The sequence below is a fragment of the Blastomonas sp. genome (assembly GCF_046294995.1).
Classification (GTDB): Bacteria; Pseudomonadota; Alphaproteobacteria; order Sphingomonadales; family Sphingomonadaceae; genus Blastomonas.
In genome coordinates, this window is record NZ_JBKBOG010000012.1 from 1 (window position 1) to 57,412 (window position 57,412).

The 57,412-nt window shown below is 65.3% G+C and carries 50 protein-coding genes and 1 tRNA gene (1 of these 51 cut by a window edge); 35 read left to right on the forward strand and 16 right to left on the reverse strand.

Features of this window, described 5'->3' with window-relative positions; all coding sequences use genetic code 11:
- From ACK4R0_RS12645 to ACK4R0_RS12660, 4 genes are all read left to right on the forward strand, one after another.
- Positions 1 to 313, forward strand: a 313-nt coding sequence (locus ACK4R0_RS12645) for a hypothetical protein (RefSeq protein ID WP_409674412.1), incomplete at its 5' end; no start/stop codon positions are given.
- Positions 306 to 728 (forward strand): DUF4326 domain-containing protein, encoded by a 423-nt coding sequence (locus tag ACK4R0_RS12650; protein WP_409674414.1) that lies wholly within the window; start codon positions 306 to 308, stop codon positions 726 to 728. The genes ACK4R0_RS12645 and ACK4R0_RS12650, both read left to right, overlap by 8 nt.
- A complete protein-coding gene (locus ACK4R0_RS12655; protein ID WP_409674416.1) occupies positions 725 to 970 on the forward strand; it encodes a hypothetical protein in 246 nt (81 codons plus the stop codon). The genes ACK4R0_RS12650 and ACK4R0_RS12655 overlap by 4 nt, the downstream gene beginning before the upstream one ends.
- A gap of 4 nt (positions 971 to 974) precedes the next feature.
- Complete coding sequence (locus ACK4R0_RS12660) at positions 975 to 1,184, forward strand: helix-turn-helix transcriptional regulator (RefSeq protein ID WP_409674418.1); 210 nt, start codon at positions 975 to 977, stop codon at positions 1,182 to 1,184.
- A gap of 125 nt (positions 1,185 to 1,309) precedes the next feature.
- On the opposite strand, the gene ACK4R0_RS12665 is transcribed toward ACK4R0_RS12660, so the two are convergent.
- The 9 genes from ACK4R0_RS12665 to radA form a co-directional block, all read right to left on the reverse strand.
- Positions 1,310 to 1,693, reverse strand: coding sequence for a type II toxin-antitoxin system VapC family toxin (locus ACK4R0_RS12665; RefSeq protein WP_409674420.1), 384 nt, complete (start codon positions 1,691 to 1,693; stop codon positions 1,310 to 1,312).
- The gene (locus ACK4R0_RS12670; RefSeq protein WP_409674422.1) at positions 1,690 to 1,947 is read right to left on the reverse strand and encodes a type II toxin-antitoxin system Phd/YefM family antitoxin; all 258 of its coding nucleotides are present in this window, start codon (positions 1,945 to 1,947) and stop codon (positions 1,690 to 1,692) included. Before ACK4R0_RS12670 ends, ACK4R0_RS12665 begins: the two co-directional genes overlap by 4 nt.
- Before the next feature lie 59 nt (positions 1,948 to 2,006).
- On the reverse strand, positions 2,007 to 2,762 hold the full coding sequence (locus ACK4R0_RS12675; RefSeq protein WP_409674424.1) for a sulfite exporter TauE/SafE family protein: 756 nt from the start codon (positions 2,760 to 2,762) through the stop codon (positions 2,007 to 2,009).
- 6 nt (positions 2,763 to 2,768) lie between these two features.
- The gene (gene secA / locus ACK4R0_RS12680; protein ID WP_409674426.1) at positions 2,769 to 5,492 is read right to left on the reverse strand and encodes a preprotein translocase subunit SecA; all 2,724 of its coding nucleotides are present in this window, start codon (positions 5,490 to 5,492) and stop codon (positions 2,769 to 2,771) included.
- A gap of 157 nt (positions 5,493 to 5,649) precedes the next feature.
- Entirely contained in the window at positions 5,650 to 5,928 is a 279-nt protein-coding gene (locus tag ACK4R0_RS12685; RefSeq protein ID WP_409674428.1) for a hypothetical protein, read from the reverse strand.
- A gap of 90 nt (positions 5,929 to 6,018) precedes the next feature.
- Entirely contained in the window at positions 6,019 to 7,788 is a 1,770-nt protein-coding gene (locus ACK4R0_RS12690; protein WP_409674430.1) for a monovalent cation:proton antiporter-2 (CPA2) family protein, read from the reverse strand.
- 14 nt (positions 7,789 to 7,802) lie between these two features.
- Complete coding sequence (locus tag ACK4R0_RS12695) at positions 7,803 to 8,231, reverse strand: iron-sulfur cluster assembly scaffold protein (RefSeq protein WP_409674432.1); 429 nt, start codon at positions 8,229 to 8,231, stop codon at positions 7,803 to 7,805.
- Between the two features lie 30 nt (positions 8,232 to 8,261).
- A complete protein-coding gene (locus tag ACK4R0_RS12700) occupies positions 8,262 to 8,765 on the reverse strand; it encodes a CvpA family protein (protein ID WP_409674434.1) in 504 nt (167 codons plus the stop codon).
- A gap of 10 nt (positions 8,766 to 8,775) precedes the next feature.
- Positions 8,776 to 10,161: a DNA repair protein RadA gene (radA, locus tag ACK4R0_RS12705; RefSeq protein ID WP_409674436.1), complete on the reverse strand. Its 1,386-nt coding sequence runs from the start codon at positions 10,159 to 10,161 to the stop codon at positions 8,776 to 8,778.
- Positions 10,162 to 10,292: 131 nt separating this feature from the next.
- On the opposite strand from radA, the gene ACK4R0_RS12710 reads away from it, so the two are divergent.
- The 9 genes from ACK4R0_RS12710 to ACK4R0_RS12750 all read left to right on the forward strand — a co-directional run bounded on the left by ACK4R0_RS12710 (position 10,293) and on the right by ACK4R0_RS12750 (position 20,444).
- Positions 10,293 to 12,629 (forward strand): patatin-like protein, encoded by a 2,337-nt coding sequence (locus ACK4R0_RS12710; RefSeq protein ID WP_409674438.1) that lies wholly within the window; start codon positions 10,293 to 10,295, stop codon positions 12,627 to 12,629.
- A 50-nt stretch (positions 12,630 to 12,679) separates the two neighbouring features.
- Positions 12,680 to 13,585, forward strand: coding sequence for a TraB/GumN family protein (locus tag ACK4R0_RS12715; RefSeq protein WP_409674440.1), 906 nt, complete (start codon positions 12,680 to 12,682; stop codon positions 13,583 to 13,585).
- Positions 13,586 to 13,725: 140 nt separating this feature from the next.
- Positions 13,726 to 14,343: a 50S ribosomal protein L25/general stress protein Ctc gene (locus ACK4R0_RS12720; protein WP_409674442.1), complete on the forward strand. Its 618-nt coding sequence runs from the start codon at positions 13,726 to 13,728 to the stop codon at positions 14,341 to 14,343.
- 122 nt (positions 14,344 to 14,465) lie between these two features.
- The gene (gene pth, locus ACK4R0_RS12725) at positions 14,466 to 15,035 is read left to right on the forward strand and encodes an aminoacyl-tRNA hydrolase (RefSeq protein ID WP_409674444.1); all 570 of its coding nucleotides are present in this window, start codon (positions 14,466 to 14,468) and stop codon (positions 15,033 to 15,035) included.
- A 5-nt stretch (positions 15,036 to 15,040) separates the two neighbouring features.
- Complete coding sequence (locus ACK4R0_RS12730) at positions 15,041 to 15,889, forward strand: hypothetical protein (RefSeq protein WP_409674446.1); 849 nt, start codon at positions 15,041 to 15,043, stop codon at positions 15,887 to 15,889.
- 54 nt (positions 15,890 to 15,943) lie between these two features.
- Positions 15,944 to 17,044, forward strand: coding sequence for a redox-regulated ATPase YchF (ychF, locus tag ACK4R0_RS12735; RefSeq protein WP_409674448.1), 1,101 nt, complete (start codon positions 15,944 to 15,946; stop codon positions 17,042 to 17,044).
- A gap of 99 nt (positions 17,045 to 17,143) precedes the next feature.
- On the forward strand, positions 17,144 to 18,700 hold the full coding sequence (locus tag ACK4R0_RS12740) for an alkaline phosphatase D family protein (RefSeq protein WP_409674450.1): 1,557 nt from the start codon (positions 17,144 to 17,146) through the stop codon (positions 18,698 to 18,700).
- Complete coding sequence (locus ACK4R0_RS12745; RefSeq protein ID WP_409674452.1) at positions 18,697 to 19,938, forward strand: ectonucleotide pyrophosphatase/phosphodiesterase; 1,242 nt, start codon at positions 18,697 to 18,699, stop codon at positions 19,936 to 19,938. The genes ACK4R0_RS12740 and ACK4R0_RS12745 overlap by 4 nt, the downstream gene beginning before the upstream one ends.
- Positions 19,939 to 19,979: 41 nt before the next feature.
- Positions 19,980 to 20,444: a MaoC family dehydratase gene (locus ACK4R0_RS12750; protein WP_409674454.1), complete on the forward strand. Its 465-nt coding sequence runs from the start codon at positions 19,980 to 19,982 to the stop codon at positions 20,442 to 20,444.
- Positions 20,445 to 20,456: 12 nt separating this feature from the next.
- Here ACK4R0_RS12750 and ACK4R0_RS12755 read toward each other — a convergent pair whose 3' ends face one another.
- Complete coding sequence (locus tag ACK4R0_RS12755; RefSeq protein WP_409674456.1) at positions 20,457 to 20,969, reverse strand: hypothetical protein; 513 nt, start codon at positions 20,967 to 20,969, stop codon at positions 20,457 to 20,459.
- Positions 20,970 to 21,256: 287 nt separating this feature from the next.
- Positions 21,257 to 23,053: a DNA mismatch repair endonuclease MutL gene (mutL, locus tag ACK4R0_RS12760; RefSeq protein WP_409674458.1), complete on the reverse strand. Its 1,797-nt coding sequence runs from the start codon at positions 23,051 to 23,053 to the stop codon at positions 21,257 to 21,259.
- A 178-nt stretch (positions 23,054 to 23,231) separates the two neighbouring features.
- On the opposite strand from mutL, the gene ACK4R0_RS12765 reads away from it, so the two are divergent.
- The 10 genes from ACK4R0_RS12765 (at position 23,232) to ACK4R0_RS12810 (ending at position 36,240) form a co-directional block, all read left to right on the forward strand.
- Positions 23,232 to 24,275, forward strand: a complete 1,044-nt coding sequence (locus tag ACK4R0_RS12765; protein WP_017670842.1) for a rod shape-determining protein — start codon at positions 23,232 to 23,234, stop codon at positions 24,273 to 24,275.
- Positions 24,276 to 24,288: 13 nt separating this feature from the next.
- Positions 24,289 to 25,203, forward strand: coding sequence for a rod shape-determining protein MreC (gene mreC, locus ACK4R0_RS12770; RefSeq protein ID WP_409674460.1), 915 nt, complete (start codon positions 24,289 to 24,291; stop codon positions 25,201 to 25,203).
- On the forward strand, positions 25,200 to 25,715 hold the full coding sequence (gene mreD / locus ACK4R0_RS12775; protein ID WP_409674462.1) for a rod shape-determining protein MreD: 516 nt from the start codon (positions 25,200 to 25,202) through the stop codon (positions 25,713 to 25,715). The genes mreC and mreD overlap by 4 nt, the downstream gene beginning before the upstream one ends.
- Before the next feature lie 13 nt (positions 25,716 to 25,728).
- Entirely contained in the window at positions 25,729 to 27,648 is a 1,920-nt protein-coding gene (gene mrdA / locus ACK4R0_RS12780) for a penicillin-binding protein 2 (RefSeq protein WP_409674464.1), read from the forward strand.
- Positions 27,648 to 28,772: a rod shape-determining protein RodA gene (gene rodA / locus ACK4R0_RS12785; protein ID WP_409674466.1), complete on the forward strand. Its 1,125-nt coding sequence runs from the start codon at positions 27,648 to 27,650 to the stop codon at positions 28,770 to 28,772. Before mrdA ends, rodA begins: the two co-directional genes overlap by 1 nt.
- Before the next feature lie 157 nt (positions 28,773 to 28,929).
- Positions 28,930 to 29,005: transfer RNA gene (locus tag ACK4R0_RS12790), tRNA-Lys, on the forward strand.
- 699 nt (positions 29,006 to 29,704) lie between these two features.
- Positions 29,705 to 30,184 carry a hypothetical protein gene (locus tag ACK4R0_RS12795; RefSeq protein WP_409674468.1) on the forward strand — a complete coding sequence of 160 codons (480 nt, stop codon included), beginning with the start codon at positions 29,705 to 29,707 and terminating at the stop codon, positions 30,182 to 30,184.
- Entirely contained in the window at positions 30,171 to 31,649 is a 1,479-nt protein-coding gene (locus ACK4R0_RS12800; protein WP_409674470.1) for an efflux transporter outer membrane subunit, read from the forward strand. Before ACK4R0_RS12795 ends, ACK4R0_RS12800 begins: the two co-directional genes overlap by 14 nt.
- A 38-nt stretch (positions 31,650 to 31,687) precedes the next feature.
- Entirely contained in the window at positions 31,688 to 32,980 is a 1,293-nt protein-coding gene (locus tag ACK4R0_RS12805; protein WP_409674472.1) for an efflux RND transporter periplasmic adaptor subunit, read from the forward strand.
- Between the two features lie 107 nt (positions 32,981 to 33,087).
- On the forward strand, positions 33,088 to 36,240 hold the full coding sequence (locus ACK4R0_RS12810) for an efflux RND transporter permease subunit (protein ID WP_409674474.1): 3,153 nt from the start codon (positions 33,088 to 33,090) through the stop codon (positions 36,238 to 36,240).
- Positions 36,241 to 36,452: 212 nt separating this feature from the next.
- On the opposite strand, the gene ACK4R0_RS12815 is transcribed toward ACK4R0_RS12810, so the two are convergent.
- Positions 36,453 to 37,511, reverse strand: a complete 1,059-nt coding sequence (locus ACK4R0_RS12815) for an ArsO family NAD(P)H-dependent flavin-containing monooxygenase (RefSeq protein ID WP_409674476.1) — start codon at positions 37,509 to 37,511, stop codon at positions 36,453 to 36,455.
- Positions 37,512 to 37,966: 455 nt separating this feature from the next.
- On the opposite strand from ACK4R0_RS12815, the gene ACK4R0_RS12820 reads away from it, so the two are divergent.
- The 5 genes from ACK4R0_RS12820 to ACK4R0_RS12840 all read left to right on the forward strand — a co-directional run bounded on the left by ACK4R0_RS12820 (position 37,967) and on the right by ACK4R0_RS12840 (position 41,438).
- Positions 37,967 to 38,329 (forward strand): ArsR/SmtB family transcription factor, encoded by a 363-nt coding sequence (locus ACK4R0_RS12820; protein ID WP_409674478.1) that lies wholly within the window; start codon positions 37,967 to 37,969, stop codon positions 38,327 to 38,329.
- An 8-nt stretch (positions 38,330 to 38,337) separates the two neighbouring features.
- Positions 38,338 to 38,853, forward strand: a complete 516-nt coding sequence (locus ACK4R0_RS12825) for an arsenate reductase ArsC (RefSeq protein ID WP_409674480.1) — start codon at positions 38,338 to 38,340, stop codon at positions 38,851 to 38,853.
- The gene (arsB, locus tag ACK4R0_RS12830; RefSeq protein WP_409674482.1) at positions 38,850 to 39,935 is read left to right on the forward strand and encodes an ACR3 family arsenite efflux transporter; all 1,086 of its coding nucleotides are present in this window, start codon (positions 38,850 to 38,852) and stop codon (positions 39,933 to 39,935) included. The genes ACK4R0_RS12825 and arsB overlap by 4 nt, the downstream gene beginning before the upstream one ends.
- On the forward strand, positions 39,932 to 40,690 hold the full coding sequence (arsH, locus tag ACK4R0_RS12835; RefSeq protein ID WP_409674484.1) for an arsenical resistance protein ArsH: 759 nt from the start codon (positions 39,932 to 39,934) through the stop codon (positions 40,688 to 40,690). The genes arsB and arsH overlap by 4 nt, the downstream gene beginning before the upstream one ends.
- 67 nt (positions 40,691 to 40,757) lie before the next feature.
- Positions 40,758 to 41,438, forward strand: a complete 681-nt coding sequence (locus tag ACK4R0_RS12840; RefSeq protein WP_409674486.1) for a DUF2490 domain-containing protein — start codon at positions 40,758 to 40,760, stop codon at positions 41,436 to 41,438.
- Between the two features lie 41 nt (positions 41,439 to 41,479).
- On the opposite strand, the gene ACK4R0_RS12845 is transcribed toward ACK4R0_RS12840, so the two are convergent.
- From ACK4R0_RS12845 to ACK4R0_RS12855, 3 genes are read right to left on the reverse strand one after another with little or no spacing between them, the layout of a single operon-like run.
- Complete coding sequence (locus ACK4R0_RS12845; protein ID WP_409674488.1) at positions 41,480 to 43,387, reverse strand: sialate O-acetylesterase; 1,908 nt, start codon at positions 43,385 to 43,387, stop codon at positions 41,480 to 41,482.
- Between the two features lie 47 nt (positions 43,388 to 43,434).
- Complete coding sequence (locus tag ACK4R0_RS12850; RefSeq protein ID WP_409674490.1) at positions 43,435 to 45,090, reverse strand: glycoside hydrolase family 43 protein; 1,656 nt, start codon at positions 45,088 to 45,090, stop codon at positions 43,435 to 43,437.
- Positions 45,087 to 47,675 carry a glycosyl hydrolase 115 family protein gene (locus ACK4R0_RS12855; RefSeq protein WP_409674492.1) on the reverse strand — a complete coding sequence of 863 codons (2,589 nt, stop codon included), beginning with the start codon at positions 47,673 to 47,675 and terminating at the stop codon, positions 45,087 to 45,089. Before ACK4R0_RS12855 ends, ACK4R0_RS12850 begins: the two co-directional genes overlap by 4 nt.
- A 325-nt stretch (positions 47,676 to 48,000) precedes the next feature.
- Here ACK4R0_RS12855 and ACK4R0_RS12860 point away from each other — a divergent pair, with 325 nt between their 5' ends.
- From ACK4R0_RS12860 to ACK4R0_RS12890, 7 genes are all read left to right on the forward strand, one after another.
- Positions 48,001 to 49,116, forward strand: coding sequence for a glycoside hydrolase family 43 protein (locus ACK4R0_RS12860; protein ID WP_409674494.1), 1,116 nt, complete (start codon positions 48,001 to 48,003; stop codon positions 49,114 to 49,116).
- A 5-nt stretch (positions 49,117 to 49,121) separates the two neighbouring features.
- Positions 49,122 to 50,570 carry a xylulokinase gene (xylB, locus tag ACK4R0_RS12865; protein ID WP_409674496.1) on the forward strand — a complete coding sequence of 483 codons (1,449 nt, stop codon included), beginning with the start codon at positions 49,122 to 49,124 and terminating at the stop codon, positions 50,568 to 50,570.
- A 41-nt stretch (positions 50,571 to 50,611) separates the two neighbouring features.
- Positions 50,612 to 51,919 carry a xylose isomerase gene (gene xylA / locus ACK4R0_RS12870; RefSeq protein ID WP_409674498.1) on the forward strand — a complete coding sequence of 436 codons (1,308 nt, stop codon included), beginning with the start codon at positions 50,612 to 50,614 and terminating at the stop codon, positions 51,917 to 51,919.
- A 98-nt stretch (positions 51,920 to 52,017) separates the two neighbouring features.
- On the forward strand, positions 52,018 to 53,598 hold the full coding sequence (locus tag ACK4R0_RS12875) for an aldehyde dehydrogenase (NADP(+)) (protein ID WP_409674500.1): 1,581 nt from the start codon (positions 52,018 to 52,020) through the stop codon (positions 53,596 to 53,598).
- Positions 53,595 to 54,566, forward strand: a complete 972-nt coding sequence (gene araD1 / locus ACK4R0_RS12880; protein ID WP_409674502.1) for an AraD1 family protein — start codon at positions 53,595 to 53,597, stop codon at positions 54,564 to 54,566. The genes ACK4R0_RS12875 and araD1 overlap by 4 nt, the downstream gene beginning before the upstream one ends.
- Positions 54,563 to 55,483, forward strand: coding sequence for a Gfo/Idh/MocA family protein (locus tag ACK4R0_RS12885; RefSeq protein ID WP_409674504.1), 921 nt, complete (start codon positions 54,563 to 54,565; stop codon positions 55,481 to 55,483). The genes araD1 and ACK4R0_RS12885 overlap by 4 nt, the downstream gene beginning before the upstream one ends.
- Positions 55,484 to 55,501: 18 nt before the next feature.
- Positions 55,502 to 56,212, forward strand: a complete 711-nt coding sequence (locus tag ACK4R0_RS12890; protein WP_409674506.1) for a FadR/GntR family transcriptional regulator — start codon at positions 55,502 to 55,504, stop codon at positions 56,210 to 56,212.
- A gap of 46 nt (positions 56,213 to 56,258) precedes the next feature.
- Here the strand turns inward: ACK4R0_RS12890 and ACK4R0_RS12895 are convergent, their stop codons facing one another.
- Positions 56,259 to 57,412, reverse strand: the 3' portion of a protein-coding gene (locus ACK4R0_RS12895) for an IlvD/Edd family dehydratase (RefSeq protein WP_409674508.1). 637 nt of this gene lie beyond the right edge of the window; 1,154 of the gene's 1,791 nt are visible here — the last part of the coding sequence; the start codon falls outside the window, past its right edge; it ends in the stop codon at positions 56,259 to 56,261.

Genomic DNA, 57,412 nt, shown 5'->3' on the forward strand with positions numbered 1-57,412 from the left:
CGAGCGCGATTACGCGCTCGCCGCTGCGGGGCAGACAATGGATGGCTCTGGCTCTGGCGATGGCTATGGCGATGGCGATGGCTCTGGCTCTGGCTCTGGCGATGGCTATGGCGATGGCTATGGCTATGGCTCTGGCGATGGCGATGGCTATGGCGATGGCTATGGCTATGGCGATGGCGATGGCTATGGCTATGGCGATGGCTCTGGCTCTGGCTCTGGCTCTGGCTATGGCTCTGGCGATGGCTATGGCGATGGCTATGGCTCTGGCTATGGCTATGGCTCTGGCTATGGCGATGGCTATGGCTATGTTTGACCTCGTGCCGTCGCCATTTTTGGATAACGGGGGCTGCGCCCCCGTTATCAAAGCTGGCGTACCACGCCGCTCGCATCGAAAACGAGGCAAGGGCACCATCACCCCTCCGGGCGTGATCTATGTTGGTCGTCCTACCGTTTATTCCAACCCGTTCGACTCCAGACGCTTTGGCCATGCGCGTAGTGTTGCACTCTATAGGTGCTGGACAGACAACCGGCTTGGTGCCCTCGCTCTTGGCAGGTTGGGTTTTTGCCCAGTGGAGATCGAAGCGCTAGGCCGCCTGCGCCAGCGTCTCCACTCCGCTTTGCCACGCCTGATTGGCATGGACCTGCAGTGCTGGTGCCCCCTTACCAGTCGCTGGTGTCATGCAGACGTGCTGCTCGAATTGGCGAACCGAGAGTCGTTCACAGCATGAACCAGCTCGCCCAGCAGATCCGCGAAGAGGCGCGCATGCGCGAGCAGCGCCGCGCCTGGGCGCGCTACACCGGCCACAACCACCCGCTCGATCTCGATGTCGGAGGCGCGCTCATCACGCCCGATCGTGGCCCGGCTGACATGCGCCCCCATGCCACCAGCGCCGATCCCTGCCCGCGATGCGCCACGCGCGGCTCGCTGGGATGCGCCCACCAGAAGCCTTTCCAGAACGGGAGCAGCTGAAGCCATGCAACCCCAGCCAGGCCAGTGCGGCCGATTATTGTCGCTCAAAGACGTCGTCCGGGAAACGTCGCTTCACCGCGCCACGATTTACCGCAAGGTCGCCAGCGGCACCTTCCCCTCGCCACGCCCGCTGGGCGGCCGTCGAGTCGCCTGGCGAGAGGCCGATGTGGAGAGCTGGAAAGCCGATCCGGTCGGCTGGTGCGGCGACGGCTGATACCCCGTCACCGACCAGACCAAGGGGCATACACCGGGGTATCCGGCAAAATTCTACCGAAAAAATCGATAAAATACGGAGGTTTAGCGATGCATCACCTTTTCTACTCGGGGAGCCAGCCCTTTTCAAAGTGCGCTGACGATGTCAGTTTTAGCGAAATCATTGCCGATATACAAAAGCGGGCAGCGTCGGTCCTTTGCGACCTGATACGCGAAGCAATCGCCGAAATTGAGCGCTGCCGGGTGGATACCCTTGCCCCAGAGGGCGTAGCTGTCTGCGACGCGGCGTGCAAAATCCTCAGTGACCGCCACCGTCTCGAAACCCAAGCCTGCGATCAGTTGCATCATCTCTGGCTGGATGTGCCTTCCGGCAGCCACGATCAATGATTCCGTCAACGTCGCTGCAGATATCAGCAGAGGCTGGTCCGTCGCCAATATCGCTGCGCAAGATGCGGCCTGTGCTTCATCCAGCACGATTGCCATCAACGCGGACGTATCGACCGCAATCACAGCGGCAGCCCATCCTCACCATACAGATAATCTTGGCTACGCGCCGCAGAGGGGCCTGGCGCAGCATTGGCCGCGCCCATTTTTCGAACAGTATCCAGAATCGCTTTGCGCGCTTGCGCATTCTTTACCGGCCCGACCGGGACGATCCGAACGATCGCATGGCCATGCCGGGTTAGAACGACCTCCTCGCCAGCCTCAGCCCGTCTGACAAGGTCCGTCAATTGCGCTTTCGCGTCGGTTACCGAAACATCCATGCCAACCTCCGGATAAAGCCGTTGCGAAATTTAGACTATGAGATGGTCCAAATCAAGGCTCACCCACCAAAACGCTGCCACAGCAATTGCGCCGCGACATACAGGATGAGAGCCGCGGTGCCGATGCGGATGACTTTTTGCGGGAGCAGGCGCACGCCGATGTGGCTACCGATCTGCCCGCCGACCAGCACGCCCAGGAACAGCGGCCAATAGGCCGACAATGCCCACGGCGTGGCTGCAGCGTCCGGTTTGCTCAGCTGCCCGGCCAGCCCTGCGAACGAGTTGACCAGGATGAAGACGCTGGCGCTCGCAGCGATCTGCCGCGCATTCGCCCAGCGCAGCAGATGCAGCACCGGCGCAAGGAATATGCCGCCACCGATGCCGACGATGCCGCTGAAGAACCCGACTCCCATGCCAATGGGAATGCCCATCCACTGCTGGCGCGGCTTTGGCGGGGTGTCAGGGTCACGAGGCTCGTGCTGCATCAGCATCAGCAAACCCGCGAGCAGCAATGCTGACCCCAGCAGCGCGATGAACAAGGGCTTGTCCACCGGCAGCATGCCGCCCACCCACGCGCAAGGCGCAGACAGCAGCAGGATCGGCCATAATGGGCGCCAGGGCACCTGCCCTGCCCGGGCAAAGCGGATGGTGCCGCCGGTGACGACGATCAGGTTGCACAGCAACGCGATCGCCGGGAGCAGCCGGTAATCGGTGTCGGCCAGCACCAGCAGCGCGTTATAGGTCGATCCGCCGCCAAAGCCGACCGAAGCATAAACCAGGGCGGTCAGCGCAAAGCCGCCGGCCAGCCCCCACATCGGCTATCAGGCCGCCTTGCCGTGACAGTGCTTGTACTTGCGGCCCGATCCGCAAGGGCACGGCGCGTTGCGGCTGATTTCGCCGGTAAACAGATCCTCTGACGCCTCGGGCATCGGCGACTGGCGCGGGGGCAGCGTGGTGGCGACCGTCCCCAGAGTGCCGCCGTCGATATCCGCGCTGTTGTCTTCCCCCGTGAACGGATCGAAGTGCGTGGTCAGGAAATCGGGCAATTCGGGCAGCGCGGGGATTTCCGGCTCGCGAACCTCAAGGCTCATGATCGTGGCGGTAACGTCCTCGCGGATCACCTCGAGCATGCGCTCGAACAGCCCGAACGCCTCGCGCTTGTATTCGTTGATCGGCGTCTTCTGGGCATAGGCGCGCAGGAACACGACCTGACGCAGCGCGTCGAGCGTGGCCAGGTGCTCCTTCCAGTGATGGTCGAGGCTCTGCAGCAGCACCGATTTCTCGATCGAACGCCACATGCCCTCTTCGACCTGCTCTGCCTTTTCGGTGACCTTGGCCTCCGCCATCGTGCGGATGCGCTCCTCGATCATGTCGGGCTCGATCACATCTTCCTGCAGCCAGGAGTCGATATCGGGGTCGAGACCCAGCACCTCGGTCACCCGTGCCTTGAGACCTTCGACGTTCCACTGTTCGGGATAGGTTCCCGGCGGGCAGGCTTCGCCAACGATCGTGTTGACGGTGTCGTTGCGCATATCGAGCACGACATCGTCGACCGCATCGGCGTCCATGATTTCGGCGCGCTGCTCGTAGATCACCTTGCGCTGGTCGTTCATCACGTCATCATATTCGACGACCTGCTTGCGGATGTCGTAGTTGCGCGCCTCGACCTTCTTCTGAGCGGTCTCGATCGCCTTGGACAGCCATTTGGAACCGATCGCTTCGCCATCGGCGAGGTTGTTCTTCATCATCCGCGAGAACAGCGTATCGGGGCCGAAGATGCGCAGCAGGTCGTCTTCGAGGCAGAGATAGAAGCGCGACAGGCCCGGGTCACCCTGACGGCCCGAACGGCCGCGCAGCTGGTTGTCGATGCGGCGGCTTTCGTGCCGCTCGGTGCCCAGCACGAACAGGCCGCCAGCCTCGAGCACCTTGGCCTTCTCGGCAGCCACTTCCGCCTTGATGGCTTCGATGGCAGCCTCGCGCTCGGGGCCTTCGGGCATGTCGCGCAGCTCATCATCGATGCGGTATTCGACATTGCCGCCAAGCTGGATGTCGGTGCCGCGGCCCGCCATGTTGGTGGCGATGGTTACCGCGCCCAAACGCCCGGCCTGCGCCACGATCCGCGCCTCCTGCTCGTGGAAGCGTGCATTTAGCACGCTGTGCGGAACGCCTTCCTTGTTGAGATATTCGGACAATAGCTCGGACTTTTCGATCGATACCGTACCCACCAGCACCGGCTGGCCGATCAGGTTCTTCTCGCGGATGCCCTTGGCGATCGCCTGGAACTTGTCGGCGGTGTTCTTGTAGAACTCGTCCTCCTCGTCGATCCGGCGGATCGGCTTGTTGGTCGGGATGGTGACGACGTTCATCTTGTAGATGTCGAAGAACTCGGCCGCTTCGGTCGCTGCGGTGCCGGTCATGCCCGACAATTTGGGGTACATGCGGAAATAGTTCTGGAAGGTAATCGAGGCGAGCGTCTGGTTCTCGGGCTTGATTTGCACCCGTTCCTTGGCCTCGACCGCCTGGTGCAGGCCGTTCGACCAGCGACGGCCATCCATCATGCGCCCAGTGAACTCGTCGATGATGACGATCTCGTTATCCTTGACGATATAGTCGATGTCGCGCTTGAACATCACATTGGCCTTGAGCGCCTGGTCGAGGTGATGAACGATCTGGGTGTTCTCGACATCATACAGGTTGCTGCCCTCGAGCAACCCAGCTTCCTCGAGCAGGCGTTCGGCCTTTTCGGTGCCTTCCTCGGTGAGGATAACCGAACGGGCCTTTTCGTCCTTCTCGTAATCGTTCTCGTCGAGCTTGAGCACGATCGCATCGACCGCGATGTACATCTCGGACTTGTCGTCGGTGGGCCCGGAGATGATCAGCGGAGTGCGGGCTTCGTCGATCAGGATCGAATCGACTTCGTCGACCACGGCAAAGTTGTACGGCCGCTGCACCATCTGGCTGCGGTCGTGCTTCATGTTGTCGCGCAGGTAGTCGAAGCCAAGCTCGTTGTTGGTGGCGTAGGTGATGTCGGCGGCATACGCCTCGCGCCGTGCCGCCTCGCCCAGATTGGGGACGATCACGCCGGTCGTCAGTCCGAGGAAGCGGTAGACCTGGCCCATCCATTCGGCATCGCGCGCGGCGAGATAGTCGTTGACGGTGACGACGTGAACGCCCTTGCCCTCGATCGCATTGAGATAGCAGGCAAGCGTTGCCACCAGCGTCTTGCCCTCGCCGGTGCGCATCTCGGCGATTTCGCCGCCGTGCAGCACGATGCCGCCAACCATCTGCGTATCGAAGTGCCGCATGCCAAGGGTGCGGATCGATGCCTCGCGCACCGTGGCAAACGCTTCGGGCAGGATGTCGTTGAGCGTCTCGCCCGCAGCGAGCCGATCGCGGAACTTCTGGGTCTGACCGCGCAGTTCCTCATCGGACAGCGGTGAAATCTGGGGTTCGAAGGCGTTGATCTTGTCGACGATCTTGAGCAGGCTCTTGACGTGACGGTCGTTGGCGGACCCGAAGAGCGATTTGGCAATGGCGCCTAGCATGGCGGAAATTCCTTAGAATGTTGGGATATGAATGCCGCTGCGCGCAGTTCCTGGCGATGCAGCACAGCCTGCTTGCGAGGCTGTAAAAAAAAGCGTGGCGCCGCCGATCGGGCGCGCGCAGGACAGTCCTGACCGGACTGTCCGAACCGCAAGGGTCTTATTGCAGAAGCCGGTCTGAGCGGTGGACGGTCGCCGTGACGCGGCGACGCGCGGGCGTGGCGCTCCAGCGCGCAGAGGGTGCGCAGGCGAGCACCAAAGGCAGGATGGTCGCGACCAGAAACACTGCGGCAATCGCGATATTCGGACGCGATTCATCCCCGGTCCAGGCGCCACGCAGCGCGCTGTCGCCCTCGGCGATCGCCGGTTCGGCAACGCGCACGCCATCGGTCACCGAGAACCCGGTGAGCATGGCCAGCAAGGCGAGAAGAAACTTCACGGTGCGATGATTATCCCTGACGAGCCCGGTACATAGGCACTGGCATTGCGTTCGTCCAATGTTTTGGCGCTTTGGTGAGCGATACTGTGGCTACCTCGCCTCGGGATCGAACGCCTGCGAATCCAGCGCGCCGAAGCTCAGATGCTTCCCCGCGTGCATGTTGCCCTGCTCCATCTGCAGCTCAAGCCGCTCGCAATCGCGCCTGCGGTATTCCTCGACGACCCGGTCGGCCATCACCGGATCGATGCCGGTGCGCAGCAAGGCCGTGTGCGCCAGCTTGACCGACGATTCGAACAGTTCGCGCTGCGCTGCCGCGATCGGCGCATGCTTGAGCGCGAGCAGCTGGCGACGGTCGCATGCGCGCACGAAGATCTGCGCATCGGGAAATGCGTGGGCGATCGGGCCGATCTGGTCAGGCCCGAAATCCTTGTCGTCCATGCAGAACAGCAGCGAGCCTGCGCCTTCCGCCCCTGCCCGGCGCAACAGATCGATCCGCGTGCCATCGCCATAGAATACCTTGCGTCCGAACTCGCCGCTGAGCCTGATCTGCTCGGGGTTGATGTCGATCAGCGTCACCGAGATGTTGGCACCTGCGAAAATCTGCGCCACGGCCTGGCCGAACCGGCCGTGACCGATGACGATCGCGTTCGATTGCCGCGCCTGCTCGGGATCGACCATATCTTCGGTGCCCGATCCGCGCACCCCGCCGAACAGCCGGGTGGCGAGCATCAGGAAAGGCGTGGTCGCCATCGACAGCGTCACGATCGCGCCGAACCGGCTGGCGGCGGCGGGCGCGATCAGCAGTGCCGCCTGCGCCTCTGCAAACAGCACGAACGCGAACTCGCCCCCTTGGCTGAGCAGCAATCCCAGCACCAATGCGGCGCGGTTCTCCATCCCGAACGCCTTGGCGAGCCCGAAAATGATCACCACCTTGATCGCCACCAGCGCCAGCGCCATCGCGACGATGAACATCGGGTCGGCGAGGATCACGCCAATGTCGAGCATCATGCCCACACCGAGGAAGAACAGCCCGAGCAGGATCGAGCGGAACGGATCGATGTCCGCCTCGAGCTCGTGCCGGAACGGCGAATCGGCGAGCATCACGCCCGCAACGAACGCGCCCAGCGCTGCGGAGATGCCGATCGAGTGCATCAGCGCGGCGCTGCCGAACACCGCGAACAGTCCGGCAACGATGAACAGCTCGCGCTCGGCCACCTTGCCGATCAGCTTGAGCAGCGGCGCGAGGCCATAGCGACCCGCCACCACCAGCCCGCCGATCGCCGCCAGCGCATAGATCGCTGTCAGCCAGCCCGGGGTTTGCGGCCCTGTCTGCGGCGCGCGCGACAAGGCTGCGACGATGGTCAGCAACGGGACGATCGACAGGTCCTGGAACAGCAGGATGGAAAACGCACGCTCGCCGGTGGGGGTGTTCAGGCGACCTTGCGATTGCAGCAGCGGCAGCACCTGTGCGGTCGAGGACAGCGCGAGCGGCAGCCCAAGCCCCAGTGCTGCGCCCCAGCTCGATCCGGTGACGAAATAGACGAACGCCGCCAGCACCACGCCGCACAGCGCGACCTGCGACAGCCCCAGTCCGAAAATGTCTCGCTTGAGCTGCCAAAGCCGCGCCGGCGCCAGTTCGAGCCCGACGAGGAACAGCAGCAGCACGATGCCGATCTCGGCGAAGCCGACGATCAGCGCCGGGTCATCAACAAGTTGCAGCACCTCGGGACCGATCACGATCCCGCCGATCAGATAGCCCAGCACCGCGCCCAGGCCCAGTCTGCGGAACAGCAGCACGAACGCCAGCGCTGCCGCCAGCAGCACCGTGCCGGACAGGAAGATGTCGCCGCCATGCTCCATAAGGTCGGGTCCGTTCAGACGTGATCGAGCGCTGCGACCACCGCGCGCCAGGGCAGCAGGATGGAACCATGCCGCGCGGGATAAGGCAAGGCGCTCGCCAGATGCTCGATCCCCGGCCACGCGCCCGGATCGGCGCGCTCCCCGGCGAGATAGCCGACCAGCGCATCGCGCGCCGCGATCAGCGCGGCCCTGTCCTGCCCCGCGACATGCCCCGCGAGCACCGCCGCAGACGCCTGGCCCAGTGCGCAGGCGCGAGCATCGATACCGAAGCGCGCCACCTGGCCATCCGGACCGAGATCGAGCCCGACGCGGACCACCGATCCGCAGCTTTGCGAGCGCAGCTCCGCCTGGCGGGGCAGATCTTCGGCCAACGGCCAGTCAATCAGCGACACCGCAAGCGAAAGGATATCGGGCGTATACAAGGCCTTGCCGGGCGTCGTCATGCCCTTGCCTTCGGAATCGGTTGCGCGCGCTCAATCATCGGCGACCGCCTGCTGGTAATCGTAAAGATCGACCAAAGCGGTGCCGCTGGCGTTGAGCAGCGGGAACGTGCGGCTTTGCGTCATCCATTCGGGCTGGCCCTCGCCTGGCCAGATGATGTCGTGCACCATGGTGATCAGCAGATACGCCAGGGTCGCCGCGATCAGCCCCTTGAGCGCGCCGAAGCCGAAACCCAGCACCCGGTCGATCGGCCCCAGCACCGATTTGCGCGCGCGCGCGCGCAGTGCGTTGGCGATGATCTTGCCCAGCAGATAGACACCCAGATACAGCCCCACCAGAGCCAGCGCCGCAGCGCCGCTGTCGTTGCCCACCGGTTCCTTCAGCAACATCGTTACCGGCGCATGGAACAGCCGCAGCGCGAATATGCCGGCGACCCACGCGATGAGCGTGACCGCCGCGTGGACAAATCCGTTCTTGAAGCCCAGAATCGCGCCGCCTGCCAGGAGCGTCAGCACGATGATATCGAATGCGGTCATCCCTGATGCGCTAGTTTCGGCCAAGCAGTTGGTCAACGAGATTTGCCAGCCTTGCATAGGAAGACAGCCGCATCCCTGCGTTGTCCCCTGCGCCCTTGCCCTTGGCCGTGACACTGGCCGGAACCAGCGCCTTTTCAAAGCCGAGCTTGGCCGCTTCGCGCAGCCTCAGGCCCGCGTGCGCGACCGGGCGCAGCTCGCCCGACAGCGACAGTTCGCCGAACACGATCGTGCCCGCGCCGATCGGTCGTTCGGACAATGCCGATATCAGCGCGGCGGCGACGGCAAGGTCGGCGGCAGGATCGGACAGGCGATAGCCGCCTGCGATATTGAGATAAACCTCGGCGGTCGAGAAGCTGAGGCCGCAGCGCGCCTCGAGCACCGCGAGCACCATCGCCAGCCGTCCCGAATCCCACCCGACGACGGCGCGGCGCGGGGTCGCGCCGCTCGACAACCGGACGGTCAGCGCCTGGATCTCGACCAGCACGGGGCGCGTGCCCTCCAGCGCGGGAAACACCGATGTGCCCGGCATCTGCGCGTCGCGGTCGCTGAGGAACAGGCTCGATGGATTGCCGACCTCGGACAGCCCCTCCTCCTCCATCGCGAACACGCCGATCTCGTCGGTTGCGCCGAAGCGGTTCTTGATCGATCGCAGGATGCGGTACTGGTGGCTGCGCTCGCCCTCGAAGCTCATCACGGTGTCGACCATATGCTCGAGCACGCGCGGGCCGGCGATGCTGCCATCCTTGGTGACGTGGCCGACCAGCATCACCGCACATCCGGTGTCCTTGGCAAAGCGGATCAATTCCTGCGACGAGGCGCGCACCTGGCTGACGGTGCCCGGCGCGCCCTCGATAAGATCGCTGTGCATCGTCTGGATCGAATCGATCACCAGCATCACCGGCGGCGCCATCGCGCGCAGCGTGGTGAGGATATCGCGCACCGAGGTTGCCGCGGCGAGCTCGATCGGTGCATCGGCGAGCCCCAGCCGCAGCGCGCGCAGCCGCACCTGGTCGGCAGCTTCCTCGCCGCTGATATAGACGATCGCATGGCCCGCCTTGGCCATGTTCGCCGACGCCTGCAGCAGCAAGGTCGACTTGCCGATCCCCGGATCGCCGCCCATCAACGTCGCTGATCCCGCGACCAGCCCGCCACCCAGCGCGCGGTCGAACTCGGCGATTCCGGTGCTGATGCGGGGCGGCAATTCGACGACGCTGTCGAGCCGCGACAGCGCAATCCGATGACCTCCGGTCTGAAGATCGTGCCGCGCCGAAAAAGTGGTGGGGGCGGACTGCTCGACCAGCGTGTTCCATTCGGCGCAGTCGGCGCACTGGCCCTGCCAACGGTTGGCGACGCTGCCGCAGGCCTGGCAGACATAGGTTTTGCGGGGCTTGGCCATGATCGCGGCATAGCTCGAACAAAACTGGAACGCAATTGCCGCTTTGCGATTGGCGGCGGGCGTAACATAGATAGGCTCGAAACGAATATTCACGGACGGCAAACGCCACCAGAAAGGTCCGCGCTCCCTTTATGCGTCAGAAAGAACTCCGCATTGCCCTGGTCTGCTACGGCGGCATCAGCCTTGCGGTGTACATGCACGGCATCACCAAAGAGATCTGGCGCGCGACGCGGGCAAGCCGCAACTTCCATGCCGGCGAACCGGCTGCGAGCGGCAGCCAGGGGGTTTACCGCGCGCTGTTCGAGACGGTCGCCGAACATGGCCAAGTCAAATTGCGGCTGCTGCCCGACATCATCGCAGGCGCCAGTGCGGGCGGCATCAACGGCGTGTTCCTGGCACAGGCTCTCGCCAGCGGCCAGTCGCTCGAGCCGTTGACCAAATTGTGGCTCGAATGCGCGGACATCGACCAATTGCTCGATCCGGATGCGCGGCCGTGGTCGCGCTTCACCAAGTTCTGGGCGCAGCCGCTGGTGTGGCTGCTGCTGCGCCGGCCCGGCGGCGCGCTCGACCGCAGCGTAGCGCCCGAAGCGCGCAGCGAGGTGCGCACCAAGCTGTCGCGGCTGGTGCGTGCGCGCTGGTTCGCACCGCCGTTCAGCGGCACCGGGTTTTCCAGGCTGCTTTACGATGCGTTCGAGGCGATGGCGGCGACGCCTGCCGGGCCGAGGCTGATCCCGATCGGCCAGCCGCTCGACCTGTTCGTGACCGTCACCGACTTCAAGGGACATCTCGAACGGTTGCGGCTCAACAGCCCTGCCGAAGTCGTAGAGACCGAGCACCGGCTGTCGATCGGCTTTCGCTACATGCGCGGTCGCGACGATGCGCTGGCCGATCCCGCCGAACTCGTCTTCGCCGCGCGCGCCACCGCGAGCTTTCCCGGTGCCTTCCCGCCGTTCAACGTCGCCGAGATGGACCGCATGCTGGCCAAGCGCGAGAAACGCTGGCCGGGACGCGAGAGCTTCCTGCGTCGCATCTTTCCCGGGCAGGACGCGGACGGGCATGGCGAGACCGCTGTGCTGATCGACGGATCGGTGCTCGCCAACGCGCCATTCTCACAGGCGATCGACGCGCTCAAGAACCGGCCTGCACACCGCGAGATCGACCGGCGCTTCGTCTATATCGATCCCAAGCCCGATATCGCTGGCGGAATGGACCAGGCCCATCAGCGCGACGCGATGGGCCAACGGCTGCCCGGCTTCTTCTCGACGATCTTCGGCGCAATCTCGGACATCCCGCGCGAACAGCCGATCCGCGACAATCTCGAAGGGATCGAGCGGCGCACCAGCCGCGTGCGCCAGATGCGCATGATCACCGATTCGCTGCGCACCGAGGTCGAGGAGACGGTGAGCAAGCTGTTCGGCTACACGCTTTTCCTCGACAGCCCCACACCGAGGCGGCTGACCAACTGGCGCAACAAGGCGCAGGACCGCGCCGCGCACATGGCGGGCTTTGCCTATGCCTCGTACGGACAGCTCAAGATGGCCTCGATCGTCGAGGACATCGTGGATACCTTGCGCCGCGCCTATCAGGGGCCAAGGGCGTCATATGCCGAGCGGCTGCGCGAGGCGATCGCTGCGGAGCTGCGCCGCACCGGGCTCGACCGGCTGTCGGGCAAGGGCGGCGGCGCGAGCGACGAGGCGATCGCCTTCTTCCGAACCCAGGACCTTGGCTTCCGCATCCGCCGCCTGCGCTTTCTGGCGCGCAGGCTGGGCGAGGACATCGCGCAATCGGGCCGCACCCCGCCCGAAGCGGTCGTCGCGATGCACGATACGCTCTACACCTGCCTGTCGCATTATCTGGATCGCGAGACCGCCGATATGCTCGGCCATGGCTTCACCGATATTGCAGCCTCGGCGATCGGCAATCCGGCGATGGCGATATCCGAGCTTGCCGCCCGGCGCGACCTCAGCGCTGCCGACGCCATCGTCGATGAGCAGCTCGCCAGCGCGCTGGCGATGCTGCCCAAGGCCAGCCGCCGCTCGATGCTGCTCGCCTATCTGGGCTTCCCGTTCTACGACATCGCCACGCTGCCGCTGCTGCAAGGCGAAGGGCAGAACGAATACGACCCGATCAAGGTCGACCGGATTTCACCCGACGACGCCCAATCGATCCGCACGGGCGGCGCCGATGCGACGCTCAAGGGCATCCAGTTCAACAGCTTCGGCGCGTTCTTCAGCCGCAGGTATCGCGAGAACGACTATCTGTGGGGGCGGCTGCACGGCGCCGAACGGCTGATCGACATCATCGCATCCGCGCTACCACCGGGCAACGCCCTGCCCGATGCGGTGCTCGCCGATTTCAAGCGCCGCGCGTTTCTGGCGATCTGCGACGAGGAAGCGGCACTGCTGAACGCCGACCCCGGGCTGGTGCCGGGCATCCGCAACGAGATCGAAGCACGCTTCGCTGTGTGATGCGCGCACGGGCTGTTCCCTTTGGCAGCGGCTATCCCTAACTAGGGGCGATGAACCGTATCGTATCGCGCTGGCTGATCCTGCCGTTGCTGCTGCTGGCCCAAGCGTGCAGCGCCTTTCCTTCGATGGCTGCATGGGATGGCCCCAAAAAGGGCGCGCCTGCGCTCTGGCATGTCAAGGGACCTGACGGAGAGGCCTGGCTGTTCGGAGGCATCCACGCGCTGCCTGCGGGCCTCAAATGGATAACCCCGAAGATGAAACAGGCGATGGATTCGAGCGACCGGCTGGTGCTCGAAGTCGTCGGGCTCGAGGATTCCGCGACGATCACCAAGACCTTTCAGGCGATGGGCAACAGCCCCGACCAGCCGCCGCTCGCCGAGCGCCTACCCCCAGATTTGCGCGAGGCGGGCGAGACGCTGCGCGCCAAGGGTCGGCTCAACCCGGTCCGGTTCGAGACGCTCGAGAGCTGGGCCGCCGCGATCACGCTGGCGGGCGCTGCCACCGCCAATCTCGATATGGTGCGCGAGGCCGGGGTCGAACGCGTGCTCGCCAAGCGCTATCGCAACCGCGACAAGGCGGTGATCGGGCTGGAAACGGCGGCGCGCCAGTTCACCTATTTCGATCAGCTGCCCGAAGAGGACCAGCGCGCGATGCTGGCAAGCGTCATCGCCGATGCCGACAATGCCCCCGCAGCCTATCGCGAGATGGTCACCGGCTGGCTGACCGGCGATGTCGACCGGCTGGCCGAGGCCGCCAACCGCGGGCTGCTGCAGCGCCCTGAGACCCGCGAGCGTATCCTCGTCCGCCGCAACCGTGACTGGGCCGACCAGATCACCGACATGATGCAGCTGGGCGCCCGCCCCTTCGTCGCGGTCGGCGCTGCGCATCTGGCAGGCGATGACAGCGTTCAGGCACTGCTCGAGGCGCGCGGGTTCATTGTCACCCGGCTGCAATAGCGGCCCCGCCTGCGCTGGCGGCGACGACGCTTGCTTTTGGGGCCCCGTGCGCCTATAGGCCCGCCTTCCCCGACGCCATGGTCATCCCTGGAGGCGTGGCGCGGGGATTGAACGACCACCAAAAACTCTGGAGACAGTTTATGAGCGATACGCTTACCCTGTCGGCCCAGCTGCGTGATCGGGCAGGCAAGGGAGCCTCCCGTGCACTCCGCCGCGAAGGCCGTGTACCCGCCGTAATTTACGGCGACAAGAAAGAACCGGAAGCCATTCACATCGCCGAGCGCGATCTGAACAAGATGCTTGGCACCGGCCATTTCATGAACTCGATCGTTGAAGTCGAAATCGACGGCAAGTCGGTTGTCACGCTTCCCAAGGACGTGGCTTTCCACCCCGTGTCGGATCGTCCGCTTCACGTCGATTTCCTGCGTATCGCCAAGGGCTCGACCGTCGAGGTCTCGGTCCCTGTCATGTTCATCAACGAAGAAGCCTCGCCCGGCCTCAAGCGTGGCGGCGTTCTCAACGTCGTGCGCCATGAGCTCGAGCTGGTCTGCGACGCCACCAAGATTCCCGATCAGATCGAAGTCGATGTGACCGGCACCGATATCGGCGATTCGATCCATATCTCTGCGGTGACCCTGCCCAAGGGCAGCGAATCGGCGATCACCGATCGCGATTTCACCATCGCCACCATCGTTGCTCCTTCGGCGCTCAAGTCGAGCGACGGCGAAGCTGCCGATGAGGAAGCTGAAGAAGCGTAATCCACTATTTAGCCCTCTCCCCTTCAGGGGAGAGGGTTGGGAGAGGGGGAGTCAGGGCGACGTTGCTTAGGCAGTCCCCTCTCCCCTACCCTCTCCCCTGAAGGGGAGAGGGAGTTTTCTCGATGCAAATCTGGGTCGGCCTTGGCAATCCCGGCGCGGAATATGCGATGAACCGGCACAATGTCGGTTTCATGGCGCTCGATACCATTGCCGATGTCCACGGCTTCGAGCCCCCCAAGCGTCGCTTCCAGGGCTGGGCCATGGAAGGCCGGCTTGGCGGCGAAAAGCTGCTGCTGCTCAAACCCGCAACCTTCATGAACAAGTCCGGCCAGTCGGTTGGAGAGGCGATGCGGTTCTTCAAGCTCGAGCCTGACGCGGTCACCGTCTTCCACGACGAGCTCGACCTTGCGCCGTTCAAGGTCAAGGTCAAACGCGGCGGCGGCACCGCCGGGCATAACGGCCTGCGTTCGACCGACCAGCATATCGGCCCCGAGTTTCGCCGCGTGCGCATCGGCATCGGCCACCCCGGCAACAAGGACCGGGTCACCGGCCATGTGCTGGGCAATTATCACAAGACCGAACTCGACGACCTCACCGACATGCTCGGCGCGATCGCCGCCGAGGCGGGCTGGCTCGCCCAGGACGACGACGCGCGCTTCATGAACGACGTGGCGCTGCGGCTGCAGGCGTGACTTCGATGGCGGATCTCCGCTCGAAAAGCCCAAGCAACCGGCTGCTCCTGGCCTTTGCGCTGACGTCGCTGGTTGCGGTGATCAGCGGCGTGGTGACCATGGCAAGCGCCGGGACACCCCCGTCACGCTGGATTTACAACCTTGCCGCCTGGGGTGTCGGTGCGCTGCTCGCCATCGCCATCGTCAAGGCGCGACCACGCGGGCTTGCCTGGCCGATCATCGCGCTCGGCGGCGCTGCAGCGCTTGCCGCGACCTTGATCGGCCCCGATCAGCTTGGCGTGCACCGCTGGCTGGCGATCGGTCCGCTGTTCGTCAATGTCGCAGGGGTCGTCCTGCCTGCGGTCATCGTCGCGCTTGCACGCCTGGGGCATAAGAACCGGCTTGCACAGGCGGTCGCGCTCGCTGTCGCCGCGGTCCTGGCGCTGCAGCCCGATGCCTCGCAGGCCTGGGGCTTCGCACTCGCCTGTCTCGCCTGGCTGCTGCCCGACCGCGCGCCGAGCGTGCTGGTGCAGGCGTTCGTGCTGGTCGCGCTGGCGGTGCTGGCCACGCTCAGCCCCGATCCGCTGAGCCCGGTGCCCGAGGTCGAACAGATCGTCTCGCTTGCCTTGTCGGTGCACCCCGCACTGGCGGCGCTCGCGGTGACCGCGCTGGCCACGCTGCCGGTATGCCTCTTGCGGTTCAGAGCCAGGAGCCGCGCCACCCGCGCGTTGGCGATCTACATCGCCGCGATCTGCGCCGCGCCGCTGTTCGGCTGGTTTCCGGTTCCGCTGGTTGGCGCCGGGATGAGCTTTCCGCTCGGGCTGTGGCTCGGCATCGCATTGCTGGCACTGGAATTGCCCGAACAATCCCGCTAGGGCGGCGCCAAAGTCGGCGGCGGCGCCGGCATCTCTATCAGACTGGGATAATTCATGGGTTTCAAATGCGGTATTGTCGGGCTGCCCAATGTCGGCAAGTCCACGCTGTTCAACGCGCTCACCGAGACGCAGGCGGCGCAGGCGGCAAACTATCCGTTCTGCACGATCGAGCCCAATGTCGGCAACGTCGCGGTGCCCGATCCCAGGCTCGACAAATTGGCCGCGATCGCAGGCAGCCAGAAGATCATCCCGACCCAGCTCGCTTTCGTCGATATCGCAGGCCTGGTGCGCGGTGCATCGAAGGGCGAGGGTCTGGGCAACCAGTTCCTCGGCAACATCCGCGAAGTCGACGCGATCGTCCATGTGCTGCGCTGCTTCGAGGATGACGACATCCAGCATGTCGAGAACAAGGTCGATCCGATCTCGGACGCCGAGACGGTCGAAACCGAATTGCTGCTCTCCGACCTCGAAAGCCTTGAAAAGCGCGTCCCCGGCCTCGTCAAGCGCGGGCAGCAGGGCGACAAGGAATCGAAGATCGGCGCATCGGTGCTCGGCAAGGCGCTCGAGCTGCTGCGCGAAGGCAAGCCTGCACGGCTGACGGAACCTGCCGACGAGGAAGAAGCGCGCGTGCTCGCACAGGCGCAATTGCTGACGTCGAAGCCGGTGCTCTATGTCTGCAACGTCGATGAGGGCAGTGCGGCCAACGGCAATGCGTTCAGCGCGCGGGTGTTTGAAAAGGCCAAGGCCGAAGGCGCCGAGGCGGTCGTCGTGTCCGCCGCGATCGAGGCCGAGCTGATCACCATGGACATGGACGGCCGGATGGAGTTCCTCGCCGATCTGGGTCTGGAAGAAACCGGCCTCGCCCGCGTGATCCGCGCTGGCTACGACCTGCTCCATCTCATCACCTTCTTCACCGTCGGCCCCAAGGAAGCGCGCGCCTGGACGGTAGAGGTCGGATCGAAGGGCCCGCAGGCGGCCGGCGAGATTCACAGCGATTTCGAGCGCGGCTTCATCCGCGCCGAAACCATCGCGTACGACGATTACATCGCGCTCAATGGTGAAGCCGGTGCGCGCGATGCGGGCAAATTGCGCCAGGAAGGCAAGGAATATGTCGTGCAGGACGGCGACGTGCTGCACTTCAAGTTCAACGTCTGATCCCGCAATTCGGCGCGGATTGGCAGGGCGTCATCGAACTGCCAGATTACGCGCCTAGGGAACGGACAATCCTCTCCCTGACCTGAAGGACATCGCTGGATGCTCTCCCGCCGCCTGTTTATCGCCGCCGCTCCGCTCACCCTGATCGGCGCGCCTGGCATCCTGCGCGCGCAAAGCGTGTTCCGCACCTTCCCGTTTGCGCTGGGTATCGCCTCGGGCGACCCCTCGCCCGATGGATTCGTGATCTGGACGCGGCTGGCCCCCGATCCGCTCGAATTGCACGGCGGCATGGCGATGACCCCGATGGACGTCGAATGGGAAGTGGCGAGCGACGACCGTTTTGCCACCGTCGTCGCGACGGGCACGACGGTGGCGCGGCCCGAAGTTGCGCATTCGGTGCATGTCGAGGTCGCCGGACTCCAGCCCAACCGCCCTTATTGGTACCGCTTCACCGCGGGCGGCGAACGCAGCTTCTCAGGTCGCGCGCGCACCCTGCCCGCCGCCGGAGCAGCGATGGACAAGCTCAAGTTCGGCGTCGTCGGCTGCCAGAATTTCGAGGACGGTTTTTTCGGCGCGTACAACCATCTGGCGCGCGAGGACCTCGATTTCGTCTTCCATTATGGCGACTATATCTATGAGTGGCGCGGCAGCCCGAGCAGCGCATCGTATTTCACCGGCAAGCTGCAGGTTCCGGTGCGCCAGCATGCCGGGCAGTTGCTCTATGACCTGGCCGATTATCGCCAGCGTTACGCGCAGTACAAGACCGACACCGACCTGCAGCGCGCGCACGCCGCGCACAGCTTCTTGCCCACCTTCGACGACCACGAGGTCGACAACAACTGGGTCGCCGGGATCAGCGGCAGCGGATCGCCCGCCGAGATGTTCGAACTGCGCCGCGCTGCTGCACTGCAGGCGTGGTACGAACATATGCCGGTGCGCAAGGCCAACATGCCGCGCTTCGGCAGCGGCACTTTCCATCGCACCGCGCGCTTTGGCAACCTCGCCGAAATCCAGCTGCTCGACACCCGCTCCTATCGCAGCGACCAGGCCTGCGACGATGGCTTCAAGCCCTTGTGCGAGGGCGTGAACGACCGAAACGCGCAGGTTCTGGGCGCCGAACAGGAGGCATGGCTGGCGAAGAACCTGTCGGGCAGTCAGGCGCGCTGGAATTGCCTTGCGCAGCAGATCATGATGATGAGCCTCGACCGCAGGCGCGCGGCCAACGAGGACACCCGCATCGCCAACATGGACAGCTGGGCGGCCTACGAAGTGCCGCGCCAGCGGCTGCTCGGCCGGATGGCAGGGCTCGGCAACGTCATCGTGCTCACCGGCGACGAGCACCAGAATTTCGTCGGCGATCTGGTCCACAAGGACAAGGTGGTCGGCACCGAGATCGTCGCGACCTCGATCAGCAGCGGCGGCGATGGGTCGGACCTGCGCTATGGCAGCGAGCAGATGATGACCAACAATCCCGAGCTCAAGTTCCTCAACGACCAGCGCGGCTATGTGGTGTGCGAGGTCACCCCCGATGCCTGGCTCAGCCACTTCCAGGTGGTCGACAAGGTTTCGGTCCGCGCCAACAGCATGACCCGCCGCGCCACTGCCGAGGTCGCATACGGCGTCCCCGGTGCGAAAATGACAGGATTGCCCGCATGATCATCGCCATTCGCGCCTTCATCGTCCTGTGCTGGAGCGCGGCGCTGGCGTCGGCCCTGCCCGCGACAGCGCAGCAGGCCGAGCGCCCCTCGACGATCCTGATCTCGATCGACGGAATGCGCCCCGATTATCTCGACCGCGGCCTTACCCCCAATCTCAACGCGCTGAAGGCCAAGGGCGTCGCCGCCGCGATGCGCCCGAGCTTTCCGACCAAGACCTTCCCCAACCACTATACCATCGTCACCGGCATGCGCCCCGATCGCAGCGGCATCGTCGGCAATTCGATGATCGATCCGCGCCGTCCGGGGCAGATCTTCAGCATGGGTGATTCCAAGCAGGCGCTCGATCCGTTCTGGTGGAACGAGTCCGAACCTGTGTGGATCACCGCCGAAAAGGCGGGCGTGCGTTCGGCGACGATGTTCTGGCCGGGCAGCGAGGTCGCCAGCGGCGATGCTGCGGCAGGCCCGACGCTGCGCCCGCGTGACTGGATGCGCTTTGATCAGAACATCTCCAACGAGCAGCGGGTCAACACCGTTCTCGACTGGATGCGCCGCCCCGCCGATATCCGCCCGCAGCTGATCACGATGTATTTCGACACCGTCGACACTGCAGGACACCGTTTCGGCCCGGGCCGCACGCCAGAGCTCGATGCTGCGATCGCCGACGTCGATGCGCGGATCGGCGAACTCGTCGCCGGTCTTGCCGCGATGGGCCGCGAGGCCAACATCGTCATCACCGCCGACCACGGCATGGCGCAGACCGCCGAGGACCGCATCATCCAGCTCGACGACTTGATCGATTCGGCAAGCTACATCGCGGTCGAGATGGGCCCTTATGGCGCGATCGAACCGGTGACCGGCACCGACACCCGCGTGTACGACGCATTGCTCAAGCCGCACGACCACATGCAGTGCTATCGCAAGGAAGACCTGCCCGCGCGGCTGCATTACGGCAAGAATCCGCGCGTCGCGGCGATCATCTGCCTGGCAGCGCCCGGCTGGACGATCCTGTCGGGCCCGCCGCGTTATCCGGTGACCGGTGGCGCGCACGGCTATGACAATGCCGATCCCGATATGCTCGCGCTGTTCATGGCGTTCGGCCCGTCGATCAAGCCTGTGGCGGACCTTCCAGTATTCGACAATGTCGATGTCTACCCGCTGGTCGCGCGGCTTGCGGGCTTCGATCCCCTGCCGTCGGATGGCAATGCGAAGACGCTTGCCGGCATCGTCGGGCGATAATTCGCTTGCAGTTTCAAGGTTGCCAAACGAAACTGATGTCCATGATGTACTTTGAAGATCTCGCAATCGGCGTCACCCAAAGCTTTGGCCGCTACGATGTCACCCGCGAGGAGGTGATCGAATTCGCCTCCAAATATGACCCGCAGGAGTTCCACTTGAGCGACGAGGCGGCGGCCAAGACCCATTTCGGGCGGCTGTCGGCGAGCGGCTGGCACACCTGTGCGATGACGATGGCGATGCTGGTCGCCAACCTCAAGGAGCACAAGCAGGCGGGGCTCGGCTCGCCCGGGATGGACGAGCTGCGCTGGGTCAAGCCGGTCTATCCCGGCGACACCTTGCGCTGCGAAAGCAAGGTCATCGAGAAACGCCGGTCGAAGAAGCGCCCCGAGATGGGGCTGTTCAAGTCCGACCTCACCGTGTTCAACCAGAACGACGAGCCGGTGATGACGATGCGCAGCAACGGCCTGATCAAGGTGCGCAACCCCGAAGCGCCGATCGAGGATTGAGCCCCTACAGGGTCAGTTGCAGACCCAGAACCCTTGGCTGTAGGTGAACGCCGGACCGTCGGCGTCATTGACCTGCATCGTGGCGGCACTGCCCAGCGTCCGGGTGTCGCTGGCGGACACCGTCAGCGTGACCCCGTCGCCGGAAAAGCTGCCGCCGGTCGCCGCCACTGTAGCGGCTGGCGCGACATCGATCTGCCTGCCTGCAACCGAGATGATGCCCTTGCCCCCTGCCCGGCTCGCCACCAGCACCGGCAGCGCGCCCTCGCTCGGGCTGAAGCGGCACGATCCGCTCACCAGCCCCGCCTCGCTGATCGCGCTGGACAGCAGCGGTTCGAGCTTTGATCCTTCCGCATCCACGGCCTGTACGCCGGTGACAGGCGCGGGCGTCGCGCCGCCCGCCGAAGCCGAAACCGTGCCCTGCTGCGCCGCATTGTCGCCATCGAGCGTCACCAGCGCATCATCGGCGGGCTTGTCATTGCTGCACGCAGCGAGAAAGGCGAGCGGGACGAGGAGGGCGTTGCGCATGCGGGATGCTCCGGAATTGGGGAATGATGGCGGGGCTATAGCGTGATAGCCAATGCGATCAAAGTCTCTCCATTCCCGCTCGCGGGCTTTGCCTCTCCCTTGATGGGAGAGGCAGCGAGACTTGGCAGTCCTGAGCTTGTCGAAGGACTGCCTTAGTCGCAGCGGTGAGGGTGATGGTGCGCCTTGGCGCTGAGGGTGCGCATTCAAAAGCACAGCGCAATCCGGAGAGATCACCCCCACCCAACCCTCCCCCAATCAAGGGGGAGGGCTAACGAACAAAGTCCGCGCTATTTCCGCCCGAACAGCCGCTCGATGTCGCCGTGCGCCAGCTTCACCCAGGTCGGCCGCCCATGGTTGCACTGGCCCGAATGCGGGGTGATCTCCATTTCGCGCAGCAGCGCGTTCATCTCGGCGACCGAGAGCACGCGGCCTGCGCGGACCGATCCGTGGCACGCCATCGTCGAGGCGACCAGATCGAGCCGTTCCTTGAGCGACAGTGCCGCGTCGAACGCGCCAAGTTCATCGGCGATGTCCTGCACCAGACCGTGCACGTCGCCGCCGCCGAGCATCGCGGGCACCGCGCGGACCAGCACCGCCGCAGGGCCGAAGCGCTCAACCTCGAGCCCGAAATCGGCAAGCTCGCCCGCGCGCTCCTCGATCCGGTCGCATGCGGTCTCGTCGAGTTCGACGACCTCGGGGATCAGCAACGCCTGGCTCGCGACCCGGCCGCCATCGGCCGCCTTGCGCATCCGCTCGAGCACCAGCCGCTCGTGCGCGGCGTGCTGGTCGACGATCACCAGCCCGTCCTCGGCCTCGGCGACGATATAGGTCTTGGCGATCTGCCCGCGCGCGATGCCCAGGGGATAGCGCTCGGCCATCGGCACCGGCGCATAGGACGGCTCGGCACGGCCCATCGGCGCGGCGGCGATATAAGGCTGGCTGCGTTCGGCGACACCCGCGGCGGCCAGCCACGCCGGTTCCTGCGCAGGAGCCAGCGCCATCGCATGGGCCGCGCTGAACATGTCGCGCTCGGGCGGCGGCGGAGCAGCCTCGCTCTGCCAGCGCGAGAGCGCGCCCGCTGCCGGGCGCTGCACCGCGCGGAAACCTCCTTCGTTGAGTGCGCGCCGCAGCCCCGAGACGATCATCCCGCGCACCATCGCCGCATCGCGAAACCGCACCTCGGTCTTGGCGGGGTGAACGTTGACGTCGACATCCTGCGGCACGACGTCGAGGAACAGCGCCACCACCGGGTGCCGGTCGCGCGCGAGCATCTCGGCATAGGCGGCGCGCACCGCGCCGACCAGCAACCGGTCGCGCACCGGTCGGGAATTGACGAACAGGAACTGGTGATCGGCCACGCCCCGGTTGTAGGTCGGCAGCCCTGCCACCCCGGTCAGCCGCACGCCTTCGCGCTCGAAATCGAGTAGCACAGCGTTGTCGGCAAGCCCGCGTGCGGTCAGCGATGCGATCCGCGTCAGCCGCGCCTCTCCGGCCTGCACCGAGAACACCCGCCGCCCATCGGATTCGAGGCTGAATGCGATATCGGGCCGCGCCATCGCCAGGCGTTTGACCACATCGCTGCACGCGGCGTATTCGCTGCGCGCCGAGCGCAGAAACTTGCGCCGCGCAGGGACATTGGCGAACAGGCTGTCCATCCGGATGCGGGTCCCCGGCGGCAACGATGCCGGGCCATCTTCGACGACCTCGCCATGATCGACGACGCGGCGCCAGCCATCGCCGTCCGCTGTCCGGCTGGCGATCGAGAGCCGCGCCACGCTGGCGATGCTGGGCAAGGCCTCGCCGCGAAAGCCCAAAGTCGCGACCAGTTCGATCGCATCATCGGGCAGCTTGGAGGTCGCGTGCCGCTCAAGCGCGAGCGCAATGTCGTCCGCAGCCATGCCGCAGCCGTTGTCGATCACCTCGAGCCCGCCCAGGCCGCCGTCCTCGAGCGATATCGCGATCCGGTCGGCGCCTGCATCGATCGCGTTTTCGACCAGCTCCTTCAACGCACTGGCCGGTCTTTCGACCACTTCGCCAGCGGCGATCCGGTTTATAAGGGCGTTTGGAAGCCTTCGTATTGACATGCCCCCGGTCCTAGCCCAAGCGCGGCTTGGACGCGACTCCCGAGTTCCCCGCATATCCATGCTTGGTCTGTCCGGGCTCTCGGGTTAGCCTCCGCCTTGAGACCCCTTGCGCTGCAAAACGGCGCGGTTGCCGTGAACGCCGCCTCGTTCCCGGTCACTTTGCTTTTGGAAAGTCTTCATGTCGTTCATCTCCAAGCTTTTCCGGTTCGGTTCGCACAATATGGCGATCGACCTGGGTACCGCGAACACGCTGGTTTACGTTCAGGATCAGGGGATTGTGCTGAACGAGCCTTCGGTGGTGGCACTGGAGACGATCAACGGCATCAAGCGGGTCAAGGCGGTGGGCGTCGATGCCAAGATGATGATGGGCAAGACCCCGGATTCGATCGAAGCGATCCGCCCGCTGCGTGATGGCGTCATCGCCGACATCGAAGTCGCCGAGCACATGATCAAGTATTTCATCCAGAAGGTGCACGGCAAGCGGAGCATGTTCAGCTATCCCGAGATCGTGATCTGCGTGCCCTCGGGTTCGACCTCGGTCGAGCGCCGCGCGATCCGCGATGCGGCATCGAACGCCGGTGCCAGCCAGGTGATGCTGATCGTCGAGCCGATGGCAGCTGCGATCGGCGCCGACATGCCGGTGACCGAACCGATCGGATCGATGGTCGTCGATATCGGCGGCGGCACCACCGAAGTCGCTGTGCTCAGCTTGCGCGGCCTTGCCTACACCACCTCGGTGCGCACCGGCGGCGACAAGATGGACGAAGCGATCGTCTCGTACGTCCGTCGCCACCACAACCTGCTGATCGGTGAAACCACCGCCGAGCGCATCAAGAAGGACTTCGGCGTCGCCGTCGCGCCTGCCGATGGCATCGGCCACACCATCCAGATCAAGGGCCGCGACCTCGTCAACGGCATCCCCAAGGAAATCTCGATTAACCAGGGCCAGATCGCGGAGGCCTTGTCCGAACCGATCAGCACGATCGTCGAGGGCGTTCGCATCGCGCTGGAAAACACCGCGCCCGAACTTGCCGCCGATATCGTCGATCAGGGCATCGTGCTTACCGGTGGTGGCGCGCTGATCCAGGGATTGGACGCGCATCTGCGCGAGGAAACGGGTCTTCCCGTCTCGGTCGCGGAGGATCCGCTGACCTGCGTTGCCATCGGCACCGGCCGCGCCATGGAAGATCCGATCTTCCGGGGCGTGCTGATGACCGCCTAAGGGCGTTTCAAGCATGGCGCCGCCCCGCAAACGGCGCCCCGGGTTCTCCCGCAAGGCGCAACTGCAAATCTTCACCGGCTATCTGCTGGCGTTTACAGGTGCGTTCGCCGGATTGCTGTTGCTGGCCTTGTCCTATTTCGATCCAGCCGCTTTCAGCGTCGTGCGCAGCATCACGGCAGAGGTCACCGCACCGCCCGCCCGCGTGCTGACCGGCGCCCGGGTCAGCGCGCAGAGCGGCTGGAGCGAGGTCGCCGCCTATTTCGAGGCTGGCTCAAAGAATGCCAGGCTGCAGCGCGAGGTCGAGCGCAACCGGGTTAGGCTGATCGAGGCGCGCGCGCTCAAGCAGGAAAACCGCGAACTGCGCCGGTTGCTCGGCCTGATCAAGCAAGAGGGCCGCCCGGTCGCCACCGCGCGCCTGATCAACTCGAGCGCATCGAGCAGCCGCCGTTATGCCACGCTCGATGTCGGCTCGCGCCAGGGCGTCCAGCGCAGCCAGCCGGTGCGCGGCCAGCGCGGATTGATCGGCCGCGTGCTCGAGACCGGACCCAACACCTCGCGCGTGCTGCTGCTCAGCGATGCCGAAAACGTCGTTCCGGTGCGCCGTGCGCGCGACGGCGTGGTGGCGTTCTCGCAAGGCCGCGGCGACGGGCGGGTCGAGATCAAGCTGATCGATATCGGCATCAACCCGTTCAAGGTCGGCGATGTCATGGTGACATCGGGCAATGGCGGCATCTATCCGCCCAACGTGCCGGTCGCGATCATCGAACGGCTGACCAGCGATGGCGCCATCGGCAAGCTGCTCGCCAACCCCGCCGGCACCGATTTCGTGATCGTCCAGGAAATGTACGAGCCCGAACTGGCAGACCCGGAAAAGAGCGGCCTTCCACCGGTGTCGCCCGGCCCTGCCCCCGGCGCACCGCAGCTGTGAAGGCACCCTATCGCGCCCGGCTCAACCGCGAGCCATCCAACTTCCGCAAGGCCGCGGTGCCGATCCTGTCGGTGCTGGCCGGGTCGATGACTCCGCTGCTGCCATTGGTCGCATCGGCGCCGGTGCTGCCGCCGTTCGGGCTGATGGTGCTGATCTCATGGCAGGTGCTGCGTCCCGGGCTCTGGCCGGTCTGGGCGGGGGTTCCCTTCGGCATATTCGACGACATCATCGGCGGCCAGCCGGTGGGCAGCGCGGTGCTGCTGTGGTCGATCATTCTGATCGCGATCGACCTGATCGACCAGCGCTATATCTGGCGCAATTACTGGCAGGACTGGTTCATCGCCGCGGTGTCGCTTATACTCGCGCTGGCAGGCGGCCTGGCGATCAACAATTTCCTCGCGAGCGACACCCACCTGTCGGTGCTGTATCCCCAGATGATTCTTTCCATCTTTACCTTCCCGCTGGTGCTGCGACTTGTTGCGCGGCTCGACCATGTCCGCCTGAAACGGTGAAGGCGCGTCATCCATGAAGCGGCCGGGAAAGCTGATCACCCGCAACTCGCTGAACGTCACGTTCAACCGCCGCACGGCGCTGATCGGCGGCGCGCAGGCCTTGCTCGGGACGATCCTGGCCACCCGCATGGCGTATATCTCGGTGGTCGAGAACGAGCGCTACAAGATGCTGTCGGAGAGCAACCGGGTCAATCTGACGCTGATCCCACCCCGGCGCGGCTGGGTGATCGACCGCCACGGCAAGCCACTGGCCAACAACAAGGCCGATTTTCGTGTCGACCTGATCCCGCAGCGGGTCCGCGATGTCGACGCCACGATCGGCCAGTTGCGCGACATTCTCGACATGTCCCCGGACCAGGTCGAAGACCTGCACACCGCAATGAAGGATGCACGCGGATTGCAGCCGGTCCCCGTGGCGTCAGGGCTGAGCTACGAAAAATTCGCCGCACTTTCGGTCCGCCTGCCCGATCTGCCAGGGGTCGCGCCACAGCGCGGCTTCTCCCGGCAATACCCCACGGGCGCTGCGGTCGGCCATCTGCTGGGCTATGTCGGCATCGTCAATGCCGAGGAGTACGAGAAGAACCGAAACCCGCTGCTGATCACCCCAGGGTTCAAGATCGGCAAGGACGGGCTCGAGCAGTATTTCGAGCCGCAGCTGCAGGGCAAGCCGGGTGCGCGCAAGGTCGAGGTGACCGCGCGTGGCAAGATCGTGCGCGAGCTCGGCGTGCAGGAGGACATTCCGGGCAAGCCGCTCAAGCTCACCATCGATGGCGGGCTGCAGGAATATGTCGCGCGGCGCCTGGGCCGCGAATCGGGCGCGGCGGTGGTGATCGACTGCCAGACCGGCGGTATCCTCGCTTTCTGCTCGATGCCGTGTTTCGACCCGAACAGCTTTTCGGACGGCATCGGCCGACTCGAATATGCGATGCTGTCGCAGGACGAGCGGGTGCCGTTGCTCAACAAGGCGACGCGGGGGCTGTATCCTCCCGGCTCCACGCTCAAGCCGATGGCGGCGATTGCCGCATTGCAGAACGGCGTCGATCCTGACGAGACCGTCAACTGCCCGGGCGGCTATCGCCTCGGCAACCGCTTCTATCAGTGCCTGGGCCGCCACGGCGCGGTCAACATGACCCGCGCGATCGAGAAGAGCTGCAACACCTATTTCTATGCGCAGGCGCACCGGCTGGGCTATGACAAGATCGCGATGGTCGCGCGCGAGCTGGGGTTGGGAGAGGACTTCGATCTTGCCGGCGCCAACCAGCGTTATGGCACCATTCCGGACAGCGAATGGAAGCTGAGCAAGTACAAGCAGGCGTGGACCGCATCGGATTCGCTCAACGCGGTGATCGGACAGGGCTATGTCATCGTCAATCCGCTGCAACTGGCGGTGATGACCGCGCGGATCGCCTCTGGCCGCAGGCTGTACCCGCACTTCATCCCCAACGACAAGGTCGCCCCCACCCTGCCCTATCCACCCGAGCATCTGGCGATCGCGCAGCTCGGCATGGCGCAGGTGGTCAGCCAGGGGACCGCGGCGCGCAGCAAGCTGCCGCTCGAGGGAATCGCCATGGCGGGCAAGACCGGCACGGCGCAGGTCCGCGGGTTCGGCTCGGGCAGCCGGGGCGGCGCGGGCGTGCCGTGGAAATACCGCGACCATGGCCTGTTCATCTGTTTCGCGCCGGTGGAAAAGCCGCTTTATGCCGCCGCGGTGGTGATCGAGCACGGCCTTGGCGGATCGCGCGCCGCAGCCCCTGTGGCCAAGGATTTCATGACCTACATGTTCGATCCGCAAAAGGCGATGGACAGCCTGCTCGCGCTCGAAGCCGGATGGGGCGGCAACATATCCGAGCGCATGGCGTCCGAGTTCGCCGCATTTCGCGCGCGCAGCGAAGGCCGGGGTCCCGCGACGCCACCCGAAGCGACGGCAGGCTGATGTTCGGCTTCGTCCCCCGCCAGATTGCCGAGATGCCCTGGCAGATCATCTGCATCACGCTGGCGATCGCCGGGTTCGGCGTGGTGGTGCTCTATTCGGCTGCCGGGGGCAGCGTATCACCCTGGGCAGGCACGCATGCCGTGCGCTTTGCCGTGTTTCTCACCATGGCGCTGGTGATCCGGCTGTTCAGCGAGAATTTCATCAAGCTGTGGACCTATCCCGGCTATATCGTCGTCGCGGTGCTGCTGCTGCTGGTCGAGCTAGTCGGCGCGGTCAAGGGCGGCAGCCAGCGCTGGATCGATCTGGGCCTCATCCGCCTTCAGCCGTCGGAGCTGATGAAGCCGTTGGTGGTACTCGCCATCGCGCGCTTCTACGAGCTGCTGCCGATCGGCCAGGCGCGAAGCTGGTCGGCGATCTGGCCACCGCTGCTGCTCATCGGCGTGCCGTGGTTTCTGGTAATGACCCAGCCCGATCTCGGCACCTCGATCGCGATCATGGTCGGCGGCGTGACCGTGATGTTCCTCGCGGGCGTGCCGCTCAGGCTGTTTGTCGGCGCAGGCCTTGCAGGCGCGGCTTTCGTACCCTTCGCCTTCTTCTTCCTGCTCAAGGACTATCAGCAGAACCGGGTGCTGACCTTCCTCGATCCGGAAAGCGATCCGCTGGGCACCGGCTATCATATCAGCCAGTCCAAGATCGCGATCGGATCGGGCGGGATCAGCGGCAAGGGCTATCTGCAGGGTTCGCAAAGCCACCTCGATTACCTCCCCGAGGGCCACACCGACTTTGTGTTTGCGACCATGGCCGAGGAATGGGGGCTGATCGGCGGGCTGGTGGTGATCGGCCTGTTCGGGCTGCTGCTGCGCTGGGCGACATCGGTATCGCTCAACGCCTCCAGCCGCTTCGGCAAGCTGGCCGGCGGCGGGCTGACGATGACGATCTTCTTCTACATCGCGATCAACCTGCTGATGGTGATGGGCCTGGCCCCCGTCGTCGGCATTCCCCTGCCCTTCCTCAGCTATGGCGGATCGTCGATGATGACGATCATGATCTGCATCGGCCTGCTGATGGGGATCGAACGCAGCACCCGCCAGGGCAGCGGCAGCGGCGGACGCGTGGTCAGCTGACGCGTGGTCGGCTGACGCGCCGCGCCCAACCACGGCAAGCGCGCAAACCAGAAAATCGCAGCTTTCCCAACAAAAGCCTTTTCATCCGCGCCCAATCTTTTATAGGCAGCGCTCTTCCCGGCGGCGGCCGATTCGATATCGCCCTCGCCAGTGGAATGGACGCATAGCTCAGTTGGTAGAGCAGCTGACTCTTAATCAGCGGGTCCTTGGTTCGAGCCCAAGTGCGTCCACCATATTTTCCTTATGAAAACAAAAATTCAATAGCAGCCGATGTTAGCTGCCGCGACCGCTTTGAGCTCTAGGTAACAGTCGGACCAAAACATCTTTGGTTCGTCGTGACACGCGCATCCGGCAAGATCGGTGCGCGACATCCAGACAGAGCGCCGGATCAGTCCATCCGCTTTGCCGACGATTTGACCATTTCTGCAATATCAGTTTCTCGGTAGCCGTATTGAGACGGATTCCTCTTCTGATCAGCGACAGTGCTGTCGGCTGTCGACCCAAGATCGGCCGTTCCCATCCGCACTGATAGACGTCTGCGCTAGTCAAGAGCGGTCGATCACAGTGGACGAACTGGGCTGTTGGCAAGGCGGCAAGTCTGCGAACGCTCAGAACGCCAATCCTATATCCGACAGATGACAGTACCCAACCCGACCCATTCGTTCCCGCGTTCATCTAAGAACGGCGGCGTGCAACAGAAGCTGCCATCTACCTCACATTCAGGTTCTACTGCGCGTCATCATTTCTATCACTCGGTTCACCAGGTATTTATTCTGAAGGCACCCGCACGCTTACTTGGTAATTGAAATTTGTTTCAAATAAAAAATTTGGATGTGATCTGGCCTCCCCCCCCCGAAATGGTGGCAAACTAACTAAATCATCGAACTTTCAAAAAATCTTGAAACAATGCTGTCATCGGCTATGGGTTTGCGATGCACCTCGCCGAACCGCCCGCGCTGTCGATTTCCGAGCGGCAGATGATAGACCTGATTGGCGACCAGCTCAGATACCACCGCTTTGCTCGCCCCGCGGGGCGATTGTTCGGATTTGCAATCGTCACCGGCCAGGCGTTCACGTCGCAACAGGCAGAGGAGGCGCTCGGGATGAGCGCTGGCTCCGTGAGCAGCGGATTGAAGCCGTTGCTCGATATGCGGCTGTTGCGCCGGGTCGATGTGCGCGGGGACAGGCGTCATCATTATGTCCATGACGAAACCGCGCTCGACCGGATGCTCGAGGGTTCCATCGTCGCGATGGAACGACACCGCGCCCAGATCCACCAGCGGTTGCGCTCAGTGACCCGCCCAGGGGCCGCCAAGCGGATCGAGCGGCTGTGCCGCATGTCCGAGATCATCGGCGAGACGATGCAGGAAGCTGCGCGGCGTTTCAGCAGCGAACACGATGACCAAAGCTGACATCACGACCCGGGCGCGCGCTGGCGCGTTGCTGCGCGCTGCATTGCTGTGCGCAATGTTGGCCGGCTGCGCGACCGTGCCCACACGCCCCGCGCCGCCGGTGCCGTTGCCCGAGCGTTTTGTCGCGCCGGGAGAGGCACCCGCCGGTGACGCCGTTGCGGTGGCCGATCGCTGGTGGACCAGCTTTGGCGACGAGCGGCTCGAACTGCTGGTCGAGGCGGCAGTGAGCGACAATCCCGCGATCGGTCAGGCGGTCGCACAGACCGAGATCGCCGCCGCGCAGGCCCGGATTGTGCGCGCCGACCTGTTCCCGCAGGTCAACGCCGCGCTCGCTGCCTCGCGGCAGCGCCAGAACCTTGCCGGACTCGGACCGATCGGCGCGCTGCCCGGCACGCCTGGTGGGGATCTCCCGAGCGGTTTCACCTTCAACAATTTCTCGACCGCGCTCGAAGTCCAATGGGAACTCGACATCTGGGGTCGGCTGTCGAGCCAGAGCGCGGCCGCACGCGCCGATTTCCTTGCGAGCGCGGAAAACCTGCGGGCGACCCGGCAGGCGATCGCGGCGCAGGCCGGGCGGCTCTATTTCCAGGTCGTCGAGTCACGCGCGCAGCTTGCGGTCGCACAGACCACCGAAGCTGCGCTGACCGAGATCGAGCGCCAGATCGCCAACCGCGCCAGCGCCGGAATCGCCCCGCCCAGCGATCAACTGCTCGCGAGCGCCAATCTGGGTGCCGCGCAGGCCGGGGTGGAGCAGCGCCGTGAAGCGCTCGAGCAGGCGACCCGCCAGTTCGAAATCCTGCTGCGCGACTATCCCGCCGGCACCATCGCCACCCCCGACACGCTGCCCGAGGTCCCTCCGCCGCCACCTGCGGGCTTGCCTGCCGACCTCCTCGTCCGCCGCCCCGATGTCGCTGCCGCCGAACTATCATTGCACGCCGCAGGATATCGGCTCGAGGCCAGTCGGCGCTCCTTCCTGCCCGGGATCGGGCTGACCGGATCGATCGGCACCGCGAGCCAGGATATCGGCCGCCTGTTCGACGGCGGTTCGCTGGTCTGGACCATCGCCGGACGATTGCTTCAGCCGATCTTCCAGGGCGGGCGGCTGCGCGCGCAGGTCCGCAGCGCCGAAGGCCAGCGCGACGAGGCGCTCGAGCTCTATGCCGAGGTCGCGCTGCAGGCGCTCTCCGAGGTCGAGACTGCGCTCGCCATCGAGCAGGTGCTGGCGCGCCGCGAGGCTGCTTCGGACACCGCCGCGCGCGCCGCAGAAGGCGCAGTCGAGATCGCCTTCAACCGCTATCGCGAGGGGCTCGATCCCTTTCTCAACGTCCTCGAGGCGCAGCAGCGCGCGCTCGACAGCCGAAGCGCACAGATTGCCACCCGGCGGGCCCGGCTCGACAACCGGATCAACCTCCATCTTGCGCTGGGCGGCGATTTCGTCGCGCCCGGCGATGCGACCAGGAATTGACACGCATGCGTCCTCCCCGCCGCCCCCTTCTTGGACTTGTGCTGATCCCGCTTGCGCTGCTGAGCGCCTGTTCCGAGCCCGAAGAGGCCGCCGAGGAAGCGGTGGTGGTGAGCGTGCGCGTCGAGCCGGTCCAGCGCCGCGCGCTGCAGGCCTGGGTCTATGGCCAGGGAACCGCGCGCGCAGTGCAGCGCGAGTTCCTCACCTTTGCCGATGCTGGCCGGGTCGAATGGCTCGACCCGCAGCTACGGCTGGGCAGCAGTGTCGCGCGCGGCAAGCTGATCGCTTATCAGGAGCCTGCGCGCTCTCGCGCCGGGCTCGCCAACGCCGAGGCTGCCCTGATCACGGCACGCAGCGAGATTGCGCAGGCACAGGCCGCCGAACGCGAGGCGCAAGCCACGCTTGAGCTCGCCCGGGTGACGCTCGAGCGTTACCGAACACTGATCGCGCAAAATTCCGCTTCGCAGCAGGAGTTCGACCGCGCCGAGGCCGAGTTTGCGCAGGCGCAGGCGGCGCAGGCGCGGGCGCGGGCACAGACCCGCTCGGCACAGGCGCGCGTCGGTTCGGCGGATGCAGAGATCGCGCAGGCGCGTCTGGTCGTGGGCGATTCGCGGATCGTCTCGCCAATCAACGGGGTGATTTCGCGGCTCAACATCGAACAGGGGCGCTACTTCACCCCGCAGACGGTCCAGACAACCTCCGAGGCGAACGCATTGCGCACTGTTCCGGTGGTGGTGATCGATCCGTCCGCGTTCGAGATCCGCGTCGACCTGCCCTCCTACGCTTATCGCCAGCTGGCGATAGGCTCGCGGGTGATGATCGGCGCGGGCGAGCGTCCCACGGCAAGCGCAACCGAGAACGGTAACGGTGACGCGGCCTCCCGCTCCAGCCTGCCCGGCGGACCGCCGATGCCGGTAGGCGATTACCGCATAGCAGGCACGGTCCACGCGATCAGCCCCGCACTCGACCCCGAAAGCCGTACCTTCGAGGCGATCATCCGCACATTGGACCGCGCGCCACAGCTGCAGGACGGTGAATTCGTAGCAACCTGGATCGCCCAGCCAACCCGCCAGCCCGCCCTTGCCGTCCCGCTCAACGCGCTGCGCACCCGTAACAACCGCAGCTTCGTCTTCGTCGTCGATCGCCAGCGCAACGTTGCGATCGAGCGCGAGGTGCGTCTGGGTGTCCAGTCCGAAGGTCGCCAAGCGGTGCTCTCCGGCCTGCGCGAGGGCGACCTGGTGGTGACGGCAGGCCGCGCACGGCTGTCGAACGGGGTCGCGGTGCGGATTCTTGGCCAACCGCAGCCCGCCGCAGCACAACGACCGAAGCGGTGACGCGCGCGATGGCGGACAGCGACCCGGCGGACTGCGGACCGACGCCCGGTGGACACGGGCAGGCAGCAGATACCGAAACTCCGGAGGTGGCTGCTGCTGGCAGCCTGGTGAGATTCTTCTTCCTCAAGACGACCTTCGGTATCCTGCTGGCCATCACCCTCGCAGTCGGCGGGCTGTTTGCTTATGGCGCACTCGTCAAGGAGTCGCTGCCTGATCTCGAGATTCCGCAGGCGATCATCAACACCGCCTGGCCGGGCGCCGATCCGCAGACCATGGAGCGCCAGGTCACCGACCGGATCGAGGACGAGATCACGACGCTTCAGGGCGTTCGTCGGGTCGATAGTGCCTCGTTCGACAGCTTTTCGGTCATCTCGGTCGAGTTCGAGGCCTCGGTCGAGGTGAGCGATGCAATGGGCCGATTGCGCGCCGCAGTGAACGATGCCGAGGCCGAACTGCCTCCCGAGGCTGAACGCCCGACCATCAACCAGATCTCGGTCAGCGATCTCCCGATCCTGACCATGGCGATCGCCGGCGACGTCGCTCCCGATACGCTCAACCGCGCTGCCGAGCAGTTGCGCGATCGGCTCGAGCGGGTCACCGGAGTGAGCGAGGTCGCGCTCGGCGGCAATCGCGAGGAGATCGTCCAGATCCTGCTCCAGCCCGAGCGGATGCTCGCGCTGGGCCTCTCGCCGACCCGCGTTCGTGATGCGATCCAGCAGGCCAATCTTGAACAGCCCTTCGGCGAAATCCGCAGCGACGAAATCGGCGCGATCGTCCGGCTCGAGGGCCGCTTCTCGACGATCGAGGAACTGCGCGCACTCCCCGTCGTGCGGTTGAGCGAGGGCGCGTCGCGGCGCGCCATCCGGCTCGAGGAGGTCGCGACGATCGAGCGGCGGCTCGAGCCCGAGACCACCCGCGCGTTCGTCGGGGGTACCGAACGCGCATTCGTGCCTTCGGTCGAGGTCACCGTGACCAAATCGCCCGGCGCCGATACGGTGGCGCTGGTCGACTCGATCCGCGCCGAGCTTGCTGCGATTCAGGACGGCGCCGATTGGCCCGATGGTATCGAAACCACACTGATCCAGGACGAAGCCGAGCAGATTTGGTCCTCGCTCAGCGAGGTCTTCGTCTCGGGCCTGCAGGCCATGCTGATCGTCTTTGTCGTGCTGTTCCTCGCCATCTCATGGCGCGAGGGGCTGATCGCCGGGCTGTCGATCCCTATCACCTTTGCCGGGGTGCTGCTTGTGGTGCTGCTGCTGGGCTATTCGCTCAACGAACTCGTCATCATCGGCATGGTGATCGCGCTCGGGCTGATCATCGATGTCTTCATCATCATGCTCGAGGGCCTGCACGACGCGATCTATGGCCGCGGCGAGACCTTCGGGCAGGCGGTGCTCTCGACGCTCGACCGTTTCGCCGTTCCCGCAGTCGCTGGCCAGTTGACCACGATCCTGGCGTTGGCACCGCTGATGGCGATCTCGGGTCCGGCGGGTCAGTTTATCCGCGTGCTGCCGGTGACGACAATCATATGCCTGGTGCTCGCGCTGATCGTCGCGCTGCTCGTGTCGGTGCCGCTGTCGCGTTACCTGCTGGGTCACCAGACCCGAACCGGCGATCAGGAACCCAGTCGCGCGGACCGCATGACCGCGCGTGCGATGGACCGTCTTGAGGCCTGGCTGGCAGCGACGGTGCTGCTCTCGCGCAGGCGAGCAGGCTTTTGGGTGATGGGAGCGACCGGTATCTTCGCGCTTTCACTGGTCGCCTTTACCCAGACACCGACCGAATTCTTTCCGCAAAACGACGGCGAGCGGCTGGGCATCAACATCGAATTGCCCCCGAGCACGCAGCTTGATGAAACCCAGGCGGTGGCCGACGCGGTGGGCGCGCTCCTGCGCGAGCGCCCCTATTTCGCGCATGTGATCAAGCTGGTGGGACGCAAGAGCCCGTTTGCCGGGGGCAATGTGGCAGCTGCGCTCCAGCCTAGCGACAGCGAGAACTATATCGGCTTCTCGGCGATCTTCGTCGAACGGGGCGAGCGCGACGCCAGCTCTTACCGGCTTGCCGAACAGCTGCGCGTGGAACTCGGCAACTATCTCGATGCCAATGTCGCCGGCGCCGAGCTGCTGGTCGTCGAGGAAGCTTCGGGCCCCGGCTCGGGCGAACCCATTGAAATCGAGATCCGCGGGCCCGACATGGACGAACTCCAGGTGCTGGCGACGCAGGTCAAGGCCATGCTCCAGCGCGTGCCCGGCACCGGCGGGGTACGCGACAATCTCGGCGCACTGAGTTCGCAGATCGCGCTGCGTCCCGATCGCGAGGCGGTCGATTATCTGGGCGTGACCCAGGCTGAACTGGCAGGCCAGGTCCGGATTGCGCTCAGCAACGACGAGATCGGCCGGTTCGCCACCGGGCCGGGAGAGGACGATATCGACATCCGCCTGGGCACCGAATGGCCCAGCCGCCCGGGCGAGGCACGCGGGCCGCGCGACCTGGAAGAGATCGCACTGGTGCGCGCGTTCAGCGAGACCGGGCGCTCGATCTCGCTGTGGCAGCTGGTCGATCCGGTCAGTTCGGAGGGCGCCGTCGCTATTGCCCATAGCGAGGGGCAACGCGGAATCCGCGTGCTGGCAAGCAACGAGGGCCGCACGGTTGAGGACATCATCGAGCAGATCCGTCCCGAACTCGATCGGATGCAGGCCGAATGGCCCGCAGGCTATCGCTATCTGATCGGTGGCGAATCGGCGGATGCGGGCGAGGCCTTCGGCTCGGCAGGAATCGCGCTGCTGGTCGCCATCATCCTGGTGTTCGGGGTGCTGGTGATCGTTTTCGATAGCTTCAAACAGGCCTTCATCATCCTGGCGACAATGCCGTTGGCGCTGATCGGCACTTTCATCGGCTTCTTCGCCTTCAACATCCTGTTTTCCTTCTTCGCGATGATCGGCGTCATCGCACTGGTGGGGATCGTGGTGAACAACGGGATCGTCATGGTCGACACGATGAACCGCTATCTCGCTGAAGGGCGCACGGTGGCAGAGGCCGCCGCATCGGGTGCTGCGCGGCGGCTCCGGCCGATCGTCACGACCTCGGTGACCACGATCGCCGGGATGGCACCGCTGGCAATCAGCAGCGAGCTCTATCGCCCGCTGACGCTGACCGTGATCCTCGGGCTGATCTCGGCAACGGTGCTGTCGCTGGTCATCGTTCCTGCACTGTATATGCTGCTGACCAGTTCTGGATCTCGGGCTGGCGGGCTAGACTGACGCGCCATCCCGGAAAAGCGCTCAGGCAGCTGGCGACCCAGCATAAGCTGTTCGGACGAATCGGCTGGAATGTCGGCTCGCCTGAATCGGTCATCCCCCAGTTTGGCAGTAGACGCTCCCAACAATCAGCCATCCGAGCAATTTCGCTGCCAACGTTAGTGAACCCGCGGCTTGTTCAGCGCTGCTGCTCCATCCAGCGAAGGGATGTGCAGCTACGATGCCGCGGATGGGCCCGCAACGATTTCTGACAGCTGCGCCGCCAGGTCACGCGCTGTCCTGGCCGCCCCCATCAACGTTGCCGACCCCGCCCCGGTCCAGTCGCCATAGCCTGCCAACCACAGTTGCGGCTCCTTGATGGATCGTTGGTCGATTACCTGCACGCGGCCATCGTCCTCGACAACATCGAGCGGCAGCAGGTGATCGAGCGCGGGTCGGAAGCCGGTGCACCAGATGATCGCATCGACGGTCATCTGCGATCCATCGGGCCAGATCACACCCGTTGCCGTCATCCGTTCGAACGGCCGGACAGTCGTGAGATCACCGCGATCGCGGGCCTCTCTGACCGGCGGTACCACGACGATATCGCCGATGCCGCCGACAGGTGTCTCGCCCGGTCCAGCCTTCATCCGCGCCACCGCACGTTCAAACAATACGCGACCATCGACGTCGTCCGGCAGAAACAGGGGGTCGCTGGTCGTGACCCAGAGCGCGCGGGCGACAGGTGCGATCTCCGCCATGATCTGCGCGCCGCTGTTGCCCCCGCCGACCACCAGAACGGTCTGATCGGCATAGGCGTCGGGCGTGACATAATCGGCCGAATGGACCTGCGTGCCGGTAAATTCACCGCGCCCGGGAATATCCGGAATATACGGCTTGGACCAGGTTCCGGTGGCGCTGACGACACAGCGCGCGGCGAAATCGCCCGCGTCGGTCTCGATCTGCAGAACCTTACCCATGCGCCTGACCGCTGTCACACGGACAGGACGCCTGATCGGCAGATCATAGCGGGACTCGTAGCGTGTCAGATAATCGAGCACATCATCGCGGGTGGGATAGCCTGCATGTGCCGTCGGCGGCATCAGCCAGCCGGGCAGCGAGCTATAGCCGGCCGGCGAAAACAGCCGCAGCGAATCCCAACCATGCCGCCACGCGCCGCCGGGACCGTCTTCGGCGTCCAGAATCAGAAAGTCGACCTTGGCGCGGCGCAGATAGTAGCCGAGCGATAGCGCCATCTGGCCGCCGCCAACGATGATTACGTCATGGGTTTCCATGGATTACTCCTCCGGCCAGCATGTGAACTCTGGCGCGTTCTGGTCTGGAACAGCCAGCCGCTGAGCTCGATCATTTCTGATAAGGTGCCGAGGATACGACGTTGCAAACAGAGCATCGCGGCTCCTGCTCGCAGGGGTGGCGTGGGCCCCTTTCCATCGGTCATTGCCCAAGACAGCGGCCAGCGCGTTCGCACGATGTCCGCTCGATCTGGATTGTCGAGTGGCCAATGCCGAAATCATGGTCGAGCTCACGTGTGACAGTCTCCAAAAATGCATCGGCCTGAGGTCCCATCAGGCTGTCGATCGGTGTGGGTACGAGAGACTTGTATGCCTCAAGACGCATATGCGCTTTGAGGCAAATCAACATTTGGCAACGATATTTCGAAATTCTTCGAATTGAGGCTTGACCGAGCCGTGCAATATAGTATTTCGACGCTACTCGAAAGGTGGTGGACATGGATGATCTCAGTGCACAGGTCTGGGCGGTCGATGCGCTGGGGGCGCTGGCGCATGAGACGCGGCTGGCGGTGTTCCGCATGCTGGTCAAGGCCGGGCCCGACGGGATGATCGCGGGCGCCATCGCCGAGCATCAGGGGGTTCCGCCCTCCACCATGTCGCACCATCTGGCAACGCTGGAACGCGCCGGGCTGGTCCAGTCCGAGCGCGAGAGCCGGCTCATCCATTACCGCGCCGATTACCCCGGCATGCGGCGCCTGCTGATGTTCCTGATGCAGGACTGCTGCCAGGGCGCGCCGGAAATGTGCGGCGACCTGATCGCCGAACTGACCTGCGCACCATCCCCAACCCGCAACGCTTGAGGCTCACCATGGCGGACAAAATCTACAACGTCCTGTTCCTGTGCACCGGCAACAGCGCCCGCTCGATCCTGGGCGAGGCCGTGCTCAACAAGATGGGGCAAGGCCGCTTCAAGGCCTATAGCGCGGGCAGCCACCCCAAGGGCGAGGTCCACCCGATGGCGCTTTCGGTGCTGGAGGGCATGGGCTTCGACACCGATGGCCTGTCGTCCAAGAGCTGGGAGGCGTTCTCAGCGCCCGGATCGCCCGAGTTCGATTTCATTTTCACCGTGTGCGACAATGCTGCAGGCGAAACGTGCCCGGTCTGGCTGGGCCACCCGACGACCGCGCATTGGGGGATCGAGGACCCCGCCGCAGTCGAAGGCGAAGGCCAGCGCGACGCCTTCCTCCAGGCGCTGCGCTATCTGTCGAACCGCATCGCATTGTTCCTGGCGCTGCCGATCGACAGCATCGACCAGCTGGCGATGAAGCAGCAGCTCGCCGAGATCGGCACTGCCGAAGGCGCCAGCAGCGGTACGAGCGCGTGACCGAAAGCCGCGCCTCCATCGCCCAGCCTTCCCCCGCCGCCTCGCCGCTGGGCATCTTCGAACGCTGGCTGTCGCTCTGGGTGGCGCTGGCTATCGCTGGCGGGATCATCCTTGGCAACATCGCGCCCGGCGCCGTTTCGGCCCTGGCCGCGCTCGAGGTGGCCTCGGTCAACCTGGTGGTCGCGGTGCTGATCTGGGCGATGATCTATCCGATGATGGTCGGGGTCGATTTCGCCAGCATCCGCGATATCCGTCGCAAGCCGCGCGGGCTGATCATCACGTTGGTGATCAACTGGCTGGTCAAGCCGTTCACGATGGCGGCAATCGCGGTGCTGTTCTTCGATTATCTGTATTCGGGCCTGCTGCCGCAGGATGACGCGCAGCAGTATATCGCTGGCCTTATCCTGCTCGGCGCCGCCCCGTGCACCGCGATGGTGTTCGTCTGGTCGCAGATGACCAAGGGCGATCCTGCCTATACGCTGGTGCAGGTCTCGGTGAACGATCTGGTGATGATCGTCGCTTTCGCACCGATCGTCGCGCTGCTGCTGGGCGTCACCGATATCGTCGTGCCTTGGGAGACGCTGTTGCTCTCGGTCGTGCTGTATGTGGTCATCCCGCTGGTGCTGGGCGCAATCACCCGCAGGCGCGTTATCGCGGCGCACAACGGCGACGAGACCGCGATCGATGCGTTCACCGCCAAGCTCAAGCCCTGGTCGATCATCGGTCTGCTCGCCACCGTCGTGTTGCTGTTCGCCTTTCAGGCCGAGACCATCGTCGGCAATCCCTTGCTGATCGTGCTGATCGCGATCCCGGTCATCATCCAGTCCTACGGCATCTTCGCGATTGCCTATGCCTGGGCCTTCGCATGGAAGGTGCCGCACAACATCGCCGCGCCCTGCGCGATGATCGGCACCTCGAACTTCTTCGAGCTGGCGGTCGCCGTGGCGATTGGCCTGTTCGGGCTGTCGAGCGGCGCGGCTCTGGCCACGGTGGTCGGCGTGCTGGTCGAGGTGCCGGTGATGCTCTCGCTGGTCGCCTTCGCCAACGCGACGCGCGGCCGTTTCACCGGAAATGCGATATGACACAGACACCAACCTTCGCGCGCTTGCGCCACCTTGCCGATGCGAACCACCTGCCCGCGCTCAACCCTGATTACGCGCACCGCGCGCCTGCGACCGGCCTGGGCCCTCTCGATCCCAAGCCGCGCATCCTGCTTTTGTATGGTTCGCTGCGCGAGCGCTCCTATTCGCGGCTGGTGATCGAGGAATCGGCGCGGTTGCTGCAGTATTTCGGCTGCGAGACGCGGATCTTCGATCCGCGCGACCTGCCCTTGCCCGATCAGGTCGAGAACGACGACCATCCCGCCGTGGCTGAGCTGCGCGCGCATTCGATGTGGTCCGAAGGGCAGATCTGGTGCAGCCCCGAACGCCACGGCCAGATTACCGGTATCATGAAGACGCAGATCGATCACCTTCCGCTCGCCTATCAGGGCATGCGCCCCACCCAGGGCCGCACGCTGGCAGTGATGCAGGTCAGCGCCGGATCGCAAAGCTTCAACAGCGTCAACACCTTGCGCATCCTCGGCCGCTGGATGCGGATGTTCACCATCCCCAACCAGTCGAGCGTCGCCAAGGCGTATCAGGAGTTCGACGAGGCCGGGCGGATGTTGCCCTCGAGCTATTACGACCGGATCGTCGATGTCGTCGAGGAGTTGGTGCGGTTCACCGTGCTGTTGCGCCCACACGCCGACCAGCTGGTCGATCGCTACTCCGAACGCAAGGACAGCGGCCAGCCGGTCGCCACCCCGGTCGAGGCTGCGGGCATCGCCCACGAGTGATAGGAACAAGCGCTGGGCGTCGACCAGCATGCGGAAGAACCCCATGAGAATATCGACTTCGCGATTTATGCTGCGCGCTGTGCTGCGCGCTTGTGCGGTGCTGCTGCCAACCCTGCAGGTCAGCCCCGTCATCGCACAGGATCATGACTTCCAGCAGTGGACCTTGCTGGTGGCGCAAGGTCCGATCAAGGATCGGCTATTGGTGCAGGCGGAAATCCAGCCGCGGATGACCAACGATGCCAGCCGGTTGGGCCAATTCCAGATCAGCCCCGCGCTCGGTTACCGCCTCAACAAAAATACGATGGTGTTCGTCGGCTATATGTTCGTCCACACCAACCCTGTCGACCGCGCATCGTTCGACGAGAACCGGGTCTACCAGCACATCGTCTATCCGGTAGGCAAGATCGGCAATGTGGCCATCAATGCCCGCACCCGGCTGGAGGCCCGCACGGTGGTGGGGGCAAATGACCTGGCCGTGCGATTCCGACAGCAGGTCAGAGCCCAGATGCCGATCGATCAGGAGCGCGGGACGCTGATCGTCGCCTGGAGCGAGGCGTTCTATAATCTGAACGACGCTGACTGGGGGCCGCGCGAAGGGTTTGATCGCTGGCGCAATTTTGTCGGCGTCTCGGTGCCGGTTGCCAAGGGGGTGATGCTCGAGCCGGGCTATCTCAACCAGGCGGTATTCCGCCCCGGCGAGGACCGGCTCGACCACATCGCGAGCGTGACGATGTTCTATCGGTTCTAGGGTGTCGTGGCCGCCATGCCTACGTGCATCCGGCCTGAGGATCAGGGCACGATGATCTCGAACGGTCCGACGGGAAGCGATGCGGCGTCGTAGAGGTTGACCACCGGACTGTCCGCCCATGCATAACGCACCCGCGTGGCGGGCCTTCCGTCGTCAGCAACCATGACCCGCTGTCCCTCGACCCGTGCGTCGGCATAGCGGCATGTCTCGGGCGCCGTGCCGCACAGCTCGAAGCCGATCGCATGGCGGCTGCCGTACGTGGATAGCTGGCCGGTGACGCCGTCAAACGCCAGCGCGATGCCGCCGTCCGTGCGCTCGGCTGCGCTGATCTGCGGACCGGTTGCTGGCTCGGCCGAGCCATAGGCGACGCTGCGCATCGCGCGCGCCAGCCTGCGCCCGACTTCGTGCTTCTGGCCGGGGTGGATGTCGCGCGGATCGCCCAGATCGATCGTCACCGTAATCGCGGCGCGCCCGTGATCGCTCGCCACGGCGCGACGCTGCTCTTCGCGGATATCCGCCCAGCCGCTTGGCGCTGGCTGTGACACCATCTGGCCATAGCCCGCCAGCTGGACGATCGCGAACGGCAGGTCGCTGACGCCGAAGTGCTGCCGCCAGTCCGCCATCAGCGCGCGCAGGCGGTCGGCATAGCCGGGCAGACCGACATCGGATTCGCCCTGGTACCAGGCGACGCCCTTGAGCCCGATGCGCCCTATCGGCGCGATCATGGCATTGTAGATCGTGCCCGCGCCCGCGGTATCTTCCCACGGTGCGCGCGGCGGGCGCGGCAGTGCGCGCTGCTCGATGGAATATTCCCAGCCCTCGCCGATCGGCTCCACGCTGCCATCGGCAAAGGTCAGCATCATCGATTCGGCGGGACCGGGCATCCCGCCCTTGCCGAAGCTGTCGTTGGCGTTGACGATGAGCACGTTGCGCCCGGCGACCAACCTGCCGCGCGGCAGCGAATACAGGCGTGGTGCGCCCGGGTTGCCGCCGCTGCCGACCGGCTGTCCGTTGAGCCAGGTCTGGTCGGCATCATCGACCGGGCCGATCGCGAGCGTGGCCGCCTGCCCCGCCTGCTGCGGCGTGAGCGTGACGGTCTTGCGAAACCACAGCACGCCGTTGAAGCTCTGCAGTTCGGCGACGCCCCAGTCTTCCCAAAACGCGATGCGGGGCACCGGCTTCCAGTCCAGCGTCGCACCGGCGCTCCACGGTTCGCTCCCTTTGCGGTCGCCGGTGCTCGCGCGCCACCAGGCCTCCCACGCGCGACCCGAGGCCAGAGATGCGGCCGCAGAATCGCGCACGTAAAGCGCACGAAGCTCTGCCGCCGCGCGCATTCCCGATGCCGCAAGCGCGGTGTCGCTCATCCACGCGCTGATGCGACTGCCGCCCCAACTGGCGTGGATTGCGCCCACCGGCACACCGGCGCTGCGCCTGAGATCCTGCGCCATGTAGAAACAGGCGGCGGAGAATTTCGCCGCGCTTTCGGGCGCGGCCGCGCGCCAGCCCGAAGTCTGCGCCAACACCGTTTGCGGCTCCAGCGCGGCGCCCCGCCCGATGGTGAACAGGCGAAGTTCACTATCCGCCGATGCGGCGATCTGGCTGTTGGCATCCTGCGCCCGCTCCACCGCCAGCTCCATGTTCGATTGGCCCGAACACAGGAACACATCCCCGATCAGGACGTCCGACGCCCGCGCCTGCCCCGCCTTGCCGGTCACTTCGAGCGTGAGCGCACGGCTGGCAGGCATTGCCGGGAAGCGCAGCTCGAACCGTCCCTGGTTATCGGCGGTGGCTTGGGCCATTGCGCCGCCCAAGGTTGCGCGCACAGCTTCACCGGGTTCGGCGCGGCCGCGCACGTGGATCGGCTGGTCGCGTTGCAACACGGCCCCGTCGGTGAACAGCGGATCGAGGACCGGCTGTGCCAGCACCGGAGTTGAGGCCGCTGCGGCCATCGACGCTGCCAGCAATGTCGGCCTGAGACTGGCGAAGCGCCTCGGCATCACCGGGTCCACACATAGGGCCCCACCACGGTGCCGGTGAAGCCCTGCGCGCGCTTGGTGCTGAGGAAGCCGGCATCGAGCCCCTGCTTGAGCGTCCGCTTCGCATCGGCGGTGGCATAATCGAACGCCATCGTACCGCCATCGGCGCGGATCGTAAGCGTAACGGGGCCCGTGCCTTGCACCGGAGCCGAAGCGACGAGCGTGTCCGACTGTGCGCGGTCGCGGGTAAAGAGCGCGACGTGCCGCTTGCCCGCGATCCGGGTGATGCCGAAGAACAGGAAGGATTCGTCGCTCTGCATCGCTGCCAGCCCGGCGCGATCGCCATCGGCCGCGGGGGTGAAATCGACGGTCGTCGACATGGTCGCGATGTGATGCTGCTGGCGGCGCCCGAGGAAGGCGGGCACGCGCTGCTGATCGCCCATCTCCGCGGCGCTTTCGAGCACCAGCCATCCGTTGTCGAGCCGATGGAAGGGCGCCGAAGGCGTGCGAACGCCGATCCATTGCATCGCCAGCGTGCTGCCATCGAAGCTGTCGACATAGCCGAAATCGCCCGTCAGCGGCGGGGTGCCGGGGGTGTCGGCGGGAAGGTCAGGCCGCTTGGCCACGAACGGGATCCGCTCGCCATCGGGCAGGATATGCGGCCAGCCATCGCGCCATGTCACCGGCAGCAGAAAGGTTTCGCGGCCGATATTGTACATGTCGTCGCCATAGGGCCGCGTGGCAAGGAAGGTTGCCCACCAGGCGCCATCGGGGGTCTGGACGAACTTGGCATGGCCTGCCGAGGTCACCGGGTTGGCGCGGTCGCGCTCGAGCGTGCGCTGGCTGAGGATCGGATTGCCGGCATAAGGCACATAGGGCCCGCGCAGCTTTTCGGAGCGCAACACGACCTCGCTGTGGTTGTCGCCGGTGCCGCCCTCGGCGGCGATCATGTAGTAGAAGCCATCCTTCTTGATGATGTGCGGGCCTTCGATCCACACCGGCTTGGTGCGGATGTCGATGCCGCCATTGACCAGCTGGGTACTCTCGCCGACCATCTTGCCGGTGCGCCAGTCGAACTCCTGGATCCAGATCGCGCGGTGACCGTCGTAGCGCGGCGGCTCGTCGGGCGCGCGGTTGTTGACGATATAGGCCTTGTCGCCCTCCCAGAAGATCGAGGGATCGATGCCCTCGAACGGCAGCCAGACGGGATCGGACCATGGGCCTGCCGGATCCTTGGCGGTGATGAAGAAATTGTCGCCGCACTGGACGCAGGTGTTGACGATGTAGAACAGCCCGTCGTGGTACGAGATGTCGGGGGCGAACACCGCCTTGGAGACCGGCAGCCCGCTGAAGTCGAGCTGGCCCGGCCGGTCGATGGCGTTGCCGATCTGCTTCCACGTGACGAGATCGCGCGAGTGGAACACCGGCAAGCCCGGGAAATGCGTGAAGCTGGACGTGACGAGATAGTAATCCTCGCCCACCCGGGTGATCGACGGATCGGGATAATAGCCCGACAGCACGGGATTGCGATATTCGCCGGGCGCGACCGTCACCTGCTCCTGCGAACGGCCTTCGTAGCGGAACTCGTCGAACCGCGCGGGGGCCGCGTGCGCCCCCGTTGCCATCAAAGCCGCAATCATCAGCGCGATGCCGCCAACTGTTCGTGTGGGGGTCATTTCGATTCTCCTGCAAGCGAAAGCACTGTCTCCGAGTCACGTGCAAGCACGATGCGCTGGAGCACGACATTGTCATCGAGACGCCAGATGCGAATGGTGTGTCGCCCGGGCCCGACCGCAGGGAAAGCGGCGGACACGATCGTGACATTGTCGATCACCGCGCGGGTCCAGTTGCGCTCGTCTTCACGCTGCCCGCCCTCGTTGGTCGGCGCGAGCTGGATCTTCACCTCCTGCATCGGACCATCGTCGATCGCCACCCCGATCCGCTGCAGCCGCTTGCCCGAGACATCGAGCGTCGGCGCAAGATGCAGCTGGACGGCGAGCGCACCTGTTCCATCGATCGTTGCTGCATAATCGAGCCGAACGTCATCCTCGCGCGTTGTCGCAGGCTGCCCCTGCGGCAGCGCAATGACCGCGCCTTCGGCAGGTCCGAGATGTGCGATGGTCTGCCAGCGCAGACCCTTACCCCCGTTCGCCTGGACGAAGTCTGCAGCCTTGATCGAAACCTGCTGGCTATCGACGGGCGCATCGGCGAACCGCACCGGCGGAGCCTTGCCCGCGACGCGCATCACCTCAGGCATTACCTGCGCTTCGGGCTGCTGCCAGATCTTGTAGCCGATATGGACCTGCGACATCATGCCGTCCCATTTGCCGTTGCCCAGCGCGTGATAGGCTGCGGTGATCTCGGCATCGCGTCGGTAGAGCGCTTCGGCCCGATCGGCGAAATGGTTGGCACGCGCATCGCCTGCCGCCGCCAGCTTGCGGTTCCAGGCGAGCGCGTAATACATCCGGTACAGGTTGCCGAGCGCGAGGATCGGGTGCTCGACAAGCTGGAAGAACGCATCGTGCTGCGATGCGGGAATAGCGCTTTTTGTGCGCAGCATTTCAGCCTCGAGCCGGTCCCATTCGGCAACCATCGCGCCGAACTCGCCACCATCGAGCGTGTCCTTGGTGACATCGCCCAGCGCGAAGCTGGTCGCATCGACCAGCTCGGGCTTGCGCCGCGCGGCGAGCCGGCTGTAATCGGTGATGTGCGCTGCGATCGCCTTGGCGTTGGCGGCGCCGAAGGTCGCCTCGGCCCAGCGCTCGGGATAGGCGGCGAGCGCCTCCGGCGTCATCGCCTCGGGGTCCCAGGCCTGAGCCATGAAGAAATCGAGCGGATATTCCACCGGCTTGATGTCGCCGACATTGACCACCCAGATATCGCGCGCGCCCTTTTGCCAGGCCAGGTCCATCTGCTGCCAGGTCTTGGCGATCTGGACGGTGTTGAGCCATTTGTAGTTGCGCGGTCCGCCGACATAATCGAAGTGATAATAGACGCCATAGCCGCCCTTGCGCGGCGTAGAGCTGTCCGGCAGCCGGCGGATCTGGCCCCAGTTGTCGTCAGCAAACAGCAAGGTGACATCATCGGGAACCCTCATCCCGGCGTCGTAATAATCCTGCACTTCCTTGTAGAGCGCCCAGACCTGCGGCGTCTGTTCGGCGGGCTTGCCGGTGACATCGGCGATGATCGCGCGCTGGTCGCGCACAATCGTCTCGAGCAGGCCGGTGGCGGTGCCCTCGGCCATCGCCTCGTCGCCATCGCCGCGCATGCCGATGGTCAGCAGGCTCTCATAGCCCTGGCCGTCGCCTTTCGACATCATCCGTTCGATCCCGCCGCGCCAGAAGGCGCGCAGATTGGCGGCGTTGGTCTGATAATCCCACGCGCCGCCGGTCACTCCGGCCTCTTTGTTGCGGTGCCATTCGTCCTGCGCGCGCGTCAGCGGCTCGTGGTGCGAGGTGCCCATCACCACGCCCATCGCGTCGGCGAGCACCATGTTCTGCGGATCGTCGTCGTTGAACGCCTTGGGCGCCCACATCGCGGGCCACAGGTAATTGCCCTTCAGTCGCAGCAGCAACTCAAAGACGTGGGCATATGTCTTGGCGTTCGGGCCCCCGAAATGTTTCTCGGACCAGCTTTTGAATGCCGGATCCTCGTCGTTGATGAAGAAACCGCGATAGCGCACGCCCGGACGGTCGGCGCGTGCGCCTGCGGTCACGAAGAGCGCGGCCTTGCGCTCGACCGGAACATCGGCCCACCAGTACCAGGGCGACACGCCGATCTTCTCCGACAGGTCGTACAGCCCGAACACCGCGCCGCGGCGGTCTGTCCCTGCGATCACCAGCGCGCGGCGAACCCCGGGCCAGGGGTTTTCGACCACCGCCTGGACATGCCCTTCCCACTGGCCCTTGATCGCCGAGACATCGAGCTTGCCGGCGCGCACCAGCGCATCGATGGCCGGGCTCTGGCCGAGCACCCCGGCGATGACCACATGATCGCCTGCGCTTGCAGGATTGGCGCCGCGTCGCGCGGCAACGCCGCTGACGCGCTCGAGATCGGCAGCAAACCCGTCGGCCGCCAGCCGCACCGCACTGTCGGCGCCATCCTCGACGATGACGGCGGGCGGGCGGCCGTTCGTCACCAGGCCGAAACTGCCCGAAGTCTCGCGCCCGCAAACCGATACCGGCGTATCGCACGCAAAGGCAGGGACCTGGCAAGCGGCGCCCGCCAGCATGAACGTGAGTATCACGGGAGCCTTGCGCATATCGGTCATCCTCCGGCAGCGCATGTTGATAGCGCTATCACATCGCAACCGTAAGCAGCCCTCGCGGATGAGGCAAGCCTCAACCCACAGAATTTTGACCGCGACAAAGGACCATCTCGCTGAGCGGAGAGCTCGACGGTCCAACTATGCGGGGTAAGGCGTCGCCCAACCGCGCCTCAAAGGCCCCTTGCTACGCCCGGGTCCACGACAAAATGCTGCAGCAAAGTGCTTGCAGCCTTGCGTCTGGCCGAAATAATGATAGCGCTATCTATAAGCTGGTCGTCAACGGCAGACCGGCATGACAACATGCATAGGAGCAGGCGAGATGACCCCTTTCAAATCGATGACCACCGGTGTTGCGTTGATGGCGCTGGCCTTCGCGACGGCCTGCGGCCCGACCGGCGGCGAACAGGCGGCGCCCGGCAACGGCAGCGAACCGGCGGCTCAAAAGACCGATCCGTCGCGCTATCTCTCGCAGCCGCTGGTCAGCGACATCTATACCGCCGATCCGTCTGCGCATGTCTGGGACGGCAAGATCTATGTCTACCCCAGCCACGACATCGACGGCCCCACCCCCGAGGATGACCTAGGTGCGCATTTCGAGATGCGCGACTATCGCGTGCTCAGCATGGATTCGATCGGCGGCAAGGTGACCGTCCATCCGGTCGCGCTCGACGTCAAGGACGTGCCTTGGGCCGACCGGCAGATGTGGGCACCCGATGCCGCGCGCAAGAACGGCACCTATTATCTGTATTTCCCCGCCAAGGACAAACAGGGCGCATTCCGCATCGGCGTCGCCACCTCCAAGTCGCCCGTCGGCCCGTTCAAGGCCAATCCGCAGCCGATCAAGGACAGCTTCTCGATCGATCCTGCGGTGTTCACCGATGACGACGGCAAGTCCTATATGTATTTCGGCGGCATCTGGGGCGGGCAGCTCCAGCGCAACACCACCGGCACCTATGATCCCGATGGTTCGAAGACCGATCTCGAGGCTCCCGACAAGCCTGCTCTCGCCCCCAAGATCGCGGTCATGGCCGATGACATGATGGAATTCGGCGAGAAGCCGCGCGATATCCAGATCCTCGACAAATCGGGCAAGCCGATCCTCAGCGGCGACACCGACCGGCGCTTCTTCGAGGCCGCCTGGATGCACAAGTACAACGGCAAATACTATTTCAGCTACTCGACCGGCGACACGCACTACCTGGTCTATGCGACCGGCACATCGCCTTATGGTCCGTTCACCTATCAGGGCCGGATTCTGGAGCCGACAGAGGGCTGGACCTCGCACCATTCGATCGTCGAATGGGATGGCCGCTGGTGGCTGTTCTATCACGACACCCAGCTTTCGGGCCAGACGCGGCTGCGCAACGTCAAGGTGACCGAATTGTTCTACAACGAGGACGGCTCGATCAGGACGATCAACCCGATGCTGAAGTAACGCCGATGTTTCTCGGCATTGATATCGGCACCTCGGGCGTCAAGGCGGTGGTGCTTGACGAGCATGGCGCGGTGGTGGCGCAAGGCACCGCCGCGCTCAGCGTGCAGCGCCCGCAACCCCTGTGGTCCGAGCAGGATCCCGAAGCCTGGTGGCAGGCGACGACCGCAGCGGTCACCGCGATCGATCCGGCGGTGCGCCGCTCGGTGCGCGGTATCGGGCTTGCCGGCCAGATGCACGGCGCGACGCTGCTCGGTGACGATGACAGACCTTTGCGCCCCGCGATCCTGTGGAACGACGGGCGTTCGGCAGCGCAGTGTGCCGAACTCGAGCAGCGCGAGCCAAAGCTGCGCGAGATTTCGGGCAATATCGCGATGCCCGGCTTTACCGCCCCCAAGCTGCGCTGGGTGGCGACGCACGAGCCCGATGTCTTCGCCGCGACGCGCACCGTGCTGCTGCCCAAGGATTATGTCCGGTTGCAGATGACCGGCGACAAGGCATCGGACATGTCCGATTCCGCCGGCACATTGTGGCTCGATGTTGCAGCCCGCGCCTGGAGCCCTACCCTGCTCGCGGCGACAGGCCTCGACGTCTCGCACATGCCTCGCCTCGTCGAGGGTACCGAGATCACCGGCACGCTGCGCGCCGACGTCGCCGAACTCTGGGGCATGGGCACCGTCCCGGTCGCAGGCGGTGGCAGCGACAATGCGGCGGGCGCAGCGGGCGTAGGCGTGGTGCGCAACGGCGATGCGCTGCTGTCGCTCGGCACCTCGGGGGTGATCTTCGTCGCCACCGATGCTTTCCGCCCCAATCCCGCGCGCGCGGTCCATGCCTTCTGCCACTGCCTTCCCGGGCTGTGGCACCAGATGTCGGTGCATCTTTCGGCTGCAGCGTGCATCGACTGGGTCGCCCGGCTGACCGGCGCCAGCGGTGCTGCGGATCTGTTCGCGCGCGCGGAAAGCACCGGCCCTGCCAGCGGCCCCGAAATCTTCCTGCCCTATCTCTCGGGCGAGCGCACCCCGCACAACGATGCCGAGGTGCGCGGCGGATTCCTCCGGCTCGATCATGACACCGGCCCCGAACGGCTCGCGCAGGCAGTGCTCGAAGGCGTCGCCTTCGCGCTGGCCGATGGGCTCGATGCGCTGCGCGATGCAGGGACCCAGGTCGATCGGCTGTCGGTGATCGGCGGCGGCGCGCGCTCGCGCTATTGGGGCGAGACGCTGGCGGCGGCGCTCGGCGTCGAGCTGGTCTACCTCAAGGGCGGCGAGGTCGGCCCGGCGCTGGGCGCGGCACGGCTCGCGCAGCTCGCGGTCGAGGGCGGATCGGCGGCCGACATCTGCACCGCACCGCCGGTGGCGCACACGATCCATCCCGATCCGCATATCGCCGAGCGGCTCGCCCCCAAGCAAGAAGCCTTTCGCGACGCCTATCCGCGCATCACCCCGCGCACTTCCTGACCTTGACCCCGTTTATTCGCAACTGCTGACTGGACCCCGCCATGACCGATTATTTCGCCGACATCCCGACGATCCGTTTCGAAGGCACCGAGACCGACAACGAACTGGCCTATCGTTATTACGACAAGGACCGGGTCGTGCTGGGCAAGCGCATGGAAGACCATCTGCGCTTTGCCGCTTGCTTCTGGCACACCTTCTGCTGGCCGGGCTCCGACGTGTTCGGCGCGGGCACCTTCGACCGTCCGTGGCATCGCGGCGCCAACGACGGCGCGGCCGCCGCCGCCAAGCGCGCAGCCGCATTCGATTTCTTCACCAAGCTCGATATCCCCTATTACTGCTTCCACGACGTCGATGTGATGGCCGACGCGCACAACATCGCTGAGCACCGCAGTCATTTTGCCGAGGCGGTCGATGATCTCGAGCGGCTGCAGGAGAGCTCGGGCCGCAAGCTGCTGTGGGGCACCGCCAATCTGTTCGGCAACCCGCGCTTTGCCGCAGGCGGCGCGACCAACCCCGATCCGCAAGTGTTCGCCTTCGGCGCGATGCAGGTGCGCGATGCGCTCGAGGCGACGCACCGGCTGGGCGGCAGCAACTATGTGCTGTGGGGCGGGCGCGAAGGCTATGAGACTTTGCTCAACACCGACCTCGCCCGCGAGCTCGACAATTTCGGCCGCTTCCTCTCGCTGGTCGTCGAGCACAAGCACAAGATCGGCTTTGCGGGCACGATCCTGATCGAACCCAAGCCGCACGAGCCGACCAAGCACCAGTATGATTTCGACACCGCGACGGTCTATGGCTTCCTCAAGCGCTATGGCCTCGAGAACGAGGTCAAGGTCAATATCGAGGCCAACCACGCGACATTGGGCGGGCATACCTTCGAGCACGAGATCGCGATGGCGGGTGCGCTGGGCATCTTCGGGTCGATCGATGCCAACCGCGGCGACCATCAGAATGGCTGGGACACCGACCAGTTCCCCAATTCGGCCGAGGAACTCACGCTGGCGATGGTCGAGATTTTGCGCGCGGGTGGATTTACTACCGGCGGCTTCAATTTCGACGCCAAGGTGCGCCGCCAGTCGATGGATGCGGTCGATCTGTTCTACGGCCATATCGGCGGCATCGACACGGTCGCGCGCGGACTGCTCAATGCCGCCGCGCTGATCGAGGATGGCAGGCTCGATGCGATCAAGGCCGAGCGCTATGCCGGCTGGGATGGCGACTTCGGGCAGCAGATCGCTACGCTCGATCTGGCGGGCATCGCCGATCTGGCCGTCGAACGCTCGATCGACCCCAAGCCGCGCTCGGGCCGCCAGGAGCGGATCGAAAACCTGATCAACCGGTTCTGCTGACCTGCCCAATCCGAAATAAAGCGCACCCCGCTGGTTGAGAAATCACGCGGGGTGCCTTACTATTAAGTCTGAGTTATTTGATTTTTGGAGACTGTGCGATGATCGATGGTGCGATGCTGATCGGCGGGGAAACCCGGCAGGCGGCAACCCGGTTCCAGAGCTATGATCCTGCGACGGGCGAGGCTCTGCAGCCTGAGTTTTCCTCGGCGAGCGCTGCCGATGTCGACGCGGCCTGCGCGCTCGCGCAAGCGGCGGCTCCTGTCTATGCCGCGACCGATCCAGAAGCGCGCGCCGCGTTTCTCGATGCCATAGCCAGCCAGATCGAGGCGATCGGCGATGACCTGATTGTGCGCGCGATGCAGGAAAGCGGCCTGCCGCGCGCGCGCCTCGAGGGCGAACGCGGCCGCACCACGGGACAGTTGCGCCTGTTCGCCAAGGTCGTCCGCCAGGGCGACTGGCTCGATGCGACGATCGATCCGGCGATGCCCGATCGCGCGCCATTGCCGCGCCCCGACCTGCGCCGGATGAACGTCGCGGTCGGGCCAGTCGCGGTATTCGGCGCGTCGAACTTTCCGCTCGCGTTTTCGGTGGCAGGCGGCGACACCGCATCGGCGCTGGCTGCAGGCTGTCCGGTGGTGGTCAAGGGGCACCCGGCGCACCCGGGGACCGGCGAGCTGGTCGCGCGCGCAATCCAGCAGGCAGTCGCGGCGTGTGGCCTGCCTGCGGGCACCTTCTCCTACCTGCCCGGTGAAACCAACGCACTCGGCGGCGCGCTGGTCAGCGATCCCCGCATCAAGGCGGTGGGCTTTACCGGATCGCGCGGCGGCGGGCTCGCGCTGGTGCGCATAGCCTCCGAGCGCAAGGAGCCGATCCCGGTCTATGCCGAGATGTCGAGCATCAATCCGGTCGTGCTGATGCCGGCAGCGCTCGCTTCGCGCGGTGCGGCTTTGGCTGAGGGCTATGTCCAGTCGCTGACGATGGGCGCGGGCCAGTTCTGCACCAATCCAGGGCTGGTGCTGGCGATCGGCGGCCCTGACCTCGACGCGTTTGCCGCCGCAGCTGGGGCCGCGCTGTCGAACAGTGCACCTGCCACGATGCTGTCTCCGGCCATCCACAAAAGCTTCGAAGAGGGCGTCGCCGCACTCGCCAACCACGCATCGGTCGAGACCATCGCGCGCGGCCTGCCGCAGACGGGAGCCAACCAGGCGGTGGGCGCTTTGTTCCAGACCGACGCCAAGCAGTTCCTCGCCGATTCAGCGCTGGGGCATGAGGTGTTCGGATCGTCTTCGGTCATCGTCCGCTGCGCCGATATGGATGAACTCATTGAGGTGGTCGCGCAGCTCGAAGGTCAGCTCACCGCCACGCTGCAGCTCGATGATGCCGACATTCCCGACGCGCGTCGGCTGTTACCGGTGCTCGCCGATCGGGTCGGGCGCGTGCTCGCGAACGGCTGGCCGACCGGGGTGGAAGTGGCCCATGCGATGGTTCACGGCGGTCCGTTCCCCGCCACCAGCGATGGCCGCACCACGTCGGTGGGCACTTTGGCGATCCACCGCTTCCTGCGGCCCGTCGCCTTCCAGAACCTGCCAGCAGCGTTGCTCCCCGACGCCATAGCCGACGACAACAGCTGGGGCGTTGCGCGGCGTATCGATGGGGTGCGCGAAGGATCGCCCCGGTGATCCGCAGCCTCATCCAGTTCAGCGACGGGGACCGCGGCGTTGCCGCGCTGGATGGCGACCGCGCCTACCGAGTGGACGGCGCGGCGAGCACATTGGCGCTCGCCCACGCCGCGCTTGCCGCTGGCCAGACGCTGGTGGACCATGTCCAGCCGCAGCTGGGGGATGCGATCGATCTGGGCCGCGTCCGCCTGCTCGCGCCGATCGATCACCCCGACGCTGCCCACCTGCTGGTCAGCGGCACCGGGCTGACCCATCTCGGCTCCGCCGAAGGGCGCGACGCGATGCACCGCGCGGCTGCGCTGGACCCCGCGCCGACCGATTCGATGAAGATGTTCATGCTGGGGGTCGAGGGCGGCAAGCCGGCAGACGGCGCCACCGGTGTGCAGCCCGAATGGTTCTACAAGGGCGACGGATCGATCCTCGTAGGACCCGATGCGCCGCTCGAGATGCCGGATTTCGCGCTCGATGGCAGCGAGGAACCCGAGATTGCAGGGGTCTATCTGATCGCTCCTGATGGCATGCCGACGCGGATCGGCTTTGCCCTGGGCAACGAGTTTTCCGATCATGTGACCGAGCGCGGCAACTATCTGTGGCTGGCGCATTCCAAGCTGCGGCCGGCCGCGCTGGGCGCAGAGCTGTTGCTGGGCGACCTGCCCGCCGACATCCGCGGGATGAGCCGCATCGTCCGCGATGGCCGCACGGTCTGGGAGAAGCCGTTTCTCACCGGCGAGGCCAACATGTCGCACAGCATCGCCAATCTGGAACATCATCACTTCAAATATGCGCCGTTCCGCCGGCCCGGCGATGTGCACGTCCACTTCTTCGGAACCGCCACCTTGTCGTTCGCCGACGGTTTCCTGGCGCAGCCCGGCGACCATTTCGTCATCGAGGCAAGGCCGTTCACCTGGCCAGTGGTCAATGCGCTGGCGCGGTCAGCCGAAACGCCGATCAGGGTTGCAGCCCTGTGATCGCGGTCGGCATTGTCGGCCTGGGCAAGATCGCGCGCGACCAGCATCTGCCTGCCATCGCCGCGAGCCCTGATTTCACCCTCGCCGCAGTGGCCAGCCGTCATGCCCACGCCGATGGCGTTCCGGGCTATGCCGATCTTGAGACCATGCTGTCGGCAGAACCCGGTCTCGAAGCGGTCGCGTTGTGCCAGCCGCCGCAGGTCCGCCATGCAGCGGCGCGCGCCGCGATCGCGGCCGGACGGCATGTTTTCCTCGAAAAGCCCCCCGGCGCGACGCTGAGCGAGGTCGATGACCTTGCCCGCGCGGCCGACTCTGCCGGGGTCACGCTGTTTGCCAGCTGGCACTCGCGCTTTGCCGCCGGGGTCGAACCCGCGCGTGCATGGCTTGCCGACAAGACGATCACCGGCGTCGATATCCGCTGGATGGAAGACGTGCGCCAGTGGCATCCCGGGCAGGACTGGATCTGGCAACCCGGCGGGCTGGGGGTGTTCGATCCCGGGATCAATGCGCTGTCGATCCTCACCACGCTGCTGCCGTGCCCGGTCTGGCTCGAAGATGCGCTGCTCGAGATACCCGGCAACCGCAGCGCGCCGATCGCGGCGCGGTTGGCGATGCGCACCGGCGACGGAGCGCCGGTCGCCGCGCGGTTCGATTGGCGACAGACCGGTCGGCAGGTCTGGGCGATCACCGTCGAGACAGACGCTGGGACGCTTGTGCTCGATGACGGCGGCAACGCGCTGACGATAGCCGGCGCGCGCCGCGAACTTCCCTCCGAGCGCGAATACCCGGCACTCTACGAGCGCTTTGCGCGTTTGATCGGCGAGAACAGCAGCGATGTCGATGTGCGCCCGCTCAAGCTTGTCGCCGATGCCTTTCTAACCGGACGCCGATCGTCTACGGAGGCGTTTTACGACTGACGGGAGGGCGATCACACCATGGACGACGCGCGTAGCGCATCTCCCCGCATCCACGGCACCGTGGCGCATGACATCGGCGTGCAGATCGTCAGTGGCGTGCGCCAGCCAGGCTATGTCTTTGGCGGCGAGATCGAGGCCAGCGTTGCGCTGGGCATATCGCGAACCGCCTATCGCGAAGCGATCCGCATTCTTGCCGCCAAGGGCCTGGTCGAAAGCCGCCCCAAGGCGGGCACGTGGGTCACGCCGCGGCAGCGCTGGAACCTGCTCGACCCCGATGTTCTGGCCTGGACGTTCGAGGGCGAGCCCGACACCGCCTTCATCCTCGACCTGTTCGAGCTGCGCGGGGTGATCGAGCCCGCCGCAGCGGCTTTTGCCGCGCGCCGCCGCACCGACGAGCATCTCCACGAGATGACGTCGGCGCTCGACGACATGGGCAGGCTCGGCCTCGCCGATCCAGAAGGGCGCGCCGCCGACCAGCGCTTCCATCGCGCCATCCTGGCCGCTGCGGGCAACGAGGCGCTGGCCGCGCTGGCGAGTTCTGTGGGGGCTGCGGTGAGCTGGACCACGACCTACAAGCAGCGCACCCGTGCGCTTCCCCGCGATCCCCTGCCCGATCACGTGCTGGTGCACGAGGCGATCCTGGCGGGCGACGCCGACGCGGCGCATCGCGCCATGGCGAGCCTGCTGCACCTCGCGCTCGCCGACATGGGACTGCCCGAGCGCACCTAGCCGCTGGAGCGGCACTCCAGCGGCTGCGCAGGATCAGGGCCCGACCTCAGTGGTTGTCGCGCGGCAGGCCCATCGTCTGCGCAATGCGCTGGTATTTCTCCGCGCCTTCAAGGATCGCGCCGGTGTTCATCTGCCCGACCACCGAACGCTGGATCTCCTGCCAGGGCGTCTGCGATGCGGGATAGGGGAAGCCGCCGGCAGCCTCGAGCGCAGCGCGGCGTTGGGCGAGTTCTTCGTCGCTGATCAATACATCGGCGGTCGCCTTGCGCAGATCGATCCTCACCCGGTCACCGGTCTGGAGCAGGGCCAGCCCGCCCATCGCCGCGGCCTCGGGGCTGGCATTGAGGATGGAGGGCGAACCCGATGTTCCCGATTGCCGCCCATCGCCGATGCACGGCAATGCGTGCACGCCTTCGGTGATCAGATACGATGGCGGCCGCATGTTGACGACCTCGGCCGCACCGGGGAAGCCGATCGGCCCGGCACCGCGCATGAACAGCAAGGTTTCGCGGGTGATGCCGGTCGCCGGATCATCGATGCGATCGTGATAGTCCTCGGGCCCGTCGAACACCACGGCGGGGCCTTCGAACGCGTCGGGATCATCGGGGTTCGACAGATAGCGGTCGCGGAACTCGGGCGAGATCACGCTGGTCTTCATCACCGCCGCGTCGAACAGGTTGCCCGTGAGCACGATGAACCCGGCATCGCTGACCAGCGGCTGGTCGAACGGACGGATCACCTTCTCGTCCTCGATTTCGACGCCACGGCAGTTCTCGCTTATGGTCTTGCCGTTCACGGTCATGACGTCCTCGTGGATCAGCCCCTGCCCGATCAGCTGGCCGATCACCGCAGGAACCCCGCCGGCGCGATAGAAATCCTCGCCGAGATATTCGCCTGCGGGCTGCAGATTGACCAGCAGCGGCACCTTGTGCCCCTCGGTCTCCCAGTCCTTGATCGGCAGATCGACGCCGATGTGCCGCGCGATCGCGCTGAGGTGGATCGGGGCATTGGTCGATCCGCCGATCGCGCTGTTGACGCGGATCGCATTGTGGAACGCCTGCTTTGTGAGGATGTCCGATGGCTTGAGGTCTTCGGCGACCATCTCGACGATCCGCTTGCCGGTGCGCCAGGCGACCTCCTGCCGGTCGCGATACGGCGCGGGGATCGCTGCCGAGCCGGGCAGCGACATGCCCAGCGCCT

Excerpts from the sequence above, each read along its gene's own strand:
- ACK4R0_RS12650 (WP_409674414.1), top strand. The coding sequence starts at position 306 with ATGTTTGACCTCGTGCCGTCGCCATTTTTGGATAACGGGGGCTGCGCC.
- ACK4R0_RS12655 (WP_409674416.1), top strand. The coding sequence starts at position 725 with ATGAACCAGCTCGCCCAGCAGATCCGCGAAGAGGCGCGCATGCGCGAG.
- ACK4R0_RS12660 (WP_409674418.1), top strand. The coding sequence starts at position 975 with ATGCAACCCCAGCCAGGCCAGTGCGGCCGATTATTGTCGCTCAAAGAC.
- ACK4R0_RS12670 (WP_409674422.1), bottom strand. The coding sequence starts at position 1,947 with ATGGATGTTTCGGTAACCGACGCGAAAGCGCAATTGACGGACCTTGTC.
- ACK4R0_RS12675 (WP_409674424.1), bottom strand. The coding sequence starts at position 2,762 with ATGTGGGGGCTGGCCGGCGGCTTTGCGCTGACCGCCCTGGTTTATGCT.
- secA (WP_409674426.1), bottom strand. The coding sequence starts at position 5,492 with ATGCTAGGCGCCATTGCCAAATCGCTCTTCGGGTCCGCCAACGACCGT.
- ACK4R0_RS12690 (WP_409674430.1), bottom strand. The coding sequence starts at position 7,788 with ATGGAGCATGGCGGCGACATCTTCCTGTCCGGCACGGTGCTGCTGGCG.
- ACK4R0_RS12695 (WP_409674432.1), bottom strand. The coding sequence starts at position 8,231 with ATGACGACGCCCGGCAAGGCCTTGTATACGCCCGATATCCTTTCGCTT.
- ACK4R0_RS12700 (WP_409674434.1), bottom strand. The coding sequence starts at position 8,765 with ATGACCGCATTCGATATCATCGTGCTGACGCTCCTGGCAGGCGGCGCG.
- radA (WP_409674436.1), bottom strand. The coding sequence starts at position 10,161 with ATGGCCAAGCCCCGCAAAACCTATGTCTGCCAGGCCTGCGGCAGCGTC.
- ACK4R0_RS12710 (WP_409674438.1), top strand. The coding sequence starts at position 10,293 with ATGCGTCAGAAAGAACTCCGCATTGCCCTGGTCTGCTACGGCGGCATC.
- ACK4R0_RS12715 (WP_409674440.1), top strand. The coding sequence starts at position 12,680 with ATGAACCGTATCGTATCGCGCTGGCTGATCCTGCCGTTGCTGCTGCTG.
- ACK4R0_RS12720 (WP_409674442.1), top strand. The coding sequence starts at position 13,726 with ATGAGCGATACGCTTACCCTGTCGGCCCAGCTGCGTGATCGGGCAGGC.
- pth (WP_409674444.1), top strand. The coding sequence starts at position 14,466 with ATGCAAATCTGGGTCGGCCTTGGCAATCCCGGCGCGGAATATGCGATG.
- ACK4R0_RS12730 (WP_409674446.1), top strand. The coding sequence starts at position 15,041 with ATGGCGGATCTCCGCTCGAAAAGCCCAAGCAACCGGCTGCTCCTGGCC.
- ychF (WP_409674448.1), top strand. The coding sequence starts at position 15,944 with ATGGGTTTCAAATGCGGTATTGTCGGGCTGCCCAATGTCGGCAAGTCC.
- ACK4R0_RS12740 (WP_409674450.1), top strand. The coding sequence starts at position 17,144 with ATGCTCTCCCGCCGCCTGTTTATCGCCGCCGCTCCGCTCACCCTGATC.
- ACK4R0_RS12745 (WP_409674452.1), top strand. The coding sequence starts at position 18,697 with ATGATCATCGCCATTCGCGCCTTCATCGTCCTGTGCTGGAGCGCGGCG.
- ACK4R0_RS12750 (WP_409674454.1), top strand. The coding sequence starts at position 19,980 with ATGATGTACTTTGAAGATCTCGCAATCGGCGTCACCCAAAGCTTTGGC.
- ACK4R0_RS12755 (WP_409674456.1), bottom strand. The coding sequence starts at position 20,969 with ATGCGCAACGCCCTCCTCGTCCCGCTCGCCTTTCTCGCTGCGTGCAGC.
- mutL (WP_409674458.1), bottom strand. The coding sequence starts at position 23,053 with ATGTCAATACGAAGGCTTCCAAACGCCCTTATAAACCGGATCGCCGCT.
- ACK4R0_RS12765 (WP_017670842.1), top strand. The coding sequence starts at position 23,232 with ATGTCGTTCATCTCCAAGCTTTTCCGGTTCGGTTCGCACAATATGGCG.
- mreC (WP_409674460.1), top strand. The coding sequence starts at position 24,289 with ATGGCGCCGCCCCGCAAACGGCGCCCCGGGTTCTCCCGCAAGGCGCAA.
- mrdA (WP_409674464.1), top strand. The coding sequence starts at position 25,729 with ATGAAGCGGCCGGGAAAGCTGATCACCCGCAACTCGCTGAACGTCACG.
- rodA (WP_409674466.1), top strand. The coding sequence starts at position 27,648 with ATGTTCGGCTTCGTCCCCCGCCAGATTGCCGAGATGCCCTGGCAGATC.
- ACK4R0_RS12795 (WP_409674468.1), top strand. The coding sequence starts at position 29,705 with ATGCACCTCGCCGAACCGCCCGCGCTGTCGATTTCCGAGCGGCAGATG.
- ACK4R0_RS12800 (WP_409674470.1), top strand. The coding sequence starts at position 30,171 with ATGACCAAAGCTGACATCACGACCCGGGCGCGCGCTGGCGCGTTGCTG.
- ACK4R0_RS12815 (WP_409674476.1), bottom strand. The coding sequence starts at position 37,511 with ATGGAAACCCATGACGTAATCATCGTTGGCGGCGGCCAGATGGCGCTA.
- ACK4R0_RS12820 (WP_409674478.1), top strand. The coding sequence starts at position 37,967 with ATGGATGATCTCAGTGCACAGGTCTGGGCGGTCGATGCGCTGGGGGCG.
- ACK4R0_RS12825 (WP_409674480.1), top strand. The coding sequence starts at position 38,338 with ATGGCGGACAAAATCTACAACGTCCTGTTCCTGTGCACCGGCAACAGC.
- arsH (WP_409674484.1), top strand. The coding sequence starts at position 39,932 with ATGACACAGACACCAACCTTCGCGCGCTTGCGCCACCTTGCCGATGCG.
- ACK4R0_RS12840 (WP_409674486.1), top strand. The coding sequence starts at position 40,758 with ATGCTGCGCGCTGTGCTGCGCGCTTGTGCGGTGCTGCTGCCAACCCTG.
- ACK4R0_RS12845 (WP_409674488.1), bottom strand. The coding sequence starts at position 43,387 with ATGGCCGCAGCGGCCTCAACTCCGGTGCTGGCACAGCCGGTCCTCGAT.
- ACK4R0_RS12850 (WP_409674490.1), bottom strand. The coding sequence starts at position 45,090 with ATGACCCCCACACGAACAGTTGGCGGCATCGCGCTGATGATTGCGGCT.
- ACK4R0_RS12855 (WP_409674492.1), bottom strand. The coding sequence starts at position 47,675 with ATGCGCAAGGCTCCCGTGATACTCACGTTCATGCTGGCGGGCGCCGCT.
- ACK4R0_RS12860 (WP_409674494.1), top strand. The coding sequence starts at position 48,001 with ATGACCCCTTTCAAATCGATGACCACCGGTGTTGCGTTGATGGCGCTG.
- xylB (WP_409674496.1), top strand. The coding sequence starts at position 49,122 with ATGTTTCTCGGCATTGATATCGGCACCTCGGGCGTCAAGGCGGTGGTG.
- xylA (WP_409674498.1), top strand. The coding sequence starts at position 50,612 with ATGACCGATTATTTCGCCGACATCCCGACGATCCGTTTCGAAGGCACC.
- ACK4R0_RS12875 (WP_409674500.1), top strand. The coding sequence starts at position 52,018 with ATGATCGATGGTGCGATGCTGATCGGCGGGGAAACCCGGCAGGCGGCA.
- ACK4R0_RS12890 (WP_409674506.1), top strand. The coding sequence starts at position 55,502 with ATGGACGACGCGCGTAGCGCATCTCCCCGCATCCACGGCACCGTGGCG.